This is a genomic window from Pseudomonas sp. NPDC087697 (assembly GCF_044743155.1).
Classification (GTDB): Bacteria; Pseudomonadota; Gammaproteobacteria; order Pseudomonadales; family Pseudomonadaceae; genus Aquipseudomonas.
On the sequence record NZ_JBIUVW010000011.1, the window covers coordinates 1 to 57,671 of the forward strand.

Genomic DNA, 57,671 nt, shown 5'->3' on the forward strand with positions numbered 1-57,671 from the left:
GAGCGGCTTTCCAGAAGATCGGCGCGTCGTTCAAAGGTCCTACCAAGGGACTGCTGTAAACGCCAACGCCGGATATGCGCGTGATTGCCACTCAGCAACACGTCGGGAACACGCTGATCCGCATACACCTCAGGTCGGGTGTAGTGCGGGCAATCCAGCAAACCATCCGTAAAGGAATCTTCCTCGGCGGAGTCCGCATGCCCTAAAGCTCCAGGCAGCAGTCGTGTAACCGCATCGATCAGGACCATCGCCGGCAGCTCGCCGCCAGACAGTACATAGTCACCAATCGACCACTCTTCATCGACATGAGCCTCAATAAAACGCTCGTCAATGCCTTCATAGCGGCCGGCAATCAGGATTAATGCTTCCTCATTCGCCAACTCGCGTACCGCCGACTGAGTCAGTTGACGGCCTTGGGGCGACAGATAAATTACCTTCGCCGCCTCCCCGGCTGCTGCCTTGGCCTGAACCAGAGCATCTTCCAGGGGCTTGATCTTCATCACCATGCCCGGGCCACCGCCAAATGGGCGATCGTCCACAGTGTGATGTCGATCCGTTGTGTAGTCTCGCGGATTCCAACAGGTCAGCTGCAAGAGCCCCTGTTTCACCGCACGACTGGTGATGCCGTAGTCGCTGATGGCGGAAAACATCTCGGGAAACAAACTGATCACTTCTACGCGCAAGTTAGCCACGTTTAGAAGTCCGCGTCCCAATCCACCTTCATCTCGCCCGCTGCGAGGTCGACGGCCAACACGCATTGCTCCGTATAGGGCAACAGGCGTTCGCGATCATCCAGGCTGCCAGCGCAAGGCTTGACCACCATGACATCGTTCGAGCCAGTCTCCAGCAGGTGATCGATCTTCCCGAGCAATTGCCCGAGGTGGTCGATGACCTTCAGACCTTCCAGCTGGTACCAGTAGTACTCGCCGTCGGTCAGATCAGGAAACAGGTTACGCGGCACGCAGATTTCAAAACCGGCCAGAAGACGAGCTTCTTCACGGTCATCGAGACCTTTGAGCTTTGTGACCAGAAACTTGCCGCCTTGTACGCGGCCGCTGACCAGCTCTACCTGCCGTACATCGCCTTCGCGCTTGAGCGTCCAGGTTTTGTAGTCCAACAGGTTTCCAATCGGATCAGTAAAGGAAAAGACCTTCACTTCGCCGCGAACGCCATGAATAGAGTAAATCTTGCCGATAACGATCAAATCATCAGCGATTGCTGGCGTCGCGTTCATATTGCTCAGGCCGCAGCCTTAGCAGCGTCCTTCAGCAACTGAGCAACACGCTCAGAAGGTTGTGCACCAACGCTCAGCCAGTAGGCTACGCGCTCTTGGTTCACGGACAGGCGGACTTCTTGACCACGAGCGATCGGGTTGAAGAAACCAACTTGTTCTTTGTGCGAACCGTCGCGTGGGTTGCGGCTGTCGGTCACGGTCAAGTGGTAAAACGGGCGCTTTTTGGAGCCGCCAAGGGCAAGACGGATTGTTAGCATGTGAACATAGTTCCTGTAGTCGGTGCTGCAAATCTAAATGCACAGCGGGCATAGGTGCCCGAAAGGCCGCATATTCTAAGGAATATCCGGACTTTTGCAAATGTCTTTTTCCAGCACCTGTCAGTGTGCCATCCAGATTTGCCATAGAGCCGTTGCGAACAACGGCGAGTCAGCTCCCGCCAATGCGGGCTTGCTGTTGGGTCCCACGTCCGTGTGGGGCCGCGCCGACATCACTGCCGGCGCGAAACTTTTACATTTTCGGCATGCCGCCGCCGGGCAACATGCCGCCCATGCCGCGCATCATCTTGGCCATACCGCCTTTGGCGGAGAATTTCTTCATCATCTTCTGCATCTGCTTGTGCTGCTTGATCAAGCGACCGATGTCCTGCACCTGAGTGCCGGAACCCATGGCGATCCGGCGCTTGCGCGAACCGCTGATCAGCTCAGGGTCGCGGCGCTCGGCCGGGGTCATGGAGTTGATGATGGCTTCCATCTGCTTGAACTGCTTCTCTGCCGCACCCTGGGCATTGCCCATTTGCGCCAGATTCACCCCGCCGATGTTCGGCAGTTTGTCCATGAGCCCGCCGAGGCCGCCCATGTTCTTCATTTGTTGCAGCTGATCGCGGAAGTCTTCGAGGTCGAAGCCTTTGCCTTTCTTCAGCTTTTTGGCCAGTTTGTCGGCCTTGTCCTTGTCGAGGGTCGCTTCAGCCTGTTCGATCAGGCTGAGCACATCGCCCATGCCGAGGATACGCGAGGCAATACGCTCCGGGTGGAACGGTTCGAGAGCTTCGGTCTTCTCGCCCATACCGATGAACTTGATCGGCTTGCCAGTGATTGCACGCACCGACAGCGCGGCACCGCCACGGGCGTCACCGTCGACCTTGGTCAGGATCACACCGGTCAGCGGCAGAGCATCGCCAAAGGCCTTGGCCGTGTTGGCGGCGTCCTGACCGGTCATGGCGTCGACCACGAACAGCGTTTCGACCGGTTTGATCGCCGCGTGCAGGGCCTTGATCTCGCCCATCATCTCTTCGTCGATGTGCAGACGACCGGCGGTATCGACGATGACCACGTCGATGAATTTCAGTCTTGCTTCTTTAATGGCCGCTTCGGCGATGTCGACCGGCTTCTGGCTCAGGTCAGACGGGAAGAACGTCACGCCGATGTCGTTGGCCAGGGTTTCCAGCTGCTTGATCGCGGCCGGGCGGTAAACGTCCGCCGACACCACCATGACCGACTTCTTCTTGCGCTCTTTAAGGAAGCGCGCCAGCTTGCCAGCGGTGGTGGTTTTACCGGCACCTTGCAGACCCGCCATCAAAATGACGGCCGGCGGCACGGCGCTCAGATTCAAATCTTCGTTGGCCGCACCCATCAGGCTTTCGAGTTCGGCCTGGACAATCTTCACGAAGGCCTGGCCCGGCGTCAGGCTGCGCGACACCTCGGTGCCGACAGCGCGCTCCTTGACCGAATTGACGAAGTCTTTGACCACCGGCAAGGCGACGTCGGCTTCGAGCAGCGCCATGCGCACTTCGCGCAGGGTGTCTTTGATATTGTCCTCGGTCAGCTTGGCCTTGCCGGTGACATGGCGCAGCGTCTGCGAGAGACGGTCGGTTAAGTTTTCAAACATGCGCGATCCTTTCAGGCCCTATGGAGACCGAGGTAATGGCGGCCCAGACCGTGAAAAACATGTGCTCGGCGAGCCTGCGGCGTGGGCAGGTCGCGGATTATAGCGAAGACTGCGTCTGGCGCACACCCGCCGTCTGGTTGAGTGGTCTTTCGTGTGATGTCAGTTGTATGCCAAACTCAGCCCCTTTCGGGCTTGCCTAACAGGATTTATGCTCCCCTTGTCACCCAGTTTGCTCACTACCCTCGCCGCCGCTTGCTTGTACGCCGCTGCGACTCTCTATCAAGGCACTCGTCTGGCCCAAGGCGCCAAGGCGAACAAACGCCTGCTGGTTTCGCTCGGCATCCTTGCCGTGCTGGCCCATAGCGCGAGCCTCTTTACCCATCTGATGACGCCGATTGGCCTGGGCCTGGACTTTTTCAGTGCCGCCAGCCTGATCGCCGTTGCCGTCATCGCACTGACACTGCTGGCCTGCTCACGGATCCCGGTGGAAAACCTGCTGGTGCTGTTATTCCCGCTGGGGATGGCCACAGTATTGCTGGCGCAGTTCGCACCTTCGGGCACGGTGCAGGTGATCGACGAAGAGCCGGGGATTCTTGCGCATATCCTGCTGTCGATCCTTGCCTACGGCATGTTCACCATCGCGGTGTTCCAGGCCTTGCTGCTGTTGGTTCAGGACCACCAGCTCAAGCACAAACACCCCTCCGGGCTGATCAAGAACTTCCCGCCGCTGCAAACCATGGAAAGCCTGCTGTTCGGCTTCCTCTGGGCCGGCTGGACCCTGCTGTCGCTGTCGCTGATCTCCGGCTGGCTGTTCGTCGAAAACCTGTTCGCCCAGCATCTGGTGCACAAAACCCTGCTGGCGTGCCTGGCCTGGATCGTGTTCAGCGTATTGCTGTGGGGGCGCAATCGTCTGGGCTGGCGCGGCCACAAAGCCATTCGCTGGACCCTCGCCGGTTTCTGCCTGCTGATGCTGGCCTATTTCGGCAGCAAGCTGGTCCGCGAATTCATTCTGCACATCTGACGGGCATTCGTAATGGATAACTTGCCCATAGGGCCGCTGCTCGCCGTGCTGACCCTGCTGATCTTGTGGTCAGGGCTGTTCACTGCCATCGAAGCCGCACAACAACATCTGTTGGCCCAGCGCACCGCCTCGCGTTCTCGCGACAAACCCGTCGCGAAACTCAGCTTCCCGCTCAACAGCCTGATCTTCTGCAATACCGTGTGCCGCGCGCTGGTGGTGGTCATCAGCACGCTGCTGGCGATTTTTGGCTGGGCTGATAAAGGTCCGTGGCTGGCCTGCCTGAGCGCCGCCGCTGCGCTGCTGGTATTTGCCGACTACCTGCCACGCACCCTCGCCAGCCGTTATCCGGACGCCATCCTGGCGCTGGGCAACACTCTGCTTGGCGTGCCACTGAAAATTCTTTACCCGGCCGCGTGGCTGCTCAGCGGCATCAGCCAATTGCTGCTCAAGCCGCTCGCACGCAAGGTCAAGGTCGTCAAGCAAAGCGAAGACGAGCCACCTGCCCCGCAGAGCAACGACACCGAACACGAGCAAGCGGCCTGCCGCCCACACGCGCTATCGGGTATTCATGCGCTGGACAACATCACCGTCAATGACATTCTGGTGCCGCGCAGTGAAGTCGACGGGATCAATCTGGACGATTCGATCGAGGAAATCATCGAACAGCTGCGCGCCAACAAACGCACACGCCTGCCGGTGTTTCACAGTGATATCAACCAGGTCGAAGCGGTGCTCAATACCCGGCAAATCCTCCATTTGCTGCCCGATGCCAACCTGACCAAAGAAGCCTTGCTGGCGGCGTGTCGCGAACCTTACTTCGTCCCGGAAAGCACCCCGTTGCAACTGCAACTGCTGAACTTCCACAAACAGCAACGCCGCCTGGGCATGGTGGTCGACGAATACGGTGAAGTAGAGGGTATTGTCACCCTGGAAGACATTCTCGAAGAAATCGTCGGTGAATTCGAAAGCCAGCAAAGCCTCGACAACCCGCACATTCACCCGCAGGCCGATGGCCGGTTGGTGATCGAAGGTGCAGCCTCCATTCGCGAGCTGAACAAGAGCCTTGGCTGGCACCTGCCGAGCGACGGCCCGAAAACCCTTAACGGGCTGGTCACCGAAGCGCTGGAAACTATTCCCGAGAGCGCGGTGTGCCTGAAAATCGGGCGTTATCGCCTGGAAATCCTCGAAACCGAAGACAACCGCGTCAGCCGGGTGTTGATCTGGCACGTAGCCGCCGGCGAGGCCACAAGCCTGCGTTCGGCGGTAAGACCGTCGTAAACCCATATCCCTGGGTGTTTCAACCATAATAATTCGCTCCACGGGAGCACATGACTGTCAGGGATTACCGCATGACTACCAGCACGATTTACAGCGACGCTGCGCCTGCCCAACCGACGAACTCCGCCACGCGGGTCGCGACGGCCAGCTTCATCGGCACCGCCATCGAGTTCTACGACTTCTACGTCTACGCCACGGCCGCCGCGCTGGTGATCGGCCCGGTGTTCTTTCCGCAGACCTCCGGCACCGCCCAGATGCTCTCGGCCTTCCTGACCTTCGGCATCGCCTTCCTCGCCCGCCCCATAGGTTCGGCGCTGTTTGGCCACTTCGGTGACCGCATCGGGCGTAAATCAACGCTGGTCGCCTCCTTGCTGCTGATGGGTGTCTGCACCACGTTGATCGGCGTGCTGCCGGGTTACGAGAGCATTGGCGCCTGGGCACCGATCCTGCTGTGCGTGCTGCGCTTCGGCCAAGGCCTTGGACTGGGCGGCGAATGGGGCGGTGCGGCCTTGCTCGCCACCGAAAACGCGCCAAAGGGCAAACGCGCCTGGTTCGGCATGTTCCCGCAACTCGGCCCTTCGATCGGTTTTCTCGCCGCTAACGGGCTGTTTCTGACACTCGCCATGACTCTGAACGACGAGCAGTTCCGCGCTTGGGGCTGGCGGATTCCGTTCCTGCTCAGCGCTGTGCTGGTGATGGTCGGCCTGTACGTACGCCTGAAACTGCACGAAACCCCGGTCTTCGCCAACGCGATGGCGCGCCAGGAACGGGTGAAGATCCCGCTGGTCGAGCTGTTCAGCCAATACTGGGCACCGATGTTGCTGGGTGCGGCGGCGATGGTGGTCTGCTACGCGCTGTTCTACATCTCGACGGTATTTTCCCTGAGTTACGGCGTATCGACGCTGGGTTACAGCCGCGAAACTTTCCTCGGTCTGCTGTGCTTCGCCGTGTTGTTCATGGCCGCTGCCACACCATTATCAGCCTGGGCCAGCGACCGTTTCGGGCGCAAACCGGTGCTGATCATTGGTGGCGTACTGGCGATACTCTCGGGTTTCACCATGGAACCACTGCTGACCCACGGCACGACCTGGGGTGTGGCGCTGTTCCTGTGCATCGAGCTGTTTCTGATGGGCGTGACGTTCGCACCGATGGGTGCGCTGCTGCCAGAGCTTTTCCCCACCCGCGTGCGCTACACCGGTGCGTCGGCGGCCTACAACCTGGGTGGCATTGTTGGCGCTTCGGCGGCACCGTTCTTCGCGCAAAAGCTGGTGGCGATGGGCGGCTTGAGCTGGGTTGGCGGGTATGTGTCAGCGGCAGCGGTGATCAGCTTGATAGCTGTGCTGTGCCTGAAAGAAACGCGGCATAACGACCTGAATCAGGTTGCCTGATAGATCGTCATCGCGGGCAAGCCTTGCTCCTACGGATACATGTCGAACACACCATTGTGCATCGACCCAATCCTGTAGGAGCAAGGCTTGCCCGCGATGCTTTTAGAGCTCTACAACGACTGCTTGGGAAGCGCGGGTCGCTTTGGCGCGGGCCGCTTCGATCGACTCATCACGAGCCAACGCAACGCCCATGCGGCGCTGACCGTTGACTTCCGGCTTGCCGAACAGACGCAGCGCAGTATCCGGTTCAGCCAATGCAGCGCCCAGGTTGGCAAAAGCGGTCTGAGTCGACTGCCCTTCCACCAGGATCACCGCCGACGCCGATGGGCCGAACTGACGGATCAACGGGATCGGCAGACCGAGAATCGCCCGTGCATGCAAGGCGAACTGGGACAGGTCCTGAGAAATCAGGGTCACCAGACCGGTGTCATGCGGGCGCGGCGAAACTTCGCTGAACCATACCTGATCACCCTTGATGAACAACTCGACACCGAACAGACCACGGCCACCCAGGGCCTCGGTCACGGCTTTGGCCACGCGCTCGGATTCCGCCAGCGCAATCGGGCTCATCGCTTGCGGCTGCCAGGATTCCTGGTAGTCACCCTTCTCTTGACGATGGCCGACTGGCGCGCAGAAGGTGGTGCCGCCGATGTGACGAACAGTGAGCAAGGTGATTTCGTAGTCGAAGTCGATGAAACCTTCGATGATCACCCGGCCTTTACCGGCACGACCGCCTTCCTGCGCGTAATCCCAGGCCTTCTGCACGTCATCGACGCTGCGCAGCAGGCTTTGGCCTTTGCCCGAGGAACTCATGACTGGCTTGACCACACACGGGAAACCCAGATCGTCGACCGCCTTGCGGTAGTCTTCGAAGGTATCGGCGAAGTGGTACGGCGAGGTCGGCAGGTCCAGCTCTTCAGCGGCCAGACGACGGATGCCTTCACGGTTCATGGTCAGCTGCGCGGCGCGAGCGGTCGGGATTACGGTGAAGCCTTCGGCTTCCAGCTCGACCAGCGTGGCAGTGGCGATGGCTTCGATTTCCGGCACGATGAAGTGCGGCTTCTCGGCTTCGATCACTGCACGCAGGGCGGCGCCGTCGAGCATGTTGATCACGTGGCTGCGATGCGCCACCTGCATCGCCGGCGCGTTGGCGTAACGATCCACGGCAATCACTTCAACGCCCAGGCGTTGCAGCTCGATCACCACTTCCTTGCCCAACTCACCACAGCCACACAGCAATACGCGGGTCGCGGTTGGCGACAATGGAGTTCCGATACGGGTCATCTCAGGTCCTCAAAGGAGCGGATCATCGAGGGTCGCAGCGCCAGGCGCGCTTCCCTTAGGGAGAAAGCGCGGCATTTTACATGAACCTGAGGGTTTGGCTCAGCTTGCCAGCGCGTTCTTGCGCAAACGCCAGGCCATGGCCAGCCAGACGATGGTCACGCCGGCGAATTTCGAACCCAGGGCGGTGAGGATCACGCCCGGCGTCAGGGCATCGATCATGCCGAAGAAGATGAAAGTATCCAGCGGAATGCTCAGGGCCGAACTTATCCACAGACGGTCGTGCAACGGGCGCTTGGTGATGCTGAATACCAGCCAGTCGATACACTCCGAAACGGCGAAGGCAATGGCGCTGGCCAGGGCAATGGAGGGATCGGAGGTGATGTAGGACAGCGCCAGCGCCGCCAGCATCGCGGCAATCGCGCCGTGACCGAAACGGGTTTGCACCATGTCGCGCAGCACGAACACCAGGCCACCCCAGGCCGACCAGATGATGTCCAGGTGCGGGGCGGTGGAAAAGGCATAGTTGATCAGCACGACACTGCTGATGTAAGCGATCAGGAAGAGCATGGGGCGCGGGGATACCTGTCAATTTTGGTGCACAGGGTACTTTAGGGATAGGGTTGGGCCAAGGAGGTGGTGGCGTCTGTGATGACGCCATCGCGGGCAAGCCTTGCTCCTACAGGATTGGGTCGATCCACAATTATGAGATCGACGCGGACCTGTAGGAGCAAGGCTTGCCCGCGATGGCCATACATCAATTACCCGGTTTTGCCCCGATCATCCAAAGCAACCCACTCGACTTCGCCCGCTCATGGCACAACCCCAGCACCTTGCGACGCTCGTCGTTGTCCATTCGGCTCCAGCGGGTAATCTCGTCCACCGAGCGCTGACACCCGGTGCAGATATCGTCCTCATCCAGCGCACAAATATTCACACACGGCGAGGGTACGGGTCTTTCGGTGGTGCTCATTCTTCCTGCTCGACCAGATCGCGGGCATAGCGCTGCGAGTTATGCACATAGTGCGCAGCGCTGGCTTCGAGCATTTTCTTCTGCGGCTCGGTCAGCTCGCGTACCACTTTGCCCGGCGAGCCCATGACCAGCGAACCATCAGGGATTTCCTTGCCTTCGCCGATCAGCGAGTTGGCGCCGATGATGCAGTTCTTGCCGATTTTCGCGCCATTGAGGATCACCGCGTTAATGCCGATCAGGCTGTAGTCGCCCACCGTACAACCGTGCAGCATGGCGTTGTGGCCGATGGTCACGCCGGTGCCGATGGTCAGCGGGTAGCCCATGTCGGTGTGCATCACCGTGCCGTCCTGCACATTGCTGTTCTTGCCGATCAGGATCAGCTCGTTGTCACCGCGCAATACCGCGTTGAACCAGACGTTGGCGCCCTCTTCCAGTTTGACCCTGCCTACCAGCACGGCGTTGGGTGCGACCCAGCTCTGCGGGTGGGTTTCGACACGGGCGTCGCCCAGGCGGTATTTCATCGTTTTATCCTCAAGGCTCAGGCAGGCTTTCACTTGCAACAACAGGTTCACGCCATGCGCGCGATGGCTTCAAATATTGATAAAGCTATTCGGGGGTTGGTGCAGGCTGATCTGCGCGTCATAGAGCAGGTTGATCAGCTCGACAATCATGATCGCGGTCAGGCCCCAGATTTTGTATTCGCCATAACGATAGCTCGGCACATACCAACTGCGGCCCTGATAATCGATGCGGTGCGTGTGTTCACGCGGGTCTTTGCGGAAAAACTCCAGCGGCACACTGAACACTGCGGCAATTTCAGCGTCGTTGGCGCGGTACTCGACGAAGTCCGGAATCACCCCGACATAAGGTGTGACCTTGATCCCATGCAGTGAGATCAACGGGCTAAGCGGGCCGATGACTTCCACCAAACCCGGTGGCAGGCCGATTTCTTCTTCGGCTTCGCGCAAAGCGGTGAAAATCAGGTCCGGATCTTCCGGATCACGTCGTCCGCCAGGGAAGGCCACTTCACCGCCATGGGTCGAGAGCCCGCTGGCGCGCAGGGTCAGAACCAGCTCCGGCTCGTCACTGCGGGTGATAGGCACCAGAACCGCGGCCTCCGGGAAACGTCGGTCGGTTTCCAGGGTACGCGGCGTGTGATTGCTTACCCGATGCAGTAGCTCATCCAGCATGAGTGATCTCGATTTGTTCACTATCTTGCATCATGCACCAAACACATCGACCGCCCAACCCCTGAACCGTGGCATGTCGCTAAACGACAACTTGCCGACAGACACTGCCGCACGCCAAGATAGGCGCAGCATTTTCGGAATCCCAGCATGAAATTCTGCAGCCAGTGCGGTAACCCGGTCACCCAACGCATTCCCGAAGGCGATTCGCGCCTGCGATACGTTTGCGACAAGTGCCAGACCATCCATTACCAGAACCCGAATATTGTCGCCGGTTGCCTGCCAATCTGGGGCACTCAGGTACTGTTATGCCGGCGCGCCATCGAGCCGCGCCGCGGTTACTGGACCTTACCGGCCGGCTTCATGGAAAACGGTGAAACCATCGAACAGGCGGCCATTCGTGAAACCGCCGAAGAAGCCTGCGCACGGGTGCGCAACCTGAACATCTATACGCTGATCGACGTGCCACACATCAGTCAGGTGCACGTATTCTTTCGCGCCGAACTGGTAGACCTGGACTTTGCCGCGGGTGAAGAAAGCCTGGAAGTGAGGCTTTTCGAAGAAGCCGACATCCCGTGGTCGGAGCTGGCTTTCCGCACGGTCGGCCGTACCTTAGAATGTTTCTATGCAGACCGCCGGGTAGAGAATTTCCCTGTACGCTCCGAATCCATTCCTCCGCTTGCTCAGCCTGCGATCACTTAAACAACAAAAGTACGCCGTACTCTCAGGGATATCGTTTTAATGCGCTGGTTGCTTGCCCTCTTCTGCCTGTCGTTCGTCATGGTTTCCCAAGCTGCCACCACGGAAACCCTGGACGGCAAAATCATCGAAAAAGTGTTGGTGCTCAAATCCGCTCATCAGTTGCAACTGATCAATGACGGCAAGCCACTGCGGACCTATCGCATCTCATTGGGCAAAAATCCCAAAGGCGCGAAGCTTATGGAAGGCGATCGACGCACTCCAGAAGGCTTGTATTGGCTGGACTGGCGCAAGGTCAGCGACCGTTTCAACCTGGCCATGCACATTTCCTACCCGAACATCAGCGACTCCGTCCGTTCGCGCCGTGAAGGCGTGGAGCCCGGTGGCATGATCATGATCCACGGCACCCCGGACACTGAAGAAAACCCTGAAGAGCTGTTCCACACTCTGGACTGGACCGACGGCTGCATTGGCATGCGCAACGTCGACATGCGCGAAGTCTGGGGCCTGGTCAAAGACGGCACGATGATCGAAATCCGCCCCTGATTCGCTCACTTCAAAAAAATAAATCAAAAGATCGCAGCCTGCGGCAGCTCCTACAGGGTTGATACCATTTCGCCCCGTAGGAGCTGCCGCAGGCTGCGATCTTTGCGCTTGTAACACCCTCCCCTAATACCACTTCAAAGCCAACGCCGCCGCGCCCTCCAGCGCGGTGCGCTTTTGCTCGTCCGGAGCAGACCACTGGCGTTGACATGGTATTTAAGTGGTATTAGTTTTGCGCCATTACCGGGCGACAACACTCCAATATCCGCATCGGAACCCAACCCAATGAATCACATCCTGGCCCTGCGCCCTGACGACACCCAGCCAACGCCGTTGTACCTGCAACTGGCACGCAACCTGGAAGCGGCGATCCATGCCGGCCAGTGGAAAGCCGAGCAGGCGCTGCCGTCGGAACGCAACCTCAGCGAAATGCTGAACATCTCCCGCGTGACCGCCCGCAAAGCGCTGGAAGTACTGTTCGAACAAGGCCTGATCCGTCGCAGCCAAGGCTCGGGCACTTTCATCACTCCTCGCCTCGAACAACCGCTGTCCCGGCTGTCCGGGTTCAGCGAAATGCTCCGCCTCAAAGGCTTCGTGCCGAGTTCGCAATGGCTGGAGCGGGAAATCACCCAACCGACCCACGAAGAACTGATCCGCCTCGCGCTCTCGCCCTACGACAAGGTCGCGCGCCTCAAGCGCCTGCGTAAAGCCGACGACACCGTGATGGCCATCGAGATGAGCACCCTGCCCGCCTCGATCATTGCCCAGCCGCAAGCGGTCGGTGATTCGCTTTACGAATACCTCGACGGCATTGGCAAGCCGGTGGTGCGCGCCCTGCAACACATCCAGGCGATCAACGCCTCGGACGAATTCGCCGCGCTGGTCGGCATCGCCCCCGGCACCGCCATGCTGCTGATGACCCGGGTCGGTTACCTCGAAGACAACACCCCGATCGAAGTCACCGACACCTATTGCCGCAACGACTACTACGACTTTGTCGCAGAGCTTCGACGCTAAGCCCTGCGTCACTGAAGCCGGAGAACTACTGATGTCCGAAGAACTACTGATGTCCGAAGACAACATCCTCACCGCCCAAGGCTGGATTCGTGGCCGGTTGATCCATGAACACGGCAAGATTGTCCGCATCGAAGGTCAGCTCTGCGACCCGGCGGACAACGACCTGCCTTACCTGCTGCCGGGTTTCATCGACCTGCACGTCCACGGCGGTGGCGGCAAGGACATCATGGAAGGCACGCCGGCCTTCGAAACCATCACCAAAACCCACGTGCGTTTCGGCACCACCTCGCTGTTGGCCACCACCATGACCGCGCCGCCGGAAGAAATTTCCCGCGTGCTGGCCGAGGTCGGCGAATTCTGCGAACAACGCCCGAAAGGCAGCGCCCGGATACTCGGCGTGCACCTTGAAGGACCGTACATCAACCCTGGCAAACTCGGTGCACAACCGAATTTCGCCCACACCGCGTTGATGGCCGAGGTCGAAACCTATCTGGCGCTGGCGCCAATTCGGGTGATCACCATCGCCCCGGAAATCGCCGGTCACGACAAACTGATTCGCGCCCTCAGCGACCGTGGCATTCGTATGCAGATCGGCCACACCCTGGGCAGCTATGAAGAAGGTGTCGCCGCGCTGGAAGCCGGCGCCAGCAGTTTCACCCACCTCTATAACGCCATGAGTCCGCTGCATCACCGTGAGCCGGGAATTGTCGGTGCCGCACTGGCTCATGCCAAATACGCCGAGCTGATTCCCGACCTGCTGCACGTGCATCCCGGCGCGATCCGCGTGGCCCTGCGCTCGATCCCTTGCCTGTATTGCGTCACCGACTCCACCGCCGCCGCCGGCATGCCGGACGGCGAATACAAACTCGGCAGCCACACCGTAACCAAATGCCTGGGCGGTGTGCGCCTGCCCGACGGCACGCTGGCCGGCAGCACCCTGACCATGGATCAGGCCCTGCGCAACCTGGTGAAAATCGGCCTGCCACTGTGCGAAGCCTCGCAACGTCTGTCGCAATTTCCCGCCGACTACCTCGGCATCCAAGAGCGCGGCCGCCTGCAACCCGGCGCCTGGGCCGACTGCGTGCGCCTGGATCGCTCACTCACACTGACCGCCGTGATGGTCGAAGGAGAAGACATTGACTTCAAAAATGCTTGAAGAGGCGCTGTCCTCGTACAAGGCCGTCGAGATCCAGTTGCAGCAACTTGATCCGCAGATGATCGAGATCGCCGGGCGCCTGAACCGTCAGCCGCCGCAAGTGGCGATGACCGTCGCTCGCGGCAGCTCCGATCACGCCGCAAGCTACTTCGCCTACCTGACCATGCAGCACGTGGGCATTCCGGTGGCGTCGCTGCCGATGTCGGTGGTGACCATGCAGCAAGCGCCGCTGAAGGTCAGCGGTCAGGCGGTATTTGCGTTCTCGCAGTCCGGGCAGAGTCCGGATCTGGTCAACAGTCTGCGCCTGTTGCGCAAACGCGGCGCCCTGAGCATTTCGATGGTCAATGCCGAGAACTCGCCACTGGAAGCCGCGTGCGAATTCAGCCTGCCGCTGTGCGCCGGCCTTGAGCGCAGTGTCGCCGCGACTAAAAGTTTTATCGCCACCCTGAGCGCCAGCGCGCGCTTGATCGCACATTGGAAGCAGGACGCCGAGTTGCTGCAAGCCGGCCTCGCGCTGCCAGCAGGATTGCGCGAAGCCGCGACTCAGGACTGGAGCCTGGCCGTCGACGTACTGCGTGACTGCCAACGCCTGATGGTGATCGGCCGTGGCGCCGGGTTTGCCATTGCTCAGGAAGCGGCACTGAAACTCAAGGAAACCTCGGCGATTCAGGCCGAAGCCTTCAGCAGCGCCGAAGTGAAACACGGCCCCATGGCACTGATCGACGACAACTACCCACTGCTGGTGTTCGCCCCGCGCGGTGCCGAGCAGGCTGGTCTGCTGAGCCTCGCAGCCGAGATGCGTCAACGCGGTGCCCGTGTGTTGCTGGCCGCCCCGGATGACGTCAGCGAACGCGACCTGACGCTGAGCCGCGCCGAACACCCGGCGCTGGACCCGATCCTTGCGATCCAGAGCTTCTACGTCATGGCGGCCGGCCTCGCGGTCGCCCGTGGCATGGACCCGGACCAGCCGCGTCACTTGAGCAAAGTGACCCGCACCCACTAAGTCCGACTTGCACGTCATCCTGATGAGTACCGAGCCATGCATAACAACAATAAAGACCTGACCCTCAGCGCCCCGCTCAGCGGCCCGGTGCTCACGCTCGCCAAAGTTCCAGACCCGGTGTTCGCCAGCGGCGCCATGGGCGACGGGATCGCCATCGACCCGCTGAACAACACCCTGCACGCGCCGTGTGCCGGGGTCGTGGTGCATGTCGCCCGCACCGGACACGCCGTGACCCTGCGCGCCGACAATGGCGCCGAATTGCTGCTGCACCTGGGGCTCGATACCGTCGAGTTGCAGGGTGAAGGGTTCTCGATGCTGGTCGAGGAAGGCACCCGCGTCAGCAATGGCCAGGCGCTGCTGCGCTTTGATCTGGACCAGGTCGCCCAAGGCTGCAAAAGCCTGGTCAGCCTGCTGATCCTGACCAACAGTCAGGACTTTCAGGTGCTGCCGATCACCCTCAAATCGGTCAAGGTCGGCGAGCCGCTGCTGCACATCGTGCCAAGAACCACGAACAACCCGCAGGCCGAAGTGGCAAGCGTGGGCGCCGAAGTTCATGGGAACATTCGCATCACCCATCGCGGTGGTCTGCATGCACGGCCGGCGGCGCTGATCCGCCAGACTGCGCAACTGTTCAACAGCAAATCGCAGCTGCATTTCGCCAGTAAATCGGCGTCGTGCGACAGCCTGATCGGGCTGATGAGTCTGGGGATCGGCGAGCAGGACGAGGTTCAGGTCAGTTGCAAGGGCGCGGACGCCAAGGCTGCGCTGCAAGCCTTGCTGAACGCCTTGTCCAGCGCGCTCAACGACGAAAGCTACACCGCCGCCCCAACGTCGATTGCCCAACGCACCCGCGTCGCCGAAGCCGGTGTGCTGCACGGCGTCTGCGCAGCGCCCGGACTGGTCGGCGGGCCGTTGTTCCAACTGGCCGCCATCCACTTACCGGAAGACCCTGGCAACCATAATGCCGAAGAACAACTCCAGGCCCTCGACCGCGCACTGGAACAGGTTCGCGGCGAAATCCGTGAAACGCTGTCCCACGCCAAAAAGCACAAGCACACCGAAGAAGAACAGATCTTCGCCGCTCACCTGGCCCTGCTCGAAGACCCGGCGGCGCTCGATGCCGCCAGCCAGTCCATTGATCGAGGCAGCGCGGCAACCCACGCCTGGAACCAATCGATAGAAGCGCAGTGCGAGGTCCTGCAAAATCTCGGTAACCCGCTGCTGGCCGAACGCGCCAACGACCTGCGCGACCTCAAGCAACGCGTGCTGCGCGCCTTGCTCGGGCAGGACTGGCACTACGACGTGCCGGCCGGGGCCATCGTCGCCGCCCATGAACTGACTCCTTCCGATTTGCTGCAACTGAGCCAGCAAGGCGTCGCAGGGCTGTGCATGGCCGAAGGCGGCGCGACCTCTCATGTGGCGATTCTCGCTCGTGGCAAAGGTTTGCCGTGTCTGGTTGCCCTCGGCTCGTCACTGCTCAATCAGCCGCAAGGCCAGTCGGTGGTGCTGGATGCGGACGGTGGACGTCTGGAGCTGACGCCCAATAACCAACGCCTGGAGCAAGTGGCTCAGGCCCAGTGCGAACATCTGCAACGCCGCGAGCGCCAGCAAGCTCAGGCCCACAACCCGGCGCAGACTCGCGATGGCTTGCGCATCGAAGTCGCTGCCAACGTGGCCTCCAGCAGCGAGGCGGCTGATGCGTTGAAAGGCGGCGCCGATGGTGTCGGCCTGTTGCGTACCGAGTTTCTGTTCGTCGATCGCCAGACCGCGCCGGACGAACAAGAGCAGCGCCAGGCCTATCAAGCGGTGCTGGATGCCATGGGCGACAAGTCGGTGATCATCCGCACCATCGACGTCGGTGGCGACAAACAGCTCGACTACCTGCCGCTGCCGGCCGAAGCCAACCCGGTGCTCGGCCTGCGCGGCATCCGCATGGCGCAGGTACGCCCGGAATTGCTCGACCAACAATTACGGGCGCTGCTGCAGGTCAGCCCGTTACAGCGCTGTCGGATTCTGCTACCGATGGTCAGCGAGCTCGATGAATTACTGCACATCCGCCAGCGCCTCGACGCCTTGTGCGCAGAACTTGAACTGACCCAACGCCCGGAGCTGGGCGTGATGATCGAAGTCCCGGCCGCCGCCCTGCTCGCCGAGCAATTGGCGGAACACGCGGACTTCCTGTCCATCGGCACCAACGACCTGTCCCAATACACCCTGGCCATGGACCGCGACCACGCCGGCCTCGCAGCACGCGTCGATGCCTTGCACCCGGCGCTGTTGCGACTGATTGCCCAGACCTGCGCCGGTGCCGCCAAACATCAGCGTTGGGTTGGGGTTTGCGGTGCGCTGGCCTCCGACCCTCTGGCGACCCCGGTGCTGATTGGCCTGGGCATCAGCGAGCTGTCCGTCAGCCCGCCGCAAGTCGGTGAAATCAAAGAGCGCGTTCGCCAACTGGACGCCGCCGACTGCCGACGCTTCAGCACCACCCTGCTCAACCTGAGCAGCACCACCGCCGTACTCCACGCCTGTCATCAACATTGGCCTCTGAGCTGAACAACAACAGCGACTAGAACAACAAGAACCCAGGGAGATACGCCATGTACCAACTCTTCATCGAAGGCTTGCAGCGCCTCGGACGGGCGCTGATGCTGCCCATTGCGATCCTGCCGATTGCCGGCCTGTTACTGCGTCTGGGCGACACCGACCTTTTGAACATCGCGATCATCCACGACGCCGGGCAAGTGATCTTCGCCAACCTGGCGCTGATCTTCGCCATCGGCATCGCGGTCGGTTTCGCCAAGGACAACAACGGCACCGCCGGGCTCGCCGGGGCGATTGGTTACCTGGTGATGGTCTCCACGCTCAAAGTGCTCGACGCCAGCATCAACATGGGCATGCTCGCCGGGATCATCAGCGGCTTGATGGCCGGCGCGCTGTACAACCGCTTCAAGGACATCAAGCTGCCGGAATACCTGGCGTTCTTCGGCGGGCGGCGTTTTGTACCGATTGCCACCGGGTTCAGCGCCGTCGGCCTGGGCGTGGTGTTCGGTTTGATCTGGCCGCCGATCCAGCACGGCATCAACAGCTTCGGCCAATTGCTGCTGGAAAGCGGCAGCATCGGCGCCTTCGTCTTTGGCGTGTTCAACCGACTGCTAATCATCACCGGCCTGCACCACATCCTCAACAACATGGCGTGGTTCATCTTTGGCAGCTTCACCGACCCAACCACCGGCGCCATCGTGACCGGCGACCTGGCGCGCTACTTTGCCGGCGACCCCAAGGGTGGCCAGTTCATGACCGGGATGTTCCCGATGATGATCTTCGGCCTGCCCGCCGCATGCCTGGCGATGTACCGCAACGCCCTGCCGGAACGCCGCAAAGTGATGGGCGGGATCTTCCTGTCGATGGCCCTGACCTCGTTCCTGACAGGCGTCACCGAACCGATCGAGTTCGCCTTCATGTTCCTCGCGCCGCTGCTGTATTTGCTGCACGCCCTGCTGACCGGCATGGCAATGGCCATCACCAACGCGCTGAACATCCACTTGGGCTTCACCTTCTCCGGCGGTGCTATCGACATGGCACTGGGCTGGGGCAAGTCCACCAACGGCTGGCTGGTATTCCCGGTAGGCCTGGCGTACGCGGTGATCTACTACGTCGTGTTCGACTTCTGCATCCGCCGCTTCAACCTGAAAACTCCAGGGCGCGAAGATGTTGCTGTCGGTGAAAAGGCTGTGCTGAGCGAAAACCAGCGTGCCGGGGCGTACATTCAAGCCTTGGGCGGCGCAGAAAACCTGATCACCGTCGGCGCTTGCACCACGCGGTTGCGGTTAGAGATGGTCGACCGCAACAAAGCCTCCGACAGCGAGTTGAAAGCCCTCGGCGCCATGGCCGTGGTTCGCCCCGGCAAGGGCGGCAGTTTGCAGGTGGTGGTCGGACCGCTGGCCGACAGCATCGCCGATGAGATTCGTCAGGCGATGCCGACTGCTGGCTCAGTTGCGGCAGCCGCTGTTGTGGTGGTCGAAGAAGCTCCGAAAGCGGCACCCGTGGCGACACCAGAAGCGCAGAAATGGCTGAACGCGTTGGGCGGCAGCAACAATGTGCTGCAACTTGATTGCGTGGCGATGACCCGGATTCGCCTGCAACTGGCGAATGGGAAAGCGCTGTCGGAATGTCAGCTCAAGGAGTTGGGTTGCCAGGGTGTGAGCGCGCTGGAGGGTGGTGTTTGGCACTTGTTGATTGGCGACAAGGCGTTGAGTTTGAGTGAGGCGTTAGAGGGGTTGGTCAATCGTAGTGAGGTGAGTGCGAAGGTTTAGCACCTTAAAAGATCGCAGCCTGCGGCAGCTCCACATGGATTTTGTACACGCCTGTAGGAGCTGCCGCAGGCTGCGATCTTTTCGATGCAATTCACCGCAAAAAACCGCTGATTGTTTCCGGACCCGAGTCATCCTTCGTCTTACCTTGACGTGTCCACAACAAAAGACCAGACCTCGGATGAGCGTCCCTGGGTCTCAATCTTGAAAGCCTGAAGCCCTTCTTCCAATCCAGACACCAGGTGTTTCAACTTGCCATCAGCTTCCAGATAGAGATTACACAGTGTTACGTCGTTGTTAACCAAATGGGGGCTGGAGCCGGGCCTCGCTGTTCCATGAAGCACCACAATACTGCTTTCCGTTTTGTCTCCATTGGCAATAGGCTTGCCCAAATAATCGGTAACTTCGGTAATGGTTAGTTCCTGCACTGAAACCATGATGATGCTCCTTGTGGATGACTCGGATTGAAGGGTTATCAAACCTGAGCCTTCCACATGTGACTACTGTCATAGTTGACAGGTAGGCACGGGTTCCAGACCAACGGCAAGGGCTAGTTTTTCATTTCGTGGCGCACAACTGACCTACAGCGCCCTATTCCTTGACATAAAACTGCTCCGACTCCGACGGGTTGTAGTCATCCAGCGCCTTGTCCACCAACAACAGAGCGCCATCGACCATCCGGCAAATCGCCAACGCCACACTGCGTCGCGAGCCTTCAATCTCGAATGCCAGGTCCGCGGCCATGACCTTGACCGACGCCAGATCTTCCGCGGCATTGGCCAGCAAGGCTTCGAGGCCGACATCGGGCGCAACACTGAACAAACGGTCCGAGCGCAGATCGCTGAAGCGCAGTTTGGCGAGGGTGGGTTTCAGGTAATGATCGAGGGCGCGGTGCGCGGCGTCGTGGAGCTTTTTTTGAATCGAGGGATTCGTAGGGGGAAACGTCGTCGGTTTCTGGGGGATTGGAGTTGTCTTTGATCATTTTGGAGCTCCTGAGAAAAATTGGAGCGACCGACATCAGTTGTAGATGCGGCGCCTGTAAGCGCCTAACAATTTTTCGGGCTTGCAGTCCCGGTCGCTGAATTGGCAGCGATGTTCAAAGGCTAGAGGTGGCGCTTCCGAGCGGCAACCTGAAAGACATGTCGGAGATTTCTACGTTGCCCGTGATGCTGTCATCGAGTTCAAGCCGCTTCCTACAGGCATTACACAACCCCAATAACGTAGGAGCGATCAAGCAAGATCAAAAGATCGCAGCCTGCGGCAGCTCCTACGAAGATCATCACCAGCGGCGCTCCTTCACCACTCAACAGGCCGAGCGTTAGCTCGCCTGCCGCTGTTGATCTTGATCCACCCGCCCCTTCGGGAGGCCGAGTGGAGGTGTTCAGCAGGGGGTTGGCGCGCAGCGCCGTACGGCGCAGCCGGACACATCGAGAGGAGGTCGTCGCGCAGCAGACCGTAGGCGATGCCCCCTGATGAATGCCGGAGCGAGGGAACGCCGAGCCTAGGCGAGGTGCCGTACGCTCGGGGCGAGCGTTTTTTTGCTTACTTTTTTTAGGCGCTTGTAAAAAAAGTGAGTCGCCGTCAGGGCGAAACCCTAAGTGGCCGTTACCGCAGGAATGGATATGTACACCTGCAAGAGATTGGTCGGCTATCAGGCCGCCATCGCGAGCAGGCTCGCTCCCACAGTTTTGCTTGATGTACATCTGCGGGAGATTGGCCGACTGTCAGGTCGCCATCGCGAGCAAGCTTGGCTCCTACAGTTTTGATTGGTGTACATCTGCGGGAGATTGGCCGGCTGTCAGGCCGCCTTCGCGAGCAAGCCCGCTCCCACAGTGGAACGAGTACATCAAGTAAATCCCGAGCAATAAAAAACCCGCTGAAAACACTTCAGCGGGTTTCTCATTTCAGCAGCCAGAAAGATCAGAAGTCTTCCAACCGCCACACCTCATAAGCCGGCGTCTCATAGGGATGACTCTGCTTCAGAGCCACCACCACAGCACGAATCAACTCATCACTGACCACAAGCTCAACCTTCCATTCCTCAACCTGCTCGACCAGACCAGCCTGCCCAATAAACGGCTGACTACCGTCCAAAGGCCGAAACTGACCCAACCCAAGCACCTGCCAAGAACAGTGATCATAAGCACCGATCCGCCCACCACCGGCAGCAAACACAGCACCCTTGACCACCTCAACATGACTCTGAGGAACAAAAAAACTGAGCTTATACACAGCGCTTAGTTCACCCACACACGAGCATTACGGAACATACGCATCCAAGGAGCGTCTTCGTTCCACTCTTCCGAGCGCCACGAGTTCTGCACAGCGCGGAACACCCGCTCCGGGTGCGGCATCATGATCGTCACGCGACCGTCACGGCTGGTCAAACCGGTGATCCCGCGCGGCGAGCCGTTCGGGTTGGCCGGGTAGCTTTCAGTGACCTTGCCATGGTTGTCGACGAAACGCATCGCCACACAACCCGACAGATCGGCTTCCAGCAACGCTTCTTCGCTGGCGAACTCGGCATGACCTTCACCGTGTGCGATGGCGATTGGCATGCGCGAACCGGCCATGCCCTGCAGGAAGATCGAATTCGACTCCTGAACCTGAACCATCGCCACACGGGCTTCGAACTGCTCGGAGCGGTTACGCACAAAGTGCGGCCAGAGCTCGCTGCCCGGGATCAGCTCGTGCAGGTTGGACATCATCTGGCAACCGTTGCACACGCCGAGGGTGAAGCTGTCGGTGCGTTCAAAGAAGCCCTGGAACGCATCGCGAGCACGGCTGTTGAACAGCGCCGATTTCGCCCAGCCTTCACCGGCACCCAGTACGTCGCCGTAGGAGAAACCACCGCACGCCACCAGACCTTTGAACTCGTTCAGGTCGACACGGCCAGCGAGGATGTCGCTCATGTGCACGTCGATCGCGTTGAAGCCGGCACGGTCGAACGCTGCGGCCATTTCCACCTGACCGTTGACGCCCTGCTCACGCAGTACGGCAACCTGTGGGCGAATGCCTTTCTTGATGTAAGGCGCGGCGACGTCCTGGTTCACGTCGTAGCTCAGCTTGACGCTCAGGCCCGGATTGTCTTCTTCCAGCAGCACGTCGAACTCTTGGTCGGCGCAGTCGGCGTTGTCACGCAGACGCTGGATCTGGTAGCTGGTTTCGGCCCACTGACGTTGCAGCAGATGACGCTGACCGTCGAACACGGTTTCGCCGTTGAAGGTGATGCTGATCTCGGCGTTGTTCATCGGCTGACCGACTACAGACACACAATCGCCCAGGCCCGCCGCGCTGAACTGCGCGAGGATGTCCGGCGTGGAGTCCTGGCGAACCTGGATCACCGCACCCAACTCTTCGTTGAACAGGATCGCCGCGATGTCGGCCGAGGTTTCCGCCAGACCGTCGAGGTTCAGGCTCAGACCGCAGTGGCCGGCGAAGGCCATTTCCACCACGCTGGTCAGCAGACCACCGTCGGAACGGTCGTGGTAAGCCAGCAGGTGACCGTCGGCGTTGAGGCCCTGGATCACCGCGAAGAAGGCTTTCAGGTCTTCGGCATCATCGACGTCCGGTGCCAGCTTGCCGAGTTTGCCGTGAACCTGAGCGAGGATCGAAGCGCCCATGCGGTTCTGGCCACGGCCCAGGTCAATCAGGATCAGGTCGGTGGTACCTTTGTCCATGCGCAGCTGTGGGGTCATGGTCTGACGGATGTCAGTCACTGGCGCGAAACCGGTCACGATCAGCGACAGCGGCGAGGTCACGCTCTTGTCGACGCCTTCGTCGTTCCAGCGTGTGGCCATGGACATCGAGTCCTTGCCCACCGGAATGGTGATGCCCAGCTCTGGGCACAGTTCCATGCCGACCGCTTTGACGGTGTCGTACAGACGCGCGTCTTCGCCAGGGTGACCGGCAGCCGACATCCAGTTCGCCGACAGTTTGATGTCGGAGATCTTGCCGATGCGCGATGCGGCGATGTTGGTCAGGGTTTCGCCGATGGCCATGCGGCCCGACGCCGGAGCGTCCAGCAGTGCCAGCGGAGTGCGCTCGCCCATGGCCATGGCTTCACCGGTGTAAACGTCGAAGCTGGTGGCGGTGACGGCAACGTCAGCCACTGGAACCTGCCACGGGCCGACCATCTGATCACGGGCAACGAGGCCGGTGATGGTGCGGTCGCCGATGGTGATCAGGAAGCTTTTGCTGGCCACGGCCGGGTGATGCAGAACGCGCTCGACGCAGTCGGCAATGGCCAGGGTCGACGGATCGAAGTCGTCGCCCAGTTCGGTTTCGCGAACAGCCGAACGGTGCATGCGCGGGGCTTTGCCCAGCAGCACTTCGAGCGGCATATCCACCGGGCTGTTGCCGAAGTGGCTGTCGGTCACGGTCAGTTGCGGCTCGGCCGTGGCTTCGCCGACGACGGCAAACGGGCAGCGCTCACGTTCACAGATCGCCTTGAAACGTTCGAAGTCGGCCGGGCCGACCGCCAGAACGTAGCGCTCCTGGGATTCGTTACTCCAGATCTCGTGCGGGGCCATGCCCGGCTCGTCGTTTGGAATGTTGCGCAGTTCGAAGCGGCCACCACGGTCGCCATCGTTGACCAGTTCCGGGAAGGCGTTGGACAAACCGCCCGCGCCGACGTCGTGGATGAAGCTGATCGGGTTGTGTTCACCCAACTGCCAGCAACGGTCGATGACTTCCTGGCAACGGCGTTCCATTTCCGGGTTTTCACGTTGTACCGAAGCAAAGTCCAGGTCTGCCGAGCTGGTGCCGGTGGCCATGGAGGAAGCCGCGCCACCGCCCAGACCGATCAGCATCGCCGGGCCGCCGAGCACGATCAGCTTGGAGCCAACGAGGATTTCACCTTTCTGTACGTGTTCTTCACGGATGTTGCCCATGCCGCCAGCCAACATGATTGGCTTGTGGTAACCGCGCACTTCATCGCCACGTGGGGTGGTGATGGATTGTTCGAAAGTACGGAAATAACCGGTCAGCGCCGGACGGCCGAATTCGTTGTTGAATGCTGCGCCGCCCAATGGGCCTTCGATCATGATGTCCAGCGCAGTGACGATGCGCTCGGGTTTGCCGTACGGCACTTCCCACGGCTGCTCGAAGCCCGGGATTTGCAGGTTGGACACGGTGAAACCGGTCAGGCCAGCCTTCGGCTTGGCGCCGCGACCGGTAGCGCCTTCGTCACGGATTTCGCCGCCGGAACCGGTGGATGCGCCCGGGAACGGGGCAATCGCGGTCGGGTGGTTGTGAGTCTCGACCTTCATCAGGATGTGCACCGGCTCCTGCACCGCGCCGTACTGGCGGGTTTCAGGGTCCGGGAAGAAGCGGCCGGCCACGTTGCCGACGATCACCGAAGCGTTGTCCTTGTAAGCCGACAGAACGCCCTCGCTGTGCATCACGTAGGTGTTCTTGATCATGCCGAACAGGCTTTTTTCCTGGCTCTGACCGTCGATGTCCCAACTGGCGTTGAAGATCTTGTGACGGCAGTGCTCGGAGTTCGCCTGGGCGAACATCATCAGTTCGATGTCGTGCGGATTGCGCTTCAAGCCAATGAAAGCGTTGACCAGGTAGTCGATCTCGTCTTCAGCCAAGGCCAGGCCCAGCTCGACGTTAGCGGTTTCCAGTGCGGCGCGACCGCCACCCAGAATGTCGATCGCCGTCAACGGCTTCGGTTCGGCGTGACTGAACAGGCCGGCAGCCTGCTCAAGGTTTTCCAGCACGATCTGGGTCATACGGTCGTGCAGCGCATCAGCAATAAGCTGTGCTTGTGCATCGGTGAACTCACCGGTCACGTAGAAAGCAATACCGCGCTCCAGGCGCTGGATTTTCGCCAGGCCACAGTTGCGGGCGATGTCGCTGGCCTTGCTCGACCATGGCGAGATGGTGCCAAAACGTGGCAACACCAGGAACAGACGGCCGGTCGGCTCTTGAACCGGAACGCTAGGACCGTACTTCAGAAGGCGCGCTAGCACCTGCTGTTCGTCGCCGGTCAGGACGCCGGTAACTTCGGCGAAGTGAGCGAATTCAGCATACAAGCCACTGACAGCCGGAACGCATCGGCTCAGTTGCTCAAGGAGTTTGCTGTGGCGAAAGGCAGAAAGGGCAGGAGCGCCGCGCAGGATCAACATCTTCGGGACAGCCTCGGGAAGGGGGTGTGCTTTGAGGCCGTGCATTCTAGCCTAAACCGCCCGCGACAGCACCCGAAACGCTACACCCGGTATTGTCCGAACGTCGGTCGGCGGCTCAACGCCTGTAACCAATGCTCATCAAGGTCCGCGCAGGGGCTTATTTCAGTTGTCACATTCGGGCCTGAGCGCCTGCTCCTGAAGGCTTTCGCCGTGTTTTGAAGTCTCTAGCAGACAAGCCCTTTACTGTCGAGATATGGCGGTCGTGGTCCTTTGCGTATACTGCGCAGATGTTTTCCCCAACGGCTTTGCGTCCGCGATTCGCCAAATGGCTCATCGCAACCGGACTCTTCCTGATGCTCAGTGGCTGTGTTGATAAACCCAACACACTGGAGCGCGTAAAGGAGGATGGTGTGCTGCGGGTGGTTACCCGTAACAGCCCCGCCACCTACTTTCAGGATCGCAACGGTGAAACCGGCTTCGAATACGAGCTGGTGAAGCGCTTCGCCGACGATCTGGGGGTGACACTCAAGATCGAAACCGCGGACAACCTCGACGACCTGTACGGTCAGCTAGGCAAACCTGGCGGCCCGGTACTGGCTGCTGCCGGCCTGGTCAGCAGCGAAAAACGCAAGGCGCAGGTCAGATTTTCCCACTCGTATCTGGAAGTCACCCCACAGATCATCTACCGCAACGGTCAGTCTCGGCCGACGTCGGCAGCCGATCTGGTCGGCAAGACAATCATGGTGCTCAAGGGCAGCACCCACGCCGATCAACTGGCAGCGCTGAAAAAGAAATACCCCGGCATTGAATACGAAGAATCCGACGCGGTTGAGGTCGTTGACCTGCTGCGCATGGTCGATGAAGGTCAGATCGATCTGACACTGGTCGACTCCAACGAAGTCGCAATGAACCAGGTTTACTTCCCTAACGCACGGGTCGCCTTCGACCTTGGCGACGCCAGTAACCAAAGCTGGGCGGTCGCCGCCGGTGATGACAACAGCCTGCTCAACGAGATCAACGCCTTCCTCGACAAGGCGGAAAAAAACGGCACCCTGCAACGCCTGAAAGACCGCTATTACGGGCACGTCGATGTACTCGGTTATATGGGCGCCTACACCTTCGCCCAGCACTTGCAGCAACGGCTGCCCAAGTACGAGAAACACTTCAAGGCCTCGGCCAAGGAAGAGAAAGTCGACTGGCGGCTGCTGGCGGCGATCGGTTATCAGGAATCGCTGTGGCAACCGGCGGTGACCTCAAAGACCGGCGTTCGCGGCCTGATGATGCTGACCCAGAACACCGCGCAGGCCATGGGCGTGTCCAATCGCCTGGACGCCAAGCAAAGCATCATGGGCGGCGCGAAGTACCTGGCTTACATGAAGGATCAACTGGACGACTCGATCCAGGAGCCGGATCGTACGTGGTTTGCGCTGGCAGCCTACAACGTCGGCAGCGGTCACCTGGATGACGCGCGCAAACTCGCGGCCAAGGAAGGACTGAATCCGGACAAGTGGCTGGATGTGAAAAAGATCCTGCCGCGCCTGTCGCAGAAACAGTGGTACAGCAAAACCCGCTATGGCTACGCCCGTGGCGGTGAGCCGGTGCATTTTGTGGCGAACATCCGGCGTTACTACGACATCCTGACGTGGGTCACGCAGCCGCAGCTTGAGGGCGATCAGGTCGCCCAAGGCAACTTGCATGTGCCGGGCATCGACAAGACCAAGCCGCCGGAAGAAAACCCACCGCTGTAGGCACGCCCTCCCCCCCGTAGGAGCAAGGCTTGCCCGCGATAGCATCACCGCGGTGATTCAGGCGAACCGCGGCGCCTGCATCGCGGGCAAGCCTTGCTCCTACAGGTTTGAACGCTAGGCTTTTGCGGCCGCCAGAATCAGCGCTTTCATCTCCGAAACAGCCGACTTGAACCCGACGAACAATGCATGTGCCACCAGCGCGTGGCCGATGTTCAGTTCGTTGATGCCTTTGATCGCCGCAACCGCTTCGACGTTGTGGTAGTGCAGACCGTGACCAGCATTGACGATCAGGCCTTGAGTCAGGCCAAACGCCACGCCATCCGCCACACGCTTCAGCTCTTCAGCAACCGAAGTCGGCGTCTCGGCGTCCGCGTAACGACCGGTGTGCAATTCGATGGCCGGTGCGCCAACGCGTTTCGATGCTTCGATCTGGCGTTCATCGGCGTCGATGAACAGCGACACTTCGCAGCCGATTTTCGCCAGACGATCCACCGCCGCCTTGATCCGCGCTTCCTGCCCCGCGACATCCAGACCGCCTTCGGTGGTCAGTTCCTGACGGGTTTCCGGGACCAGGCAAATGTGCGCCGGACGGATGCGCTCGGCGAACGCCATCATTTCCTCGGTCACGCCCATTTCGAAGTTCATGCGGGTTTGCAGCACGTCCTTGAGCAACAGCACGTCGCGCTCCTGGATGTGCCGGCGATCTTCACGCAAGTGCACGGTAATCCCGTCAGCGCCCGCCTCTTCCGCGTCCAGCGCTGCTTTCACGGGATCAGGGTAACGAGTGCCCCGGGCCTGACGCAGGGTGGCAACATGGTCGATGTTCACGCCAAGAAGAATGCGATTGCTGGTGGTCACGGAAGCGCTCCAGAAGAAGAGAAAGTTCGGTGCACAGCATACGGGTTGATCAGGGCTTGCGAAACAATTCGCGACTGACCAATGGGCGACCGCCCAGATGAACAGCCAATGCCTGACGCATCAGGCGCTTGGCGGCGGACAAGGCACCCGGCGCGCTCCAGTCAGCGTCGGCCATGGCCAACAGTTCGGTGCCGTTGAACAGACCGGGTTGCAACAGGTAGACCCGCTCCAGACCCGCATCGACCTGCAAGCGGTACATGCCGTCCGGTGCGATAGGTTCGTTATGGATATCCGCGTTCAGCGCAAAGCCGTAACCCAGATCATCCAGCAGCCGCCATTCGAACGAACGCAGCAAGGGTTCCAGCGGACGTCCTTCGGCGAGGGCCAGCAAGGTCGCGGCGTAATGATCGAATACAGCAGGATGGGGATCTTCGGACGGCAGCAGGCGGATCAGCAGTTCATTGAGGTACAGACCGCTGAACAGCGCCTCACCATTGAGCCAGGTGGAGACGCCGGCGCTTTCCATGCGTCCGACGTTCTTCAGCTCACCCCGCCCCCGAAACTCGACTTCCAGCGGCACGAATGGCCGCGCCAGCGTTCCAGCCTTGCCCCGCGCACTGCGCAACACCGCCCGCAGCCGACCTTGCGGCGTGAGGAAATCCACCAACGCGCTGCTTTCGCGGTAGGCACGGCTATGGAGCACGTAGGCGGGTTGGCCGGTGGGAGTTTGAGACATGAAAGTCAGGGTTCTCGATGACGTAGTGCAGTTCTACAAACAACCCAAAACCACTGTGGGAGCGAGCTTGCTCGCGATAGCGGTCTGTCAGTCAACATCAATGTTGAATATCAGGCCCTCATCGCGAGCAAGCTCGCTCCCACAGTAGATCTTTGTGTATCCGGATTAAACGATTACAGGTCGCCGTAACCCAGCGAACGCAGGGCGCGTTCATCGTCGGACCAGCCGCCTTTCACTTTGACCCACAGGTTAAGCATGATCTTGGAGTCGAACAGCAGCTCCATGTCCTTGCGCGCTTCGGTGCCGATGCGTTTGATCCGCTCGCCCTTGTCGCCAATGATGATTTTCTTCTGACCGTCACGCTCGACGAGGATCAAGGCGTGAATGTGCAGGGTTTTGCCCTGCTGCTTGAACTCTTCGATTTCCACGGTGATCTGGTACGGCAGCTCGGCGCCCATCTGGCGCATGATTTTCTCGCGTACCAGTTCGGCGGCGAGGAAACGGCTGCTGCGGTCGGTGATCTGGTCTTCCGGGAAGAAGTGATCGTTTTCCGGCAGGTGCCCGGCGATTACACGCTCCAGCGCATCGAGGTTGTGCCCGTGCTGAGCCGAAATCGGAATGATCTGCGCGTTTGGCAGCTGTTCCTGCAACCAGGTCAGGTGCGGCATCAGCTCGGCTTTGTCTTCGATGCGGTCAGTCTTGTTCAGCGCCACGATCAACGGGCCCGTCACGTACTGAACGCGCTCGAGGACCATTTGGTCTTCTTCGGTCCAGCGGGTGCGGTCAACCACGAAGATCACCACGTCGACGTCTTTCAACGCCGCCGAAGCAGTTTTGTTCATGTAACGGTTCAGGGCTTTCTCGCCACCTTTGTGCATGCCGGGGGTGTCGACGTAGATCGCCTGCACGTCGCCTTCGGTCTTGATCCCGAGCATGTTGTGACGGGTGGTTTGCGGTTTACGCGAAGTGATCGCCAGCTTCTGACCCAGGATGTGGTTCAGCAGCGTGGATTTGCCCACGTTCGGGCGGCCGACGATGGCGACATAGCCACAGCGAGTTGCAGTTGAATCAGTCATGGCCATTCTCCACGCCCAGGGCAATCAGTGCTGCAGCGGCCGCTACCTGTTCGGCAATACGACGACTCACACCCTGACCTCGGCTTTTTTCGTTCAGTAAGGTGATTTCGCATTCGACGAAGAACGTCCGGCAATGCGGCTCACCCTGGATATCCACCACTTCGTAACGCGGCAGCTCACAGGCACGCGACTGCAAGAACTCTTGCAGGCGGGTCTTTGGATCTTTGTTGGTGTCGACCAGCGTCAGGCTCTCGAACTCGGACGTCAACCAGGCCAGCACGCGTTCGCGCGCCATGTCCATGCCGGCATCCAGATAGATCGCACCGATCAGCGCTTCGAGGGCGTCGGCAAGAATCGATTCACGGCGGAAACCGCCGCTCTTCAACTCACCGGAGCCCAGGCGCAGGTATTCGCCCAGGTCAAAACCACGCGCCAGTACCGCCAGCGTCTCACCTTTGACCAGGCGCGCGCGCAAACGCGACAACTGGCCTTCGCGGGCCAGCGGAAAGCGGTCGAACAGCGCTTCACCGGCGACGAAGTTGAGAATGGCGTCACCGAGGAATTCCAGGCGCTCGTTGTTGCGCCCGGCAAAACTGCGGTGAGTCAGGGCCAGGATCATCAGTTCCTGGTCCTTGAAGGTATAACCGAGCTGACGCTCGAGACGGCTTAAAGAGACGCTCACGGTTTACCCACGCTGAGTTCGTGGTCGACGTCCATCACAGCCACGCTGCGAAGGTCTGGGACAATTAACGCTGTGTTCAAAAATTACATCCTGAGTATCGTGGCTTCATGCTTTTCGGTGACCTTATGCAGGCTCCAGAAATGCATTCGGCGCTGTGTTCAACAGCGCCGTGTGTGATTACTTGATCAGGCCAACCCGCGAGAAATTCGGCAGGTGACTGAGTTTCGGTTCCGGCCAGCTCATCCAGACTGCGAAGGCCTTGCCGACGATATTCTTGTCGGGAACCATGCCCAGCAGATCCTTGGGAATACTTGGATCATCCCAGTAGCGACTGTCGTTGGAGTTGTCGCGGTTGTCGCCCATCATGAAGTAGTGCCCGGCAGGCACGGTCCACTGATGGTCCGGGGTTGCGCGGTAGCGGCTCATTTCCTTGCGGATCAGGTGCTCGGCTGCGCCGAGTTTTTCCTTGTAGAGCTCGGCACTGCCCAACGTGCCCGGCTCGGAGCCGACCAGCAATTCAGCGATCGACTCACCGTTGACGAACAGACGCTTGTCGGCGGTGTAACGAATCTTGTCGCCCGGCAGACCCACTACACGCTTGATGTAGTTGACGTTCGGGTCGCTTGGGTAGCGGAACACCATCACATCGCCACGCTGCGGATCACCGACCTGGATGACTTTCGTATCGATCACCGGCAGGCGGATTCCGTAAGAAAACTTGCTCACCAGAATGAAGTCGCCAACGTCCAGGGTTGGCTTCATCGAACCAGACGGAATCTGGAACGGCTCCACCAGGAACGAACGCAACACCAGCACGATGAACAGCACCGGAAAGAACGATTTGCCGTATTCAACCAGCATCGGTTCTTTGTTCAGTTTCTCGACCACCATCATATCCGGCTCGCCGACGCTGCCCTGATAGGAGCTAATGGCGGCACGCCGACGCGGCGCCAGGAAAACCAGATCGAGCAACCCCAACAGACCGCAAACGAAGACGGCGATGACCAGCAACAGCGGGAAATTTAGTGACATAGGACCTAACTATCCAACCTGAGCACAGCAAGGAAGGCTTCCTGTGGAATTTCCACGTTGCCGACCTGCTTCATGCGTTTTTTACCGGCCTTCTGCTTTTCCAACAGCTTGCGCTTACGGCTAACGTCACCACCGTAGCATTTGGCCAATACGTTCTTTCTGAGTGCCTTGACGGAGGTTCGCGCAATAATCTGCCCGCCAATGGCGGCCTGGATTGCGACGTCGAACATCTGACGCGGAATCAGTTCTTTCATCTTCTCGGTCAACTGGCGACCTTTGTAGTGCGCGTTATCCTTGTGCACGATCAGCGCCAGGGCGTCGACCTTGTCACCGTTGATCAGCACATCCAGTTTCACCAGATTAGCTGATTGATAACGATCGAAATGGTAATCCAGCGAAGCATAGCCGCGACTGGTGGATTTGAGACGGTCGAAGAAGTCCAGGACCACTTCGTTCATCGGCAAATCGTAGGTCACCTGGACCTGAGAACCGAGGAACAGCATGTCATGCTGAATGCCACGCTTCTCGATGCACAGGGTAATGACGTTGCCCAGGTGCTCTTGCGGCACAAGAATGTTTGCCCGAACGATTGGCTCGCGCATGTCTTCAATGGACGACAGATCCGGCAGCTTGGACGGGTTGTCGACGTAAATCGTTTCACCGGTTTTCAGCAACAGCTCGAAAATAACCGTCGGCGCGGTGGTGATCAGGTCCAGGTCGTACTCGCGCTCCAGGCGCTCCTGGATGATCTCCATGTGCAGCATGCCGAGGAACCCGCAACGGAAACCGAAGCCCAGGGCGTCGGAGCTTTCCGGGGTGTATTGCAGCGACGAGTCGTTCAGCGTGAGCTTTTGCAGCGCTTCACGGAAGTCCTCGAAGTCGTCGGAGCTGACCGGGAACAGACCGGCATACACTTGCGGCTGAATGCGTTTGAAACCCGGCAGCACATCGACATCCGGCGTCGTGCTCAAGGTCAGGGTGTCACCGACTGGCGCACCGTGAATGTCCTTGATACCGGCGATGATGAAGCCTACTTCACCGGCTTTCAGGTCAACGGTGGCGGTGTGTTTCGGGTTGAACACACCGACGCTGTCCACAAGGTGGACCTTGCCGGTGGACTTCACCAGAATCTTGTCGCCCTTCTTCACGCAACCGTGGCGCACGCGTACCAGGGAAACAACGCCCAGGTAGTTGTCGAACCAGGAGTCGATGATCAACGCTTGCAGCGGATCTTCGATGTTGCCGGTTGGCGCAGGAATGGTCTTGACCAGACGCTCAAGCACCTCGTCGACGCCCAGACCGGTCTTGGCACTGCACTCGACCGCATCGGTGGCATCGATGCCGATGATTTTTTCGATTTCTTCTTTAACGCGGTCCGGATCAGCCTGTGGCAGGTCGATCTTGTTCAGGACCGGCATCACTTCCAGGCCTTGCTCGATCGCCGTGTAGCAGTTGGCAACCGATTGCGCCTCGACACCCTGACCGGCATCGACCACCAGCAAAGCACCTTCACAGGCCGCCAGCGACCGGCTGACTTCATAGGTGAAGTCAACGTGGCCGGGGGTGTCAATGAAGTTCAGCTGGTACTTGATACCATCACGGGCGGTGTAATACAGGGTAACGCTGTGGGCCTTGATGGTGATCCCGCGTTCACGCTCAAGGTCCATGGAGTCCAGTACCTGGGCTTCCATTTCGCGCTCGGCCAGGCCGCCGCACATCTGGATGAAGCGATCGGCCAGAGTCGACTTGCCATGGTCAATGTGGGCGATGATGGAGAAATTGCGGATATGACTCAAATCACTCACGGATCAACACTCAAAAAGGCTGCAGGCATTGCCCGCCGAAAAATAGCCGGGAATTGTACCTGATACACGACGCAAGCGTCACGTTCACAGGTCAACGGTATTGGATACAAAAACGCCCCGCTCTTGCGAACGGGGCGTTTGAGTGTCAGCCAGGGCAGGAAATACCTGCGATCAACCCGCTCGGCGCAACAACCAGAGACCTGCCACCGCGCAGATACCGGCCGGAACCAGCACCGCGAACAACGGCGAGAAGCCGAAGACCAGGCTTGAAGGCCCCAGCAAATCCTGAGCGATACGGAAGGTAAAGCCAACCAGCACACCGGTGAACACGCGCTGACCCAGGGTCACCGAGCGCAGCGGACCGAAGATAAAGGAAATCGCCATCAACACCAGGGCAACGGTGACCAGTGGCTGCAACACCTTGACCCAAAAAGCCAGCCAGTAGCGGCCATTGTTCAAGCCCTGATCCGCCAGATAGTGGATGTAACCCCACAAACCGCTGATCGACAATGATTCCGGCGCCATGATCACGGTGTTCAGCAGTTGCGGGCTCAACGGTACTTCCCAGCGTTCTTGCGGCGTCGTGACCACTTCGGTGCTGCCCTCATGGAACACCGTGGTGGTGACGTCGTTCAGCTGCCAATGGTCTGTTTCGAACTGCGCACGCCTGGCGAAGCTCGAGGTCAGCATGTGACGCTCGGTATCAAAACGATAACGGGTCACGCCATACAGAATGCCATCCGGCTGCACCGAGTTGATGTGAATGAACTCATCACCCTGACGGTGCCACATGCCGTGCTTGGCGCTCTGCGCATCACCACTGCCCTGGGCCAGGGAACGATTGGCCTGGGCCACGTTTTCCGCAGTTGGCGCGACGTACTCACCGACCAGTACGCCAGCCAGCATCAGCACCAGCATTGGTTTCATCACCGCCCAGACGATCCGACCGATGGACACGCCAGCGGCGCGCATGATGGTCAATTCACTGCTGCTGGCCAGACTGCCAAGGCCGATCAGGCAGCCGATCAGCGCCGCCATCGGCAGCATGTCATAGACCCGGCGCGGTGCTGTCAGCACCACGTAGCTCAATACGTCGGTGAGGGTGTAGGTATCACTGACGTCACTCATCTCATCGATGAAGGCAAACAACGTCGCCAGCCCCAGAATGATCCCCAGTACGGCCAGGATCGCCATGAAAACACTGCTACCAATGTAGCGATCGAGCTTAACCACGGGTCACCTCCAGCGCACTGCGGCGACTCGCCATTTTCAAACGCAACGGTTCCCAGTAGAGCAGTCCCAGGCCAATGGCCAGGAATATCGCGTGAACCCACCACAAGCCCAGCGCCGGGGGGATCTTGCCTTTATCCAGCGCGCCGCGTGCGGCGATCAGGATCGTCAGGTAAGCCATATAAAGCAGAATCGCCGGCAGCAACTTGAGGAATCGACCCTGACGCGGATTGACCCGCGCCAGCGGCACAGCCATCAATGTCACGATAAACACCAGCAACGGCAACGACAGACGCCACTCAAGCTCGGCGCGTGCACTCATATCCTCCGGCTTGCTCAACAGAGTGCTGGTCGGCATCGCATCGCGATCCGTCACTTCGTCACTGACATCCGGTTTGGGCAGCAGCACACCGTACGTGTCGTACTTGATGGCACGGTAGTCGGCCAGCCCTGGATTACCGTCGTAACGGTAGCCATTGTCGAGAATCAGGTAACGGTTGCCGTCTTCCTTGATTTCCTGACGGCCTTTTTCGGCCACCAGTACGGAAATACCGCGATCCTTCTGGTCGGCGGAAAGGCGCTTTTCCGAAATGAATACGCCCCCCAGGTTGATGCGGTCATCGGACAGCTGCTCGGTGTACGTCACCCGCGAACCATCGCGCAAAGCCTGAAAACGGCCCGGCACCAGCGTGTCGAACTCGGTCATCGCGTCCTGCTTGTTCAGCAGCAACTGGAACTGATTGGCGCCTTGCGGTGCCAGGCTCAGGCTCAACCAGGCCACGACCAGCGCCACCAGCGTAGCCGGAAACAGGGTCATGCCCAGCAGACGCTGCTGGCTCATGCCGGTCGCCGAGAGCACGGTCATTTCGCTATCAAGGTAAAGGCGACCGTAGGCCAGCAGGATCCCGAGAAACAGCCCCAAAGGCAGAATCAGTTGCAGGAAACCCGGTAGACGAAAGCCCATGATCAGGAACAGCGAGCCTGGGTCCAGGGCGCCCGAGGCGGCCTGAGCCAGGAATTTGATGAAGCGCCCACTCATGATGATCACCAGCAGCACGGCGCTGACGGCGCTCAAGGTCAACAGGACTTCGCGGGATAGATAACGGAAGACGATCAAACCAGACACTCCAGGGTTGTCAGGCTAAGGCGGCCAAACAAGCAAACGTATCGAGCGGCTCGCAGGGCTGAGCCGCCGAAAAAGATGGCGCATTATCCTGTGATTGACCGCGCCTGTCACTGCGCATGCTCAAGCGGGCGCGCAATGGCGCAAAGATCGCCCGCGCAAGGCTTGTCTGGCTCGGGCGCGAGGTTCAATATGCGGCCTTTGTCGCTGGTCTCTACCAGCGTCTTTGTGCAGCCTTTCCATATAGAGAGAGGCAAACGTGCGCGCGTCGCGTGACACGCTGCATTTTGACCATTTATTCAGGGAACCGGACATGGAACTGGTTGTAAAAAGCGTTAGCCCAGAAACGTTGAAAACCGCCACCCTGGTGATCGCCGTCGGCGAAGGCCGCACACTCGGCAACGTCGCCAAACAGCTCGACGAGCTCAGCGGCGGCGCGATCAGCGCAGTCCTCAAGCGTGGCGACCTGGCCGGTAAAGTTGGCCAGAGCCTGTTGCTGCACAGCCTGCCAAACCTCAAAGCCGAACGCGTGCTGCTGGTTGGCGTGGGTAAAGACGCCGAACTGGGCGACCGCCCGTTCCGTAAAATCATCGCTGGCGCACTGAACACCCTCAAAGGCCTGGGCGGTACCGATGCGGTGCTGGCGCTGGACGAAATCGTGGTCAAAGGACGTGACAGCTACGGCAAGACCCGTCTGCTGGCCGAAACCCTGGTCGACGGCGAATACACCTTCGAGCAGTTCAAGAGCCAGAAGTCCGACCCCCGCGCCCTGAAGAAAATCACCCTGCTGACCATCAAGGCCGCCCAGGCTGAAGTCGAGCGCGCCGTGACTCACGCCACCGCGATCGCCAACGGCATGTCCTTCACCCGCGACCTGGGCAACCTGCCACCGAACATCTGCCACCCAAGCTTCCTCGCCGAGCAGGCGAAGAACCTGGGCAAGGAATTCAAGGGGCTGAAAGTCGAAATCTTTGATGAGAAGCAAATCAAGGATCTGGGCATGGGTTCGTTCTACGCCGTCGGCCAGGGCAGCGCCCAGCCACCGCGCCTGATCGTCATGCAATACAACGGCGGCAAGAAATCCGAGAAGCCGTACGCACTGGTCGGCAAAGGCATCACCTTTGACACCGGCGGCATCAGCCTCAAGCCGGGCGCCGGCATGGACGAGATGAAGTACGACATGGGCGGCGCAGCCAGCGTGTTCGGCACCTTGCGTGCCGTGCTCGAACTGAAACTGCCGATCAACCTGGTGTGCATCCTGGCCTGTGCCGAGAACATGCCGAGCGGCAAGGCTTCGCGCCCTGGCGATATCGTCACCACCATGAGCGGCCAGACTGTAGAAATCCTCAACACTGACGCCGAAGGCCGTCTGGTGCTGTGCGACGCACTGACCTACTCCGAACGCTTCAAGCCACAGGCGGTGATCGACATCGCCACCCTGACCGGCGCCTGCGTAGTCGCCCTCGGTGCCCACACCTCGGGCCTGCTGGGCAACAACGACGAGCTGATCGGCCAACTGCTGAGCGCAGGCCAACAGGCTGACGACCGCGCCTGGCAACTGCCGCTGTTCGATGAGTACCAGGAACAGCTGGACAGCCCGTTCGCCGACATCGCCAACATCGGCGGCCCGAAAGCCGGCACCATCACTGCTGCCTGCTTCCTGTCGCGCTTCACCAAGAACCTGAACTGGGCGCACCTGGACATCGCCGGCACGGCCTGGACCAGCGGCGGCAAGGACAAGGGCGCCACTGGCCGTCCGGTTCCACTGCTGACCCAATACCTGCTGGACCGCGCCAAAGCCTGAAACTGAAACCCCTGCGCTGCGTCGTCCATGGACGACGCAGCGCAGGGGTCAGGAACCGCAATGACCAAAGTCGATTTCTATATCCTGCCCAGTGCCGATCCTTCAGCGCGGCTGGATTTTGCCTGCAAGCTCACCGAAAAAGCCTGGCGCATGGGCCACCGCATCTACCTGAATTGCAGCGATGCCGCCCAGCGTGACGATCTCGATGCACGCCTGTGGGCGTTCAAAGGTGAAAGCTTCGTGCCTCACGGTCCCGCCGAAAGCGAACCGGACGGCTTGATTGTGCTCGGCCTGGGAGACGATCCAGGACAACATCAGGACTTGCTGGTCAATCTTGACCTCAAAGTCCCGTCTTTTGCCCAGCGCTTTGCCCGTGTGGCCGAAGTGGTGGTTGAAGACCCGACTATTCGTCAGGCCGCGCGGGAGAGTTTCCGTTTCTACCGCGAACAGGGCTATCCTCTGCAAGATCACCGTTTACAGCGACTCTGAGCACATGATGGACACGTCAAATCCGCTGCAAAAGTCCGTACACCTGCTGGACGACCTCGAGTCGATCCGCCAGTTGCTCGGCGATGACAACCTGCAACCACCGCTGCTGACCGACACCGTCGAGCCTGCAGGTGATGAAGGCCAGATTCCGATGTTGTTCGATCAGGTCGGCGGCAAACCGCGGGCTGAAATCATCGAACCACCTGCTCCCACGCCTGTCGCAGCACCGGCTCCGGCGTCTTCTTCCGTCCAGCAAGGTGCCGACATCATGCTGCACCTGAACGACGAACTGCGCGCTGCCGCGCAATTGATCATGCAAGACGTGATCGACGACTTCGCCCCGCACATCGAAACCGAGATCAAGCGACGGTTGGATGCGCGGATGGAGCGGCTCCTCAGCCAGTACGAATAATCTCCATCTCCCAATGTAGGAGCTGCCGCAGGCTGCGATCTTTTGACGTTGATCTTCAGTGTTTTTGAAGACGCCAAAAGATCGCAGCCTGCGGCAGCTCCTACAAGGGAAGCTACATTGCCATAGATCGCCTCCACATTTGATCTGCGCCCTGTCTGCACTTGCTCGCCCTTCGCCCCATGCCCCGCTATACTTGCCGGCTTTTCCTGAATAAATGCCAATAGGGTCCCGCCGCGCATGGATAAGACCTACCAGCCGCACGCCATTGAAACTTCCTGGTACAACACCTGGGAGTCCGAGAATTATTTCGCCCCGCAAGGCGCGGGCGACTCCTACACCATTATGATCCCGCCGCCGAACGTCACTGGCAGCCTGCACATGGGCCATGGCTTCAACAACGCGATCATGGACGCGCTGATCCGTTTCCGCCGCATGCAGGGTCGCAACACCCTGTGGCAGCCGGGCACCGACCACGCCGGTATCGCCACGCAAATGCTGGTGGAGCGTCAGCTCGAAGCCAAGGGCCAGAATCGCCACGATCTGGGCCGCGAAAAATTCCTCGAGAAAGTCTGGGAATGGAAGGATGAGTCCGGCGGCAACATCAGCCGTCAAATCCGTCGCCTCGGCTCGTCGGTAGACTGGAGCCGCGAACGCTTCACCATGGACGACGGCCTCTCGGAGGCGGTCAAGGAAGCCTTCGTGCGCCTGCACGAAGACGGTCTGATCTACCGTGGCAAGCGTCTGGTCAACTGGGACACCAAGCTGCACACAGCGATTTCCGACCTCGAAGTGGAAAACCACGACGAGAAAGGTTTTCTGTGGAACCTGAAGTACCCGTTGGCCGACGGCGCCAAGACCGCTGAAGGCAACGATTACCTGATCGTCGCGACCACCCGTCCGGAAACCATGCTCGGCGACGCCGCCGTGGCCGTTAACCCGAACGATGAACGCTACAAGGCCCTGATCGGCAAATTTGTCGAGCTGCCGCTAGTTGGCCGCCGCATCCCGATCATCGCTGACGATTACTGCGACCCTGAATTCGGCACCGGCTGCGTGAAAATCACCCCGGCCCACGATTTCAACGACTACGAAGTCGGCAAGCGCCACAACCTGCCGCTGCTGAACATCTTCGACAAGAACGCCGAGGTGCTGCCAGCAGCCCAGGTCTTCAACCTCGATGGCAGCGTCAACGAAGAGATCGACGGCACACTGCCTGCTGAATACGCCGGCCTCAACCGTTTCCAGGCCCGTAAGGAAATCGTTGCCGCGTTCGAAGCGGCCGGCCTGCTGGTCAGCGTCGACGATCACGCCCTGAAAGTACCGAAAGGCGACCGCTCCGGCACCATCATCGAGCCGTGGCTGACCGACCAATGGTACGTTTCGACCAAACCGCTGGCCGAACCTGCGATTGCTGCCGTTGAAGACGGTCGGATCGCGTTCGTGCCGAAACAGTACGAAAACATGTACTTCTCGTGGATGCGCGACATCCAGGACTGGTGCATCAGCCGTCAGCTGTGGTGGGGCCACCGGATTCCGGCCTGGTACGACGAGTCGGGCAAGGTCTACGTCGGCCGCGACGAAGCCGAAGTGCGTGCCAAGCACAACTTGGGTTCCGACGTTGCGCTGCAACAGGACAATGACGTTCTCGACACCTGGTTCAGCTCGGGCCTGTGGACCTTCTCCACGCTCGGCTGGCCGCAGCAGACTGAATTCCTGAAGAAGTTCCACTCCACCGACGTGCTGGTGACCGGCTTCGACATCATTTTCTTCTGGGTTGCCCGGATGATCATGCTCACCATGCATTTGGTGAAAAACGAAGACGGCACGCCGCAGGTTCCGTTCAAGACCGTTTATGTGCACGGCCTGGTGCGTGATGGCCTGGGCCAGAAAATGTCCAAGTCCAAGGGCAACGTTCTGGACCCACTGGACATCATCGACGGTATCGAGCTTGAAGCGCTGGTGGAAAAACGCACCTCGGGCATGATGCAGCCGAAACTGGCGAAGAAGATCGAGAAGCAGACCCGCGACGAGTTCGCCGACGGTATCGCCAGCTACGGCACCGACGCCCTGCGCTTCACGTTCTGCTCGCTGGCCTCGACCGGCCGCGACATCAAGTTCGACATGGGCCGCGTCGAAGGCTATCGCAACTTCTGCAACAAGATCTGGAACGCCGCGCGCTACGTGCTGGACAAGGGCGAAGACTGCGGCCAGAACGGCGAAGCCTACGAACTGTCGCTGGCGGATCGCTGGATCATTTCGCAGTTGCAACGCACCGAAGCCGAAGTGACCCGTCAACTCGACCAGTTCCGTTTCGACCTGGCCGCGCAAGCCTTGTACGAGTTCATCTGGAACCAGTATTGCGACTGGTACCTGGAACTCTCCAAGCCTGTGCTGTGGGACGAAAACTCGCCTATCGAACGTCAACGCGGCACGCGTCGCACGCTGGTTCGCGTACTGGAAGTTGCCTTGCGTCTGGCCCACCCGTTCATGCCGTTCATCACCGAAGAAATCTGGCAGCGCATCGCGCCGCTGGCCGGTATCGAAGGCAAGACGATCATGCTGCAACCTTGGCCAGTGGCCGTTGAGGCACGCATCGACCAGGCCGCCGAAGACGACATCGAATGGCTCAAGGGCCTGATGCTCGGCACGCGGAACATTCGTGGCGAGATGAACATCGGCCCGGGCAAGCCACTGCCGCTGTTCCTGAAGAACGTCAGCGCCGAAGACCAGCGTCGCCTCAGCGAGAACGAAGTCCTGCTGAAGAAGCTGGCCAAGCTCGAGTCGATCACCGTATTGGCTGCCGGCGAAGAAGCACCGCTGTCTGCCACCGCTCTGGTGGGCGAGATGGAAGTGCTGGTGCCGATGGCCGGTCTGATCGACAAGGATGCCGAACTTGCGCGTCTGGACAAGGAAATCCAGCGCCTGCAAGGCGAAGTGCAGCGTGTGGGCGGCAAGCTGTCCAACGCCGGTTTCGTTGACAAGGCTCCGACGGAAGTCATCGAGAAAGAACGCGCCAAACTGGCCGAGGCCGAACAGGCTCTGGGCAGATTGGCCGAGCAGCATGCGCGGATTGCCAGTTTGTAACTGGTAAATCGTAATGAAAGAGGGAGGCCGTGATGGCCTCCTTTTTTTGTGCCTGCCGCATTCTCCCAAACACCAACAATCCCTGTGGGAGCGAGCTTGCTCGCGATGGCGATCTATCATCCAATATCAATGTTGAATGTGATGGCCTCATCGCGAGCAAGCTCGCTCCCACAGTAGATTGTGGTCGTCGTCACAATTGAGTTCACAAGGGCCGGATGTGGGACAATGCCCACCACTTTGAGCCAAAACCCTGAATTGACTTCCCATGACCGCCCCTAGCAAACCCAAAACCCCGCGCCAAAAGCCCAAATCCGCGACCCCGGCCAAAGCCGTCGAACCGCGCGAGAAGGCGAGCCTGCACCCACGCAACCGCCATCAGGGGCGTTACGACTTCCCGGCGCTGATCAAGACCACGCCTGAACTGGCGAAGTTCGTGATCATCAATCCGTACGGCAAGGAAAGCATCGACTTCGCCAGCCCCGACGCGGTGCGGGTGTTCAACCGGGCGCTGCTCAAGTCGTTCTACGGCATTGCCCATTGGGACATCCCAGCCGATTACCTCTGCCCACCGGTGCCGGGGCGTGCCGACTATGTGCATTTTCTGGCGGACCTGCTGGCCAGCGTCAACGACGGCGAGATCCCTCGGGGCGCACCGGTCAAGGTGCTTGATATCGGCATGGGCGCCAACTGCGTCTATCCGTTGATCGGCTACAGCGACTACCGCTGGCACTTCCTCGGCTCGGAAATCGACCCGACGGCCGTGGCCGCCGCCAAAGCCATCGTGCAGTCCAACGGGCTGAACAAAGCCATTCAGTTGCGCCAGCAAAGCAATCCCAAGCACATTCTGCTGGGCCTGCTCGAACCCGGCGAACGCTTTGACCTGACCATGTGCAATCCGCCGTTCCACGCCTCGATGGACGAGGCTACCCGGGGCAGCGAGCGTAAATGGCGCGCGCTGGGCCGCGCCGACCCGAAGCGCAAACTGCCAGTGCTGAACTTTGGTGGTCAATCGGCCGAACTGTGGTGTGAAGGTGGCGAAGCACGGTTTGTGACGCAACTGATCGCCGAGAGTGCGCACTTTCAACACAAAGTGCTTTGGTTCAGCACCCTCGTCTCGAAAGCCTCAAACCTGCCTGCCATCCAGACAGCACTGAAAAAGGCCGGCGTACTGGAAAGCCAGGTCGTGGAAATGTCTCAGGGGCAGAAGCAAAGCCGCTTCGTCGCCTGGACCTTCCAGACTAAATCCGAGCAGCAGGTCTGGCGCGAGCGCTGGGCTCGCAAAGCCTGAGTAGCGGCTGAACAGCGATTGGCCGGGGGTCAATCGCTGAATAGCGGACACAAAAAAACCGTGCCCGGGTTGTCCCGGCGCACGGTTTTTTTTACTGCGGTCTTACTTGTTAACAGCGTCAGTCAGGCCTTTAGCCACGACCAGCTTGATAACTTTCTTGGCAGCGATTTCGATGGCAGCGCCAGTCGAAGGGTTGCGGCCGGTACGGGCAGGACGCTCGGTCACTTTCAGCTTACCGATACCTGGCAGAGTGATTTCGCCGCCGTTTTCCAGTTGATCAGCAACGATTTGGCCCAGTTGGTCCAGAGCGTTACGCGCGGTGGTTTTTGGCGCGTCGATAGCTTCAGCAATATCAGCGATCAGTTGGTCTTTAGTAAGAGCCATGTGGTGTTCCTTCCCTATCAAATTCATATGGTTTGCAGAGTGCAGTGTCAGCCATCGAGCCCGATCTTCTGGATCTGGCACCCTCGGCTACAACACCGACGGGTCGGGGTTATAGATGCCGAAATCAGGGTTTGGTTCGACCTGACAAATGCTGAATGCACGCTTAACGCAGTGACTTCGCGTAAGACGGGGCAAAACTAGCACAGAGACGGGGAAATATCCGCCTCTACCTACCCATTTGGTCAGCTTTATTGCTCTAAATCCGGAAAAAAGCGCATAAGCCCGGCCTGACACGCCTCGAACACCCTTCAAGCACCGCCAAAACCAGCAGGTGCGGTACACTGGGCACTTTTTCGGGGAGCACGCCCTCCTCCCTTCAATCAGCCGAGAAGCCCATGCCGATCCGTCATTGCATCGTCCACCTGATCGACAAAAAACCCGACGGCACACCTGCAGTTCTTCACGCCCGCGACTCGGAACTGGCAGAGTCCACGGCCATCGAGAACATGCTCGCCGACCTCAACGAGAGCTATAACGCCAAACAGGGCAAGGCCTGGGGTTTCTTCCATGCCGAGTCCGGCGCGCATCCGTTCAGCGGCTGGCTGAAGGAATACTTCGACGGTGGCAAGGATTTCACGGCGTTCAGCCGCATTGCCGTGGAACACCTGCAAAAGCTGATGGAAGAGTCCAACCTGTCGACCGGCGGCCACGTGCTGTTCGCGCACTATCAGCAAGGCATGACCGACTACCTGGCGATCGCCCTGCTGCACCACAGCGAAGGCGTGGCGGTGACCGATCAGCTCGATGTGACCCCATCCCGGCACCTGGATCTTGGCCAGTTGCACCTGGCGGCGCGGATCAACGTTTCCGAGTGGCAGAACAACAAGCAGTCCAGGCAGTACATTTCGTTCATCAAGGGCAAGAACGGCAAGAAGGTTTCGGAGTATTTCCGCGACTTCATCGGCTGCCAGGAAGGCGTCGACGGCCCGGGCGAAACCCGCACCCTGCTCAAGGCGTTCAGTGATTTCGTCGAAAGCGAAGACCTGCCGGAAGAATCCGCCCGCGAAAAAACCAAGACCCTGGTCGACTACGCCAGCAGCCAGGCCAAGCTCGGCGAACCAATGGGCCTGGAAGAGCTGTCGGAGCTGATCGACGAAGAACGCCCGAAAGCCTTCTACGATCACATCCGCAACAAGGACTATGGCCTGTCGCCAGAGATTCCGGCGGACAAACGCACCCTGAACCAGTTCCGCCGCTTCACCGGCCGCGCCGAAGGCCTGTCCATCAGCTTTGAAGCGCACCTGCTGGGTTCGAAGATCGAATACGACGAAGAAGCCGGGACGCTGATCATCAAGGGCCTGCCGACCCAGCTGACCGATCAGCTGAAGCGCCGTAACTGATGCTGAGCGGTGTACTGAAAAAATTCCTGCTGATCCTGCTGGTGGTCGTGGTCTACCAGAACTGGGGCAAGATCGAGCGGGTGTTCAATCCATCGCAAGTGGTGTCCGAGCAAACCCAGGCCAACGCCAGGGTCGTGCTCTACGCCACCGACTGGTGTGGTTACTGCAAGGCAATCCGGCGCTATCTCGACCAGAAAGGCATCCCGTACAAGGAATTCGACATCGAGAAAGATGCCGAGGCGCGCAAGGTGTATGAGGCGCTCGGCGGACGGGGGATTCCAATGCTGGATGTGAACGGCACATTGATTCGCGGGTTCGAGCCAGAGACGATTCTCGCGGCGCTGAAATAACCCGCGCGCCTCACACAAAACCCGTAGGAGCAAGGCTTGCCCGCGATGGCCGTGACACGGTGCAACAGGTACACCGCGTTATCGTTCATCGCGGGCAAGCCTTGCTCCTACGGGATTAGCAAGCCTCGATGCGAAAGCCAAACCGTGGGAAGTGCACATGCACCAACCCGCCACGCTCGTCTTCGCGGCGCAGGATCAGCTCTTCGCTTCCCGCAAACAACAACTCGCCCGCGACCGGATCAACGCCATAGTCAATCGCGGCAACCACCACTTGCTGACCGACCTTGAAGCCGTTTGGCTCATCGAATTGTTCGTCCGGCAAGGCCGCAGGTGTTGAATGACGCGATACCTGCAGCGCCTCTTCAGCGGTCATCTCGCTAAACGCGCCATGCCCGAAGCCCAATACCCGTGCCAACCAGGCCGACACCGCCGGATAAGCATCGACCAACGGCGCAGTCACCGGTGTGCCCTTGAGAAACCACAACGGGTGGGCCATGGCGAAGTCGGCAATCGAAGGTTCACCAAACAGGTAATCACCGTCCTCGCGCTCTAACTGCTGCTCAAGCCGCGCCATGATCGTCGGCCATTGATGCTTGGCCTGCTCCGCCGACAACCGCGTAGCACTGCCACCGCTGAACAACCCGGCACGGTCAGCAACAAAAGCCTTGATCGCTTCTGGAGACAACTTGGCAAAACGAGCCGCCACCGATTCCGGCTGGAACACCAGGCTCACCGCGTGCTGAAACACCACCGAATCAGCCCAGGCAGCGAAGCTTGCAGTGATCATCTCCTGACCTTCCGGGAACAATGCAGGCGAAGCCTTTTCCTGTTCAAGACGGCGGGCGATCAACGCCGTGTCGCAGTAGATATCGGCACCAATCTGCAACACCGGGGTTTTGCGGTAACCACCGGTCAGCGCGGTCAGATCAGGTTTTGGCATCACTGGCGAGATCTTCACGGAACGCCAGGACAAGCCTTTAAAACCGAGCAACAGCCGGGTCTTTTCCGCGAAAGGGGAAGTCGGGTAATGGTGAAGAATCAGATCTGACATGCTGTAACCCGTCGCTGGTGTTAGAAGTCAGCAGCTTAGCGCGCAATCGATTTGCGGCCTACCCATCTGCCTGATGGGCACTTATCAGTCAGATTGATAAGCCCGCAGCAGCGCTCGCCACCAGACATTCCTTGGCGCTTTTCTTGAGTTTTTTGATCAAGCGTTCCTGACGCAACGCTTCGCTTTTGTCGCGGCAGGCTTCGGTGTAGACCAGCGCCACAGCCGGGCTGGAGAGGAAGAAACGCGCACCTTTGCCGCTCTGGTGAGTGGCGAAACGCCTGACGGGATCATCGCTGATCCCGCAGTACAGCGAACCGTTGGCCGCACGTACCAGATAGACAAACCAGGGTTTGCTCTGCGCTGGTGGGATTGCTGATTCGCTGACGGAGACTTCGCTCAGGGTGTTCACGTGACGATCAAGGCTTGTAGGAAACAAGCCGCGATCTTATCAGCGACTGGCCTGAAATGCCTTCAGCCCCTTCAAGGCCTGTGCGCGAACGGCATTGCTCACCAACGGCGTCCACCCCAACAACAGCCCTTTGAAACCCAACGCCTGACGCGACCAGCGCCACAGATCGAAATGATCGTGATGCTCGCAGATCTTGCCGTCACGGAAAACAAAACGCGCCTGGATATCGTTGACCACCGTATTGCCGGTCTGGCTGAACAGGTAGGTCGCCACCCAGTGGGCGCCGCCGGTACGCTCGTCGGCGCGAACGTTATCGAACATCAGGGAAAAATCCTTGGCTCGAGTGGTGAGCATGCGCCACATGTCGCCGGCATCGCGCCCACGCAGCTCGCCGAACGCCGGATCACTGAACACCACGTCCTCGGTGTAGCAGGCGCTCATGGCCTCGGCATCCAGCCGCTGGAAAGCTTGATAGAACTCAGTGATCAATGCGCTGTTGGCATCACTCATGGGCAGGCTCCCCCGGTTTGCAAAGTGGCTTCGAAAGATGCCTGCACAATAGTCTGCAAACGCCGGGAAAACTACCGGCATTCGCCAGAGAAATACCGGTAGTGCGTTGGCTTTAGACGCGTTCGCTTTCGACCTGTACGTACAGCGAACGCCCGGCACCAAGCCCGGCGATGATCGCGCCGAGGCCAATGACCCCGAAGATCCAGCCCAGCGCAGTCCAGCCGCCAGTCCAGTCGTGTACCAAGCCGACCGCAAATGGTCCCATGGAGGCCAGGGTGTAACCGAAACCCTGGGCCATGCTCGACAGGTTGGCCGCCACGTGGGCATCGCGCGAACGCAGCACGATCAGGGTCAGCGCCAGGCTGAACGTACCACCCTGCCCCAACCCGAGCAGAATCGCCCAGCCCCAGAGGCCTTCAATCGGCGCATAGAGGCAGCCGAACAGACCGCCGAGGGTCAGCAGCATGACGACGACGATCGCCAACCGCTGATCCTTGCCGCGAGTCGCCAGCCATGGCGCCGCCAGCGAACTGGCCAACTGGATGATCACCGAACCGGACAGTACCAGCCCGGCCTGGGTCGGGGTCAGGCCACGGCCGATCAGGATCGACGGCAACCAGCCGAAGACGATGTAGGCCAGCGAGGATTGCAGGCCCATGTACAGAGTCACCTGCCAGGCCAGTGGATCACGCAGCAGACCGCGTACCCGATAGGCCACGTTGTGCGCGCCGTGTTTCTGACCGACTTGCGGCAACCAGAAGATCGCCGCGACCAGCGCCGGGACAACCCACAAGCCAAGGCCCAATGCCCAGCTCTTGTCGAAATGTTCGCTTAACGGCACGGTTGCACCTGCCGCCATCGCCGCGCCAAGACACAGAGCCATGGTGTAGACACCCGTCATGGTGCCGGCCTGTTTCGGGAAGTCGCGTTTGACGATACCCGGCAACAAAACGCCGATTACACCAATGCTGGCACCGGCCAGCACGCTACCTGCGAATAGGCCGATCTCGCCGAACGAACTGCGCAAAATGATCCCGCCGGCCAACATCAGAAGAATTCCCAACACCACCCGCTCGGCGCCGAAACGTCGCGCCAGCAATGGGGCCAGCGGCGCAAACAAGCCGAGGCAGAGTACCGGCAAAGTCGTCAGCAAACCGGCCTGGGCAGCCGACAAACCGAGATTCTTCGAGACCTCGCTCAGCATCGGCGCCATGCTCGACAGCGCCGGGCGCAGGTTCAGCGCCACCAGAATCAGCCCCAGCAGCAACAACCACGGGCGACGTAGAACCGGATGGCCTTGCTGGACCTGTTCGTCATCGGCCTCGGCATCGATCAACAGCTCTTCGAGCTCTGCCGTGCGTTTGGGTTGGGTTGTGCTGCCGGGACTCGCCTGCTGGCTGGACATGGGGTTCTCGGTTTCAAGGTTCATTGATCAACTGCCGGGAAATGGCTTTGGCCCGCTCCGGGTCGCGCTGTTCGACGGCATCGAGCAGTTCGATATGCAGATCGAACACCTCTTGACGTCTGGGACTGATGTTGAGGGTCTGGCGCAGTTGCGCGCCGATGATGCTCGAGAAATAGCGATACAGCTCACTGAGCGTCGGGTTGTGCGCGGCGTCCACCAAACGACGGTGAAACACCAGATCGCAAGCGATGTAGCTGTCGAGGTCACCGTGGTAGTGGCTGCCGCTGACACCCAAGGCTTCACGCAGTGCGATGAGGTCTTCATCGGTACGACGCAACGCCGCCAGACCGATGGCCTCGACCTCCAGGATGTGCCGGGTTTCCCGGGCCTGCTCGTGGGAGCAACGGGACAAGGCTTTCATCGTGTCGAGCGGATCAACGACCGCCCGAAGGTAACTGCCGTCACCCTGACGAATCTCGATCAAACCTGAAAACGCCAACACCCGCATGGCTTCGCGCACGGTGTTGCGGCTGATACCCAACTCGGTCGCCAGCTCAGGCTCTGTGGGCAGGCGTTGACCGACGGTCCAGGTGCCGTTGTTGATGCGCAGGCGCAACTGTTCAAGGGCCTGATCAACCAGAGAACGCTTAACCAGTGGGGATGTGTCTGTCATGGAATTCGCTCTTTCATCCAATCATAGGATGAATTTTCTGACATGTTAGTCAGCTTCGTCCGAGAGGACAACCACCTAGGGTTAGGAGGCAGGAAAGGGAGCTGGATTTTCGATTGTTAAAATTACCCTTTGAGGGTAATTTGTATTTCAAGGTGCAAGGTGTCTTATGGAAAAGAACACACCTCATTACGACCTGTCGGTGGTCAAGGCGGAGGTAGTAAGGCTAGGTTCCAAAGCGTTTACCGGTAGCGCACGGGAAGGAGGCCGAAGGCTCGATTTGAGTCTTGCCCAAATGCAGCAAATCGTCTGCGCCCTGGAGCAGAGGATGTTCTACAAATCCATGACAACTTACACGGACTATCAGGTCTGGCAGGACGTCTACCACGCAAGAATTCGTGACATGGAGATTTACCTCAAGGTGACCTACCGCCCAGGCGGTGGTCCGCCGGTAATCTCCTTCAAGGAGAGAGATACATGAAAACACAGCAATGCTTCAGCTGCGGTACCCAGGACGGGATGCAGCATTTCGACGGGCGAAGCTTCACCATCGACTTCAGACAGTTGACGCGTCAGGTGCACGATATTTCCGGATGGGAGTGCCAGGCCTGTAGTGAAATCGAATTCGATGACGGCAGCGCAGAACGTTATTCCGAGGCTAGTGATCAATTGCTCGAGGACTCCCGGCAGCTCATGGCAGCCGAGATGAAACGCATTCGCCGCAAACTGCACCTTACGCAAAAGGAGGCAGTGAAATTACTGTCGGGCGGCGGGCACAATGCCTTTTCCCGCTACGAGCGTGGCGAACTCGCACCGCCTCAGCCGTTATTCATGCTGATGCGTTTGCTTGATCGGCATCCTCATTTGATGGCCGAGGTGCATGCCCTGAGCGAGGGTGCCGATTTAAAGCAGTTGTTGATTACACGTTACCCGGAACAAGAAACAGTTCTGGCCTCCTGATCCCGAACATCAGGCAAAAATAAACCCGGAACAGGTCCGGGTTTATTTCACTGCCTGGCTTCGATCAATGCAGGATCTGGCTCAGGAACAGTTTGGTGCGCTCATTCTGTGGGTTGTCGAAGAAGTCGTTCGGCGCAGCCTGTTCGACGATTTCGCCCTTGTCCATGAAGATCACGCGGTTCGCCACAGTCCGCGCAAAGCCCATTTCGTGGGTGACGCAGAGCATGGTCATGCCGTCTTCGGCCAAGCCGATCATGGTGTCCAGAACCTCTTTCACCATCTCTGGGTCGAGTGCCGAGGTCGGTTCGTCGAACAGCATGATTTTCGGCTTCATGCACAGCGCACGGGCAATCGCCACACGCTGTTGCTGACCGCCGGACAGTTGCCCCGGAAACTTGTGCGCCTGCTCTGGAATGCGCACGCGCTCCAGGTAATGCATGGCAATTTCTTCCGCCTTGCGCTTGGGCATCTTGCGCACCCACATCGGTGCCAGCGTGCAGTTCTGCAGGATGGTCAGGTGCGGAAACAGATTGAAGTGCTGGAACACCATGCCCACTTCGCGACGAATCGCCTCGATCTGTTTCAGGTCATTGGTCAGCTCCACGCCATCGACCACGATGCGGCCCTGCTGGTGCTCTTCCAGACGGTTGAGGCAGCGAATGGTGGTCGACTTGCCGGAACCCGACGGACCGCACAAAACGATACGCTCGCCCTGCTTGACGTTCAGGTTGATGTCTTTCAATACGTGGAACTGGCCGTACCACTTGTTCACGCCCTGCATCTGAATAATGCCTTCAGGGCTCACAGGCTGTTTGATCGCTTCACTCATAAACTACGCTCCTTACGCTTGTGGCCTGTGTCCAGCTTGCGTTCCAATTGCATGGAATAGCGGGAGATACCAAATCAGTAAATCCAGAACACCAGGGCGGCGAACACATAGCCTTCAGTGGCCATGCCCAACCATTTCGGGTCGGCGGCAGCTTGCTTGACGCTGTTGAGCAGGTCGAACAGGCCGATGATGATCACCAGGCTCGTGTCCTTGAACAGCGCAATGAAGGTGTTGACGATGCCCGGAATCACCAGCTTCAGGGCTTGCGGCAGAATCACCAGGCCCATACTGCGCCAGTAACCCAGGCCCATCGCTGCTGCGGCTTCGTACTGACCTTTGGGAATCGCTTGCAGACCACCGCGCACCACTTCGGCCACGTAGGCCGACTGGAACAGGATCACCCCGATCAAGGCCCGCAACAGCTTGTCGAAGTTCATGCCTTCAGGCAGGAACAACGGCAGCATCACCGACGACATGAACAGCACCGTGATCAACGGCACGCCGCGCCAGAACTCGATGAAGGTCACGCAGACCACGCGAATCGCCGGCATGTTCGAGCGACGGCCCAGCGCCAGCATGATCCCCAGCGGCAACGCGCCGACGATACCGACGGTGGCGATCACCAGGGTCAGCATCAGGCCGCCCCATTGACTGGTCGCAACGTTGGTCAGGCCAAGAATGTCACCGTGCAGCAGGATGTAGGTAATGATCGGATAGAGCACCAGAAAGCTCAGGCCGTAAACCGCTTTGCGCTGAAAACGCGAGATGAACAGCGGTGCGATTCCGATCACTGCCAGACACACGCTCAGGTCGACGCGCCAGCGCAGTTCAGGCGGATAATACCCGTACATGAACTGGCCGAAACGTTGCTGAATGAACACCCAGCAAGCGCCTTCCTTGGTGCAATCGGCGCGCGTGGTGCCAACCCAGTTGGCATCAAGAATCGCCCAGTGCAGGATCGGCGGCACCACCAGATAAATCAGGTAGAACGCGAACAGCGTGAGCAGGGTGTTGAGCCAACTGGAAAACATGTGCTCGCGCATCCACGCCACGATACCGATGCGGATGCCTGGTGGTGGCAAGTCAGGTTTGAAAATATGAGTTGTCATGCGCGTTTCCTCACCGCTCGATCAGCGCAATGCGCTTGTTGTACCAGTTCATCAGCAGGGAAATGCTGATACTGATCGCCAGGTACACGCTCATGGTGATGGCAATAACTTCGATGGCCTGTCCGGTCTGGTTCAGCACCGTGCCGGCAAACAACGAAACCATTTCCGGGTAACCGATACCGGCCGCCAGCGAGGAGTTCTTCGCCAGGTTCAGGTATTGGCTGGTCAGTGGCGGGATGATCACCCGCAGGGCTTGCGGGATGATGACCTTGCGCAGGGTTGGGCCGTTACGCAGACCCAGCGAGCGCGCCGCTTCGGTCTGACCGTGGCTGACCGAGTTGATCCCGGAACGCACGATCTCGGCGATGAACGCCGCGGTGTATACCGTCAAGGCCAGAGTCAGGGCCAACAGTTCCGGGATCAGCACCCAGCCACCGACGAAGTTGAAGCCTTGCAGCTTCGGCAATTCCCAATGCAGTGGCGCACCGAAGATCAGCGCACACAAGGCTGGAATCACCAGAAACAGCGCCAGGCCGGTCCAGAACTTGTGGAAGGGTACGCCGGTCGCTTCGAAGCGCTTGTTGGCCCAGCGACACATCAGCACGATGGCAACGATAGCCACCACGACGCTGATCACAAACGCCCAGAACCCTGCGGCCATCTGCGCGGCCGGCATGTTCAGGCCACGGCTGCTGACAAAGAAGGTGTCGGCGAAGTTATGACTGTTGCGCGGCCCTGGCATGGTCAGGAACACCGCGAAGTACCAGAACAGAATTTGCAGCAGCGGTGGAATGTTGCGGAAAGTCTCAACGTAAACCGTCGCCAGCTTGTTGATGATCCAGTTCTTCGACAGCCGTGCCACGCCAACGATGAACCCCAGAATCGTCGCCAGGATCACGCCGATAAAGGTCACCAACAGGGTATTGAGCAAGCCGATGACAAACACCCGGGCATAGCTGTCCGATTCGGTGTAGTCGATCAGGTGTTGCGCGATGCCGAATCCGGCGCTGCGCTCCAGAAAGCTGAAACCGGAGGTAATGCCCCGGTGTTGCAGGTTGGTTTGAGTGTTGTTGAACAGGTACCAACCCATCGAGATCACCGCGACAATCGTGATGATCTGAAACAGCCACGCACGCACTCGCGGATCGCTGAGGCTGAGCCTCTGCTTTGGTGCGCCGATTGAATTTTGCATGAAGTGCCCCAGAAATAATGGAACAGAACATCACCCGGCGGTTGGCCCGCCGGGTGATAGAACCATCAGCGCACTGGTGGTGCGTATTGAATGCCGCCGTTGGTCCACAGGGCGTTCAGGCCACGGTCGATTTCCAGCGGAGTGCTCTTGCCGAGGTTTTTCTCAAAGACTTCGCCGTAGTTACCGACTTGCTTGACGATTTTCACAACCCAGTCTTTCGGCAGTTTCAGGTCTTTGCCGTACTCACCGTCAGTACCCAGCAGACGGGCGACGTCCGGGTTCTTGGTCGATTTGGCTTCAGCCTCGACGTTTTTCGACGTGACACCGGCCTCTTCGGCGTTGAGCATCGCGTAGCCAACCCAACGAACGATCGCCAGCCACTCATCGTCACCGTTACGCACGACCGGCCCCAGAGGCTCTTTGGAGATGGTTTCCGGCAGAACCACGTAATCTTTAGGCGAGGCCAGTTTGCTGCGCTGTGCATACAGCTGGGACTTGTCGGAGGTCAGTACGTCGCAACGACCGGATTCCAGCGACTTGGCGCTTTCATCGGAGGTGTCGAAAGTAATCGGGGTGTACTTCAGGCCGTTGGCCCGGAAGTAGTCGGACACGTTCAGCTCGGTGGTGGTACCGGCTTGAATACAGATGGTCGCGCCATCCAGTTCCTTGGCACTCTTCACGCCCAGCTTGCTGTTGGCCAGGAAGCCTACGCCGTCGTAATAGGTGATGAAGCCAGGAAACTTCAGGCCCATGCCCGCGTCACGGGAACTGGTCATGGTGGAGTTACGCGACAGCATGTCGATTTCGCCGGATTGAAGAGCAGTGAAGCGCTCCTTGGCGTTCAACTGGCTGAACTTGACCTTGGTCGCGTCGCCGAATACAGCAGCGGCCACAGCGCGGCAGTAGTCAGCATCGATACCGACAATCTTGCCGGTAGAGTCCGGAACCGAGAAACCCGGCAAACCGTCGCTCACGCCGCACTGCACGAAGCCTTTCTTCTGCACGGCATCCAGGGTTGCACCCGCCTGAGCGAACCCACTGACACCGAGTACTGCGGCCGCAGTCACGATTGCCAGGGTGGATTTCAACATCTTCATTCAAACCTCCAGTTTTGCTCTTGTTGTGTCGGAGCTTGAGTCCTGCCGCACCCTTATGAGGCACTGTTGACCCGTGTTGGCTTTTTGTTGGGTCAAGCGGCGTAAGACCTTAGCTATGAGTCTAGTAGGAGAAAATCCACATCATGGAAAACTCACTTCTCACCAATCGGCCGAACGGGCTGTAGCCCTTTCACGTTCGCGAAGCCCGTAGCGGCCACTGGCGAACATCCATCACCGGATTCTTTGCTATCCCACAGCCAGCAGTACACTGATAGTGTTACCGCCAGACGCAGGATTACTTGCACCGGTTTTTCCATAGCAAGGCCCGTACCAGACCGGCCGCTAAAGCGATTCAGCGACCGGTCAAGAGCAAAACTTTCATTATTGCGACATATTCTTAACCGACAGACCAGTCGTGCACTTTGAGCTCGCACTCAAAGAAAGCGAACGCACAACATTGGAGCAAACATGACCCAGCCCCTTATTCTTCAGCCCGGCAAGCCTGTTGACGCCTGCGTGATCTGGCTGCACGGCCTGGGCGCCGACCGCTACGACTTCTTGCCGGTGGCCGAAGCCCTGCAGGAAACCCTGTTGACCACCCGTTTCGTCCTGCCCCAGGCACCGACCCGCGCAGTGACCATCAATGGTGGTTACGAGATGCCGAGCTGGTACGACATCAAGGCCATGAGCCCCGCCCGGAGCATCAATCACGAAGAACTGGAGGTGTCGGCCCACACAGTCATAACGCTGATCGAAGAGCAGCGCGCCAGCGGAATAGACGCCTCGCGGATTTTCCTTGCGGGTTTTTCCCAGGGGGGCGCGGTTGTGCTGCACAGCGCTTTCCTGAAATGGCAGGGACCGCTGGGTGGCGTACTTGCCCTCTCCACCTATGCGCCGACGTTCAGCGATGAGCTGCAACTTTCTGCCAGCCAACAGCGGATTCCAGTGCTGTGTCTGCATGGCCAATACGACGATGTGGTGCAAAACTCCATGGGGCGCAGTGCGTACGAGCATTTGAAGACCCGTGGTGTCACCGTGACATGGCAGGAATACCCAATGGGTCACGAAGTGTTACCCAAAGAAATTCGCGATATTGGCGTCTGGCTCGCGGACCGCTTGCGCTAATACTGAAACTTCCTGTAGCTCTATGAGCAACACACTACGCCGCGCCCGTTTCTTGCATTACACTGGCCGGCGTACATTCCTTAACCAATTGATGAGATGACCGTGCTCAAAGCACTCAAGAAAATGTTCGGTAAAAGCGAGGCTGAGCAGCTCGCGCCCAGCTCCAGCGCACCTTCCCACACATCCAGCAACCGCACCGACGGTCATCAGCCTGGCCGGACCGCAGCTGTCGCGGCACCGCAGCACACGCAGGTAAACACTCCGGTCACCGAGCCTGTTGCGGACAAACCGCGCAGCGAGACGCCAAAACCTGCGCAACCACGCCGCGAACGCGTGCCGAAACCACCGCTCAAAGCCTGGAAACTCGAAGATTTCGCCGTCGAACCTCAGGAAGGCAAAACCCGTTTTCATGATTTCAAACTGGCCCCGGAACTGATGCACGCCATCCAGGACCTGGGTTTCCCGTACTGCACGCCGATCCAGGCGCAGGTATTGGGTTTCACCCTGGCCGGCAAAGACGCCATCGGTCGTGCCCAAACCGGCACCGGCAAAACCGCCGCGTTCCTGATCTCGATCATCACCCAGCTGCTGCAAACCCCGCCGCCGAAAGAACGCTACATGGGCGAGCCTCGGGCGCTGATCATTGCACCGACCCGCGAACTGGTGGTACAGATCGCCAAGGACGCGGCAGACCTGACCAAGTACACCGGCCTCAACGTCATGACCTTCGTTGGCGGCATGGACTTCGACAAGCAACTCAAACACCTCGAAGCCCGCCACTGCGACATCCTCGTGGCCACCCCCGGCCGTCTGCTGGACTTCAACCAGCGCGGCGATGTGCATCTGGACATGGTCGAAGTGATGGTGCTCGACGAAGCTGACCGGATGCTCGACATGGGTTTCATCCCACAAGTGCGCCAGATCATTCGCCAGACCCCACCGAAAAACGAACGTCAGACCCTGCTGTTCTCCGCCACTTTCACCGAAGACGTGATGAACCTGGCCAAACAATGGACCACCGAGCCGTCCATCGTTGAAATCGAATCCGAGAACGTTGCCAGCGAAAACGTCGAGCAACACATCTACGCCGTTGCCGGTGCCGATAAATACAAGCTGCTCTACAACCTGGTGACCGACAACGGTTGGGAACGGGTGATGGTCTTCGCCAACCGCAAGGACGAAGTGCGGCGCATCGAAGAACGCCTGGTACGTGACGGCGTCAACGCGGCCCAACTGTCGGGCGACGTTCCGCAGCACAAACGCATCAAGACCCTGGAAGGATTCCGTGAAGGCAAGATTCGCGTGCTGGTGGCCACCGATGTCGCCGGTCGCGGGATTCACGTCGACGGCATCAGCCATGTAATCAACTTCACGCTGCCGGAAGTGCCGGATGATTACGTCCACCGCATTGGCCGTACCGGGCGTGCTGGCGCCGATGGCGTGTCCATCAGCTTCGCCGGTGAAGACGACTCCTATCAGCTACCGTCCATCGAGGCGTTGCTGGGTCGCAAGATCAGTTGCGAAACCCCGCCGACCCATCTGCTACGAGCGGTTGAACGCAAACGCCCTTAAGCTCGCATCGCAACAACCAAAGCGCAGCCGGAAACGGACTGCGCTTTTTTACGCCTGGATATTGCCAAACAGAACAATAAGTCCACAATGGACAAATTAGTTTACTTCCGATTTCACGGAGCATCTGCATGCCCAGCACACCTTATGTGATCGCCAAACCCCAGGCCCGCGAACTGCTTGATCAAGTCGACGTGCCGAAGATCCTGCGCAAGTTGTTCCGCGATCTGGCTGCTGGCCAGGCCGTGCAACCGGCCCAGCAACTGGTGGAGTTTCCACAAGGTGCCGGTGACTTCATCAACTACCTGGGGGTGTTGGCCGAAGACGGCGTGTACGGGGTGAAAACCTCGCCCTACATCGTGCGCAAGGAAGGTCCGCTGGTGACCGCCTGGACGCTGCTGATGTCGATGCAAACCGGCCAGCCGCTGCTACTCTGCGACGCAGGTGAGCTGACCACCGCGCGCACCGCCGCGACCACCGCCGTCGCCATTGATGTCCTTGCCCTGCCGCACGCCTCGCGCCTGGCAATTATCGGCAGTGGCCCGGTCGCCCAGGCGCATCTGCATTACGTGAAGAACGTACGGGACTGGCAAAGCATCAGTCTCTATTCGCCGAATCTGGCGAGCCGGAATCCGCAAATGCTCGCGCAACTGACGGCCATCGACTCGCGTCTACAAGTACGGGACAGCCGCGAAGAAGCCATCCTGAACGCTGACGTGATCATGCTGTGCACCTCGTCTGCCGGACCTGTGATCGACCCTCGGACCTTGAGCAAACCGACGCTGATCACCTCCATCAGTACCAACGCAGTGCGTGCCCACGAGGTGCCGCCTGCAACGCTGAGTGAGATGCAGGTCTATTGCGACTATCGCCTGACCACGCCAGGTTCTGCCGGCGAAATGCTGATCGCCAGCGAGCAACACGGCTGGGACAAAAACTCGATTGCCGGCGACCTGGCCGAACTGCTGAGCGAACAGGCGCCACGTCCGGCTTATGATCGCCATGTGTTCTTCCGCTCCATCGGTCTGGGTCTGGAAGACATCGCCCTGGCCAATGCGGTTTACCAACTGCTGAAGTGACACCACGCCCCCCTGTAGGAGCTGACGAGTGGAACGAGGCTGCGATCTTTTGACCTT

Annotated in this window: 52 protein-coding genes and 2 pseudogenes; 23 read left to right on the forward strand and 31 right to left on the reverse strand. The window is 59.5% G+C overall.

The window, feature by feature from the left end:
* The 4 genes from trmD to ffh form a co-directional block, all read right to left on the reverse strand.
* The coding region (trmD, locus tag ACIPIN_RS10555; RefSeq protein ID WP_401118432.1) for a tRNA (guanosine(37)-N1)-methyltransferase TrmD at positions 1-650 on the reverse strand (650 nt) is incomplete at its 3' end.
* 44 nt (positions 651-694) lie between these two features.
* Entirely contained in the window at positions 695-1,234 is a 540-nt protein-coding gene (rimM, locus tag ACIPIN_RS10560; protein WP_054593851.1) for a ribosome maturation factor RimM, read from the reverse strand.
* A 5-nt stretch (positions 1,235-1,239) separates the two neighbouring features.
* Positions 1,240-1,491 carry a 30S ribosomal protein S16 gene (gene rpsP / locus ACIPIN_RS10565; RefSeq protein ID WP_262114813.1) on the reverse strand — a complete coding sequence of 84 codons (252 nt, stop codon included), beginning with the start codon at positions 1,489-1,491 and terminating at the stop codon, positions 1,240-1,242.
* Between the two features lie 250 nt (positions 1,492-1,741).
* Positions 1,742-3,118: a signal recognition particle protein gene (ffh, locus tag ACIPIN_RS10570; RefSeq protein WP_401118162.1), complete on the reverse strand. Its 1,377-nt coding sequence runs from the start codon at positions 3,116-3,118 to the stop codon at positions 1,742-1,744.
* A gap of 208 nt (positions 3,119-3,326) precedes the next feature.
* Between ffh and ACIPIN_RS10575 the strand changes: the two genes are divergently transcribed.
* The 3 genes from ACIPIN_RS10575 (at position 3,327) to ACIPIN_RS10585 (ending at position 6,805) form a co-directional block, all read left to right on the forward strand.
* Positions 3,327-4,139, forward strand: a complete 813-nt coding sequence (locus ACIPIN_RS10575; protein ID WP_401118164.1) for an inner membrane protein YpjD — start codon at positions 3,327-3,329, stop codon at positions 4,137-4,139.
* 12 nt (positions 4,140-4,151) lie between these two features.
* Positions 4,152-5,417 (forward strand): transporter associated domain-containing protein, encoded by a 1,266-nt coding sequence (locus tag ACIPIN_RS10580; RefSeq protein WP_401118166.1) that lies wholly within the window; start codon positions 4,152-4,154, stop codon positions 5,415-5,417.
* A gap of 71 nt (positions 5,418-5,488) precedes the next feature.
* A complete protein-coding gene (locus tag ACIPIN_RS10585) occupies positions 5,489-6,805 on the forward strand; it encodes an MFS transporter (RefSeq protein ID WP_401118168.1) in 1,317 nt (438 codons plus the stop codon).
* 102 nt (positions 6,806-6,907) lie between these two features.
* Here ACIPIN_RS10585 and purT read toward each other — a convergent pair whose 3' ends face one another.
* From purT to ACIPIN_RS10610, 5 genes are all read right to left on the reverse strand, one after another.
* Complete coding sequence (gene purT / locus ACIPIN_RS10590; protein WP_123585096.1) at positions 6,908-8,089, reverse strand: formate-dependent phosphoribosylglycinamide formyltransferase; 1,182 nt, start codon at positions 8,087-8,089, stop codon at positions 6,908-6,910.
* 99 nt (positions 8,090-8,188) lie between these two features.
* Positions 8,189-8,656, reverse strand: a complete 468-nt coding sequence (locus ACIPIN_RS10595) for a preQ0 transporter (protein WP_401118170.1) — start codon at positions 8,654-8,656, stop codon at positions 8,189-8,191.
* Positions 8,657-8,843: 187 nt separating this feature from the next.
* Positions 8,844-9,059 carry a DUF1289 domain-containing protein gene (locus tag ACIPIN_RS10600; protein WP_401118172.1) on the reverse strand — a complete coding sequence of 72 codons (216 nt, stop codon included), beginning with the start codon at positions 9,057-9,059 and terminating at the stop codon, positions 8,844-8,846.
* The gene (locus tag ACIPIN_RS10605) at positions 9,056-9,580 is read right to left on the reverse strand and encodes a gamma carbonic anhydrase family protein (RefSeq protein WP_401118174.1); all 525 of its coding nucleotides are present in this window, start codon (positions 9,578-9,580) and stop codon (positions 9,056-9,058) included. Before ACIPIN_RS10605 ends, ACIPIN_RS10600 begins: the two co-directional genes overlap by 4 nt.
* 69 nt (positions 9,581-9,649) lie before the next feature.
* Positions 9,650-10,249 (reverse strand): CoA pyrophosphatase, encoded by a 600-nt coding sequence (locus tag ACIPIN_RS10610; protein ID WP_123428661.1) that lies wholly within the window; start codon positions 10,247-10,249, stop codon positions 9,650-9,652.
* A 147-nt stretch (positions 10,250-10,396) separates the two neighbouring features.
* Here ACIPIN_RS10610 and ACIPIN_RS10615 point away from each other — a divergent pair, with 147 nt between their 5' ends.
* The 7 genes from ACIPIN_RS10615 to nagE all read left to right on the forward strand — a co-directional run bounded on the left by ACIPIN_RS10615 (position 10,397) and on the right by nagE (position 18,977).
* Entirely contained in the window at positions 10,397-10,948 is a 552-nt protein-coding gene (locus ACIPIN_RS10615; RefSeq protein WP_401118176.1) for an NUDIX hydrolase, read from the forward strand.
* A gap of 39 nt (positions 10,949-10,987) precedes the next feature.
* Positions 10,988-11,491, forward strand: coding sequence for a murein L,D-transpeptidase family protein (locus tag ACIPIN_RS10620; protein ID WP_401118178.1), 504 nt, complete (start codon positions 10,988-10,990; stop codon positions 11,489-11,491).
* Between the two features lie 282 nt (positions 11,492-11,773).
* Complete coding sequence (locus tag ACIPIN_RS10625) at positions 11,774-12,505, forward strand: GntR family transcriptional regulator (protein WP_071551701.1); 732 nt, start codon at positions 11,774-11,776, stop codon at positions 12,503-12,505.
* A gap of 49 nt (positions 12,506-12,554) precedes the next feature.
* Complete coding sequence (gene nagA / locus ACIPIN_RS10630) at positions 12,555-13,661, forward strand: N-acetylglucosamine-6-phosphate deacetylase (RefSeq protein ID WP_401118434.1); 1,107 nt, start codon at positions 12,555-12,557, stop codon at positions 13,659-13,661.
* Complete coding sequence (locus ACIPIN_RS10635) at positions 13,654-14,664, forward strand: SIS domain-containing protein (protein WP_401118437.1); 1,011 nt, start codon at positions 13,654-13,656, stop codon at positions 14,662-14,664. Before nagA ends, ACIPIN_RS10635 begins: the two co-directional genes overlap by 8 nt.
* Before the next feature lie 36 nt (positions 14,665-14,700).
* Positions 14,701-17,217 (forward strand): phosphoenolpyruvate--protein phosphotransferase, encoded by a 2,517-nt coding sequence (gene ptsP / locus ACIPIN_RS10640; RefSeq protein WP_401118181.1) that lies wholly within the window; start codon positions 14,701-14,703, stop codon positions 17,215-17,217.
* A 44-nt stretch (positions 17,218-17,261) separates the two neighbouring features.
* Positions 17,262-18,977 (forward strand): N-acetylglucosamine-specific PTS transporter subunit IIBC, encoded by a 1,716-nt coding sequence (gene nagE / locus ACIPIN_RS10645; RefSeq protein WP_401118183.1) that lies wholly within the window; start codon positions 17,262-17,264, stop codon positions 18,975-18,977.
* 140 nt (positions 18,978-19,117) lie between these two features.
* On the opposite strand, the gene ACIPIN_RS10650 is transcribed toward nagE, so the two are convergent.
* The 4 genes and pseudogenes from ACIPIN_RS10650 to purL all read right to left on the reverse strand — a co-directional run bounded on the left by ACIPIN_RS10650 (position 19,118) and on the right by purL (position 25,108).
* On the reverse strand, positions 19,118-19,411 hold the full coding sequence (locus ACIPIN_RS10650; protein WP_401118186.1) for a hypothetical protein: 294 nt from the start codon (positions 19,409-19,411) through the stop codon (positions 19,118-19,120).
* Between the two features lie 154 nt (positions 19,412-19,565).
* A pseudogene (locus ACIPIN_RS10655) lies at positions 19,566-19,956 on the reverse strand (DUF6124 family protein).
* 938 nt (positions 19,957-20,894) lie between these two features.
* Positions 20,895-21,206 (reverse strand): NGG1p interacting factor NIF3, encoded by a 312-nt coding sequence (locus ACIPIN_RS10660; protein WP_401118189.1) that lies wholly within the window; start codon positions 21,204-21,206, stop codon positions 20,895-20,897.
* A 5-nt stretch (positions 21,207-21,211) separates the two neighbouring features.
* Complete coding sequence (purL, locus tag ACIPIN_RS10665) at positions 21,212-25,108, reverse strand: phosphoribosylformylglycinamidine synthase (protein ID WP_401118192.1); 3,897 nt, start codon at positions 25,106-25,108, stop codon at positions 21,212-21,214.
* Positions 25,109-25,395: 287 nt separating this feature from the next.
* Here purL and mltF point away from each other — a divergent pair, with 287 nt between their 5' ends.
* Complete coding sequence (gene mltF / locus ACIPIN_RS10670) at positions 25,396-26,856, forward strand: membrane-bound lytic murein transglycosylase MltF (RefSeq protein WP_401118194.1); 1,461 nt, start codon at positions 25,396-25,398, stop codon at positions 26,854-26,856.
* Positions 26,857-26,970: 114 nt separating this feature from the next.
* Here mltF and pdxJ read toward each other — a convergent pair whose 3' ends face one another.
* The 8 genes from pdxJ to lptF form a co-directional block, all read right to left on the reverse strand.
* A complete protein-coding gene (gene pdxJ / locus ACIPIN_RS10675) occupies positions 26,971-27,714 on the reverse strand; it encodes a pyridoxine 5'-phosphate synthase (protein ID WP_401118196.1) in 744 nt (247 codons plus the stop codon).
* 49 nt (positions 27,715-27,763) lie between these two features.
* On the reverse strand, positions 27,764-28,450 hold the full coding sequence (gene recO, locus ACIPIN_RS10680; RefSeq protein ID WP_401118198.1) for a DNA repair protein RecO: 687 nt from the start codon (positions 28,448-28,450) through the stop codon (positions 27,764-27,766).
* A gap of 173 nt (positions 28,451-28,623) precedes the next feature.
* A complete protein-coding gene (gene era, locus ACIPIN_RS10685; RefSeq protein WP_401118200.1) occupies positions 28,624-29,526 on the reverse strand; it encodes a GTPase Era in 903 nt (300 codons plus the stop codon).
* Positions 29,519-30,208, reverse strand: a complete 690-nt coding sequence (rnc, locus tag ACIPIN_RS10690) for a ribonuclease III (protein WP_095077627.1) — start codon at positions 30,206-30,208, stop codon at positions 29,519-29,521. Before rnc ends, era begins: the two co-directional genes overlap by 8 nt.
* 177 nt (positions 30,209-30,385) lie before the next feature.
* Complete coding sequence (gene lepB, locus ACIPIN_RS10695) at positions 30,386-31,240, reverse strand: signal peptidase I (RefSeq protein ID WP_401118202.1); 855 nt, start codon at positions 31,238-31,240, stop codon at positions 30,386-30,388.
* A 5-nt stretch (positions 31,241-31,245) separates the two neighbouring features.
* Positions 31,246-33,045 (reverse strand): translation elongation factor 4, encoded by a 1,800-nt coding sequence (gene lepA / locus ACIPIN_RS10700; RefSeq protein ID WP_401118205.1) that lies wholly within the window; start codon positions 33,043-33,045, stop codon positions 31,246-31,248.
* A 171-nt stretch (positions 33,046-33,216) separates the two neighbouring features.
* Positions 33,217-34,278 (reverse strand): LPS export ABC transporter permease LptG, encoded by a 1,062-nt coding sequence (gene lptG / locus ACIPIN_RS10705; protein ID WP_401118207.1) that lies wholly within the window; start codon positions 34,276-34,278, stop codon positions 33,217-33,219.
* Positions 34,271-35,392 (reverse strand): LPS export ABC transporter permease LptF, encoded by a 1,122-nt coding sequence (lptF, locus tag ACIPIN_RS10710; protein ID WP_401118210.1) that lies wholly within the window; start codon positions 35,390-35,392, stop codon positions 34,271-34,273. The genes lptG and lptF overlap by 8 nt, the downstream gene beginning before the upstream one ends.
* A 319-nt stretch (positions 35,393-35,711) precedes the next feature.
* Here lptF and ACIPIN_RS10715 point away from each other — a divergent pair, with 319 nt between their 5' ends.
* From ACIPIN_RS10715 to rlmF, 5 genes are all read left to right on the forward strand, one after another.
* Complete coding sequence (locus ACIPIN_RS10715; protein ID WP_401118213.1) at positions 35,712-37,202, forward strand: leucyl aminopeptidase; 1,491 nt, start codon at positions 35,712-35,714, stop codon at positions 37,200-37,202.
* Between the two features lie 60 nt (positions 37,203-37,262).
* A complete protein-coding gene (locus tag ACIPIN_RS10720) occupies positions 37,263-37,691 on the forward strand; it encodes a DNA polymerase III subunit chi (RefSeq protein ID WP_401118215.1) in 429 nt (142 codons plus the stop codon).
* Positions 37,692-37,698: 7 nt separating this feature from the next.
* Positions 37,699-38,103 (forward strand): DNA polymerase III subunit chi, encoded by a 405-nt coding sequence (locus tag ACIPIN_RS10725; RefSeq protein WP_401118218.1) that lies wholly within the window; start codon positions 37,699-37,701, stop codon positions 38,101-38,103.
* Between the two features lie 237 nt (positions 38,104-38,340).
* On the forward strand, positions 38,341-41,187 hold the full coding sequence (locus ACIPIN_RS10730) for a valine--tRNA ligase (RefSeq protein WP_401118220.1): 2,847 nt from the start codon (positions 38,341-38,343) through the stop codon (positions 41,185-41,187).
* A gap of 265 nt (positions 41,188-41,452) precedes the next feature.
* On the forward strand, positions 41,453-42,475 hold the full coding sequence (gene rlmF, locus ACIPIN_RS10735) for a 23S rRNA (adenine(1618)-N(6))-methyltransferase RlmF (RefSeq protein ID WP_401118223.1): 1,023 nt from the start codon (positions 41,453-41,455) through the stop codon (positions 42,473-42,475).
* A 102-nt stretch (positions 42,476-42,577) separates the two neighbouring features.
* Here rlmF and ACIPIN_RS10740 read toward each other — a convergent pair whose 3' ends face one another.
* A complete protein-coding gene (locus ACIPIN_RS10740) occupies positions 42,578-42,859 on the reverse strand; it encodes an HU family DNA-binding protein (protein ID WP_007905514.1) in 282 nt (93 codons plus the stop codon).
* Between the two features lie 395 nt (positions 42,860-43,254).
* Here ACIPIN_RS10740 and yejK point away from each other — a divergent pair, with 395 nt between their 5' ends.
* The gene (yejK, locus tag ACIPIN_RS10745) at positions 43,255-44,259 is read left to right on the forward strand and encodes a nucleoid-associated protein YejK (protein ID WP_401118227.1); all 1,005 of its coding nucleotides are present in this window, start codon (positions 43,255-43,257) and stop codon (positions 44,257-44,259) included.
* Positions 44,259-44,609 carry a glutaredoxin family protein gene (locus tag ACIPIN_RS10750; RefSeq protein ID WP_401118228.1) on the forward strand — a complete coding sequence of 117 codons (351 nt, stop codon included), beginning with the start codon at positions 44,259-44,261 and terminating at the stop codon, positions 44,607-44,609. Before yejK ends, ACIPIN_RS10750 begins: the two co-directional genes overlap by 1 nt.
* Before the next feature lie 115 nt (positions 44,610-44,724).
* Here the strand turns inward: ACIPIN_RS10750 and ACIPIN_RS10755 are convergent, their stop codons facing one another.
* From ACIPIN_RS10755 to ACIPIN_RS10775, 5 genes are all read right to left on the reverse strand, one after another.
* Positions 44,725-45,660: a glutathione S-transferase family protein gene (locus ACIPIN_RS10755; protein ID WP_401118231.1), complete on the reverse strand. Its 936-nt coding sequence runs from the start codon at positions 45,658-45,660 to the stop codon at positions 44,725-44,727.
* An 88-nt stretch (positions 45,661-45,748) separates the two neighbouring features.
* Positions 45,749-46,069, reverse strand: coding sequence for a GIY-YIG nuclease family protein (locus tag ACIPIN_RS10760; RefSeq protein ID WP_401118234.1), 321 nt, complete (start codon positions 46,067-46,069; stop codon positions 45,749-45,751).
* A 39-nt stretch (positions 46,070-46,108) separates the two neighbouring features.
* A complete protein-coding gene (locus ACIPIN_RS10765; RefSeq protein WP_401118236.1) occupies positions 46,109-46,579 on the reverse strand; it encodes a nuclear transport factor 2 family protein in 471 nt (156 codons plus the stop codon).
* 112 nt (positions 46,580-46,691) lie between these two features.
* The gene (locus ACIPIN_RS10770) at positions 46,692-48,008 is read right to left on the reverse strand and encodes a CynX/NimT family MFS transporter (RefSeq protein WP_401118238.1); all 1,317 of its coding nucleotides are present in this window, start codon (positions 48,006-48,008) and stop codon (positions 46,692-46,694) included.
* Complete coding sequence (locus tag ACIPIN_RS10775; protein ID WP_401118241.1) at positions 47,998-48,657, reverse strand: FadR/GntR family transcriptional regulator; 660 nt, start codon at positions 48,655-48,657, stop codon at positions 47,998-48,000. The genes ACIPIN_RS10770 and ACIPIN_RS10775 overlap by 11 nt, the downstream gene beginning before the upstream one ends.
* 166 nt (positions 48,658-48,823) lie before the next feature.
* On the opposite strand from ACIPIN_RS10775, the gene ACIPIN_RS10780 reads away from it, so the two are divergent.
* Complete coding sequence (locus ACIPIN_RS10780) at positions 48,824-49,135, forward strand: type II toxin-antitoxin system MqsR family toxin (protein WP_401118244.1); 312 nt, start codon at positions 48,824-48,826, stop codon at positions 49,133-49,135.
* Positions 49,132-49,614 (forward strand): type II toxin-antitoxin system MqsA family antitoxin, encoded by a 483-nt coding sequence (locus ACIPIN_RS10785; protein ID WP_401118246.1) that lies wholly within the window; start codon positions 49,132-49,134, stop codon positions 49,612-49,614. Before ACIPIN_RS10780 ends, ACIPIN_RS10785 begins: the two co-directional genes overlap by 4 nt.
* A gap of 64 nt (positions 49,615-49,678) precedes the next feature.
* Here ACIPIN_RS10785 and ACIPIN_RS10790 read toward each other — a convergent pair whose 3' ends face one another.
* The 4 genes and pseudogenes from ACIPIN_RS10790 to ACIPIN_RS10805 form a co-directional block, all read right to left on the reverse strand.
* Positions 49,679-50,443, reverse strand: coding sequence for an amino acid ABC transporter ATP-binding protein (locus ACIPIN_RS10790; RefSeq protein ID WP_010444394.1), 765 nt, complete (start codon positions 50,441-50,443; stop codon positions 49,679-49,681).
* Positions 50,440-51,552 (reverse strand): annotated as a pseudogene (locus ACIPIN_RS10795) (amino acid ABC transporter permease). Before ACIPIN_RS10795 ends, ACIPIN_RS10790 begins: the two are co-directional and overlap by 4 nt.
* A 10-nt stretch (positions 51,553-51,562) precedes the next feature.
* Complete coding sequence (locus ACIPIN_RS10800; RefSeq protein WP_401118250.1) at positions 51,563-52,744, reverse strand: amino acid ABC transporter permease; 1,182 nt, start codon at positions 52,742-52,744, stop codon at positions 51,563-51,565.
* A gap of 65 nt (positions 52,745-52,809) precedes the next feature.
* Positions 52,810-53,841 carry an amino acid ABC transporter substrate-binding protein gene (locus tag ACIPIN_RS10805; RefSeq protein WP_262113850.1) on the reverse strand — a complete coding sequence of 344 codons (1,032 nt, stop codon included), beginning with the start codon at positions 53,839-53,841 and terminating at the stop codon, positions 52,810-52,812.
* 468 nt (positions 53,842-54,309) lie between these two features.
* Here ACIPIN_RS10805 and ACIPIN_RS10810 point away from each other — a divergent pair, with 468 nt between their 5' ends.
* The 3 genes from ACIPIN_RS10810 to ACIPIN_RS10820 all read left to right on the forward strand — a co-directional run bounded on the left by ACIPIN_RS10810 (position 54,310) and on the right by ACIPIN_RS10820 (position 57,614).
* Entirely contained in the window at positions 54,310-54,966 is a 657-nt protein-coding gene (locus tag ACIPIN_RS10810) for an alpha/beta hydrolase (protein WP_401118253.1), read from the forward strand.
* Between the two features lie 96 nt (positions 54,967-55,062).
* Positions 55,063-56,538: an ATP-dependent RNA helicase RhlB gene (gene rhlB / locus ACIPIN_RS10815; RefSeq protein WP_401118255.1), complete on the forward strand. Its 1,476-nt coding sequence runs from the start codon at positions 55,063-55,065 to the stop codon at positions 56,536-56,538.
* Positions 56,539-56,666: 128 nt separating this feature from the next.
* Positions 56,667-57,614, forward strand: coding sequence for an ornithine cyclodeaminase family protein (locus ACIPIN_RS10820; RefSeq protein ID WP_401118256.1), 948 nt, complete (start codon positions 56,667-56,669; stop codon positions 57,612-57,614).
* Positions 57,615-57,671 lie beyond the last annotated feature (57 nt).

Coding starts and splice junctions, on each gene's coding strand:
- yejK (WP_401118227.1), top strand. CDS start 43,255: ATGCCGATCCGTCATTGCATCGTCCACCTGATCGACAAAAAACCCGAC.
- ACIPIN_RS10600 (WP_401118172.1), bottom strand. CDS start 9,059: ATGAGCACCACCGAAAGACCCGTACCCTCGCCGTGTGTGAATATTTGT.
- ACIPIN_RS10775 (WP_401118241.1), bottom strand. CDS start 48,657: ATGACAGACACATCCCCACTGGTTAAGCGTTCTCTGGTTGATCAGGCC.
- purT (WP_123585096.1), bottom strand. CDS start 8,089: ATGACCCGTATCGGAACTCCATTGTCGCCAACCGCGACCCGCGTATTG.
- rlmF (WP_401118223.1), top strand. CDS start 41,453: ATGACCGCCCCTAGCAAACCCAAAACCCCGCGCCAAAAGCCCAAATCC.
- ACIPIN_RS10625 (WP_071551701.1), top strand. CDS start 11,774: ATGAATCACATCCTGGCCCTGCGCCCTGACGACACCCAGCCAACGCCG.
- ACIPIN_RS10755 (WP_401118231.1), bottom strand. CDS start 45,660: ATGTCAGATCTGATTCTTCACCATTACCCGACTTCCCCTTTCGCGGAA.
- ACIPIN_RS10585 (WP_401118168.1), top strand. CDS start 5,489: ATGACTACCAGCACGATTTACAGCGACGCTGCGCCTGCCCAACCGACG.
- ACIPIN_RS10805 (WP_262113850.1), bottom strand. CDS start 53,841: ATGAAGATGTTGAAATCCACCCTGGCAATCGTGACTGCGGCCGCAGTA.
- ACIPIN_RS10770 (WP_401118238.1), bottom strand. CDS start 48,008: ATGAACCTTGAAACCGAGAACCCCATGTCCAGCCAGCAGGCGAGTCCC.
- recO (WP_401118198.1), bottom strand. CDS start 28,450: ATGTCTCAAACTCCCACCGGCCAACCCGCCTACGTGCTCCATAGCCGT.
- purL (WP_401118192.1), bottom strand. CDS start 25,108: ATGTTGATCCTGCGCGGCGCTCCTGCCCTTTCTGCCTTTCGCCACAGC.
- ACIPIN_RS10720 (WP_401118215.1), top strand. CDS start 37,263: ATGACCAAAGTCGATTTCTATATCCTGCCCAGTGCCGATCCTTCAGCG.
- ptsP (WP_401118181.1), top strand. CDS start 14,701: ATGCATAACAACAATAAAGACCTGACCCTCAGCGCCCCGCTCAGCGGC.
- ACIPIN_RS10615 (WP_401118176.1), top strand. CDS start 10,397: ATGAAATTCTGCAGCCAGTGCGGTAACCCGGTCACCCAACGCATTCCC.
- ACIPIN_RS10780 (WP_401118244.1), top strand. CDS start 48,824: ATGGAAAAGAACACACCTCATTACGACCTGTCGGTGGTCAAGGCGGAG.
- ACIPIN_RS10765 (WP_401118236.1), bottom strand. CDS start 46,579: ATGAGTGATGCCAACAGCGCATTGATCACTGAGTTCTATCAAGCTTTC.
- ACIPIN_RS10820 (WP_401118256.1), top strand. CDS start 56,667: ATGCCCAGCACACCTTATGTGATCGCCAAACCCCAGGCCCGCGAACTG.
- ACIPIN_RS10635 (WP_401118437.1), top strand. CDS start 13,654: ATGCTTGAAGAGGCGCTGTCCTCGTACAAGGCCGTCGAGATCCAGTTG.
- lepB (WP_401118202.1), bottom strand. CDS start 31,240: ATGTCACTAAATTTCCCGCTGTTGCTGGTCATCGCCGTCTTCGTTTGC.
- ACIPIN_RS10605 (WP_401118174.1), bottom strand. CDS start 9,580: ATGAAATACCGCCTGGGCGACGCCCGTGTCGAAACCCACCCGCAGAGC.
- ACIPIN_RS10725 (WP_401118218.1), top strand. CDS start 37,699: ATGGACACGTCAAATCCGCTGCAAAAGTCCGTACACCTGCTGGACGAC.
- ACIPIN_RS10715 (WP_401118213.1), top strand. CDS start 35,712: ATGGAACTGGTTGTAAAAAGCGTTAGCCCAGAAACGTTGAAAACCGCC.
- ACIPIN_RS10730 (WP_401118220.1), top strand. CDS start 38,341: ATGGATAAGACCTACCAGCCGCACGCCATTGAAACTTCCTGGTACAAC.
- rhlB (WP_401118255.1), top strand. CDS start 55,063: ATGACCGTGCTCAAAGCACTCAAGAAAATGTTCGGTAAAAGCGAGGCT.
- ACIPIN_RS10790 (WP_010444394.1), bottom strand. CDS start 50,443: ATGAGTGAAGCGATCAAACAGCCTGTGAGCCCTGAAGGCATTATTCAG.
- ffh (WP_401118162.1), bottom strand. CDS start 3,118: ATGTTTGAAAACTTAACCGACCGTCTCTCGCAGACGCTGCGCCATGTC.
- ACIPIN_RS10620 (WP_401118178.1), top strand. CDS start 10,988: ATGCGCTGGTTGCTTGCCCTCTTCTGCCTGTCGTTCGTCATGGTTTCC.
- ACIPIN_RS10595 (WP_401118170.1), bottom strand. CDS start 8,656: ATGCTCTTCCTGATCGCTTACATCAGCAGTGTCGTGCTGATCAACTAT.
- ACIPIN_RS10800 (WP_401118250.1), bottom strand. CDS start 52,744: ATGCAAAATTCAATCGGCGCACCAAAGCAGAGGCTCAGCCTCAGCGAT.
- ACIPIN_RS10785 (WP_401118246.1), top strand. CDS start 49,132: ATGAAAACACAGCAATGCTTCAGCTGCGGTACCCAGGACGGGATGCAG.
- ACIPIN_RS10750 (WP_401118228.1), top strand. CDS start 44,259: ATGCTGAGCGGTGTACTGAAAAAATTCCTGCTGATCCTGCTGGTGGTC.
- ACIPIN_RS10650 (WP_401118186.1), bottom strand. CDS start 19,411: ATGGTTTCAGTGCAGGAACTAACCATTACCGAAGTTACCGATTATTTG.
- rpsP (WP_262114813.1), bottom strand. CDS start 1,491: ATGCTAACAATCCGTCTTGCCCTTGGCGGCTCCAAAAAGCGCCCGTTT.
- nagE (WP_401118183.1), top strand. CDS start 17,262: ATGTACCAACTCTTCATCGAAGGCTTGCAGCGCCTCGGACGGGCGCTG.
- ACIPIN_RS10810 (WP_401118253.1), top strand. CDS start 54,310: ATGACCCAGCCCCTTATTCTTCAGCCCGGCAAGCCTGTTGACGCCTGC.
- nagA (WP_401118434.1), top strand. CDS start 12,555: ATGTCCGAAGACAACATCCTCACCGCCCAAGGCTGGATTCGTGGCCGG.
- ACIPIN_RS10610 (WP_123428661.1), bottom strand. CDS start 10,249: ATGCTGGATGAGCTACTGCATCGGGTAAGCAATCACACGCCGCGTACC.
- ACIPIN_RS10740 (WP_007905514.1), bottom strand. CDS start 42,859: ATGGCTCTTACTAAAGACCAACTGATCGCTGATATTGCTGAAGCTATC.
- era (WP_401118200.1), bottom strand. CDS start 29,526: ATGACTGATTCAACTGCAACTCGCTGTGGCTATGTCGCCATCGTCGGC.
- mltF (WP_401118194.1), top strand. CDS start 25,396: ATGTTTTCCCCAACGGCTTTGCGTCCGCGATTCGCCAAATGGCTCATC.
- ACIPIN_RS10580 (WP_401118166.1), top strand. CDS start 4,152: ATGGATAACTTGCCCATAGGGCCGCTGCTCGCCGTGCTGACCCTGCTG.
- ACIPIN_RS10575 (WP_401118164.1), top strand. CDS start 3,327: ATGCTCCCCTTGTCACCCAGTTTGCTCACTACCCTCGCCGCCGCTTGC.
- rimM (WP_054593851.1), bottom strand. CDS start 1,234: ATGAACGCGACGCCAGCAATCGCTGATGATTTGATCGTTATCGGCAAG.